Raw genomic sequence first — 57671 nt, forward strand, 5'->3', positions numbered from 1 at the left:
TCGCTTTTAGCTTTCAACTTTGCTTGCGCACCTGCAAATTCTGGCATCTGAGTAAATATTTCTTGCGCGTTGATATATGCGATTTTTTCTTGAGCAAATATCGATAATGGAGCAATAACAAGTAGTAGTAAGAGTACTTTTTTCAACATAATAAGTTAGTCTTTAATTATTGGTTTCAAATTTTATTCGACAAATATATATAATTATTTTGAATATCCTAGTTTTGCAAGAACCTCATTACTTATGTCTATCCTGGGGGATGCAAATATCACACTCTCGGCTGAAGCTCTGTCAAGTATCAGTTGATAGCCTTTTGCTTCAGAGATTTCTTTTACTGCGTTATATATATCGTCTTGAATAGGTTTTATAAGAGCCTCTCTCTTTTTGAATAGTTCTCCTTCTGGTCCAAAGTAAGTTCGGTTCAATTGTTGAACATCTCTTTCTTTTTCTACGATCTCATTTTCTCTTTTTGTCTTTTGCTCTGCCGACAGAAAAACGAGATCAGACTGATACGACTTATATAAGCCTTTAATTTCCTGCTGTCCTTTTTCAACTTCAGCCTGCCATTTTTGGGATATCACCTCTATCTGTTCTTGAGCAGTTTCGTAGGTACTGATGTTGTTTAATATATATTCCATATCAATTAGTGCAAATTTTTGCGCATAACTTCCACATGAAATACCTAAGAGTAGTGTGAATAGTAATAATATTTTCTTCATAACTATATTTTTTAGTATACTATATAAGACATCTAGTAACGACTTTTGTTTACTCAACCTTACATAAATAATGTTAATTAGCTATATCGGTTAGAATTCCTGCCCGATAATAAAGTGAAATTGAGCTCCGCTTCTGTCTCTCGATCCGTTGATAGGGTCAAATCCGTATGCCCAGTCGATACCCATAAGTCCGATCATCGGTAAATGGATTCTGGCTCCGAAACCTGCAGAACGTTTCAAATCAAAAGGACTGAACTTCGTAAGATCATACCATGCATTACCGGCTTCTACGAATGATAGTAGGTAGATAGTCGATGTCGGTTCAAGAATTAGTGGGTATCTGAATTCTAGGGCTAAGCGGGTGTATGCACTCGCTTGATTACCTAATGCACCATTTTCATATCCACGAAGACCGATGGTTTCTGTTGCGTATGTACTGGAATATCCTGACATACCATCACCCCCAACATAGAATGTTCCGAAAGGAGACTTTTTATGTCTATTGTAATAACCTACGAAACCATATTCGGCACGAGTCATCAATACCGGGGTTTTCTTAGTTTCAGCAAGAGGAATGAATATTTTCGATCTGAATTTCCATTTATGGAACTCTATCCATTTAAATTTCTCTCCAGGTTCAAAACCATTTTCATCGGGCACCATGCTTGCATAATCTACACCATTCCAAGCAGAATAAGGAGGGGTTAATTCCAAGCTTACAGAGAAGTCTGAACCTCTACGGGTATATATCGGATTATCGATAGTACGTCTGTTTAATGATAGATTTAAACTTAAACTATTAGCATTTCCATCTCTAACAATAAAGTAAGCCCAGTCTCTCATTTTGTACAACTGATATGAAAGTTCTGCCTGTATATAGAAATAATCATCAGGCCAGCTCAATCGTTTACCATAACCTACCGATGCACCAAGCATCTGTATCGACTTGTTAGGGTCAGCGGCATATCCGATATCTGAGTAGCTATTGCCAAGACTATTTCCGTACATACCACTGTTTCCAAAGTTAAAGTTGTTATTTGCAAATCGGCTATATACATCGGTTTGCTTCGAGTAGAATGCACTAACTGTTAGTGAATTCGGTCGTTTTCCTCCAAACCATGGGTCGAAGAATGAAGCAGAGTACGATTGATAGAATCGACCATTTGTTTGTCCGCTAAGAGTCAGAGTCTGTCCTTCCCCTTGTGGCAGGATACCTTTATATGATTTAGGATTCAGTAAGTTTCTTATTGAGAAATTCGAGAATTTCAAACTCAATTTACCGATTATACCTGTTTGTCCCCATCCGGCAGAGAATTCCACTTGGTCATTCGCTTTAGGTGTTAGAGGAAGGCCTATATCTACTACTCCTTCTGCATCATCCGGCACGATAGATGGTTGAAGGCTTTCTGGGTCGAAATGCCCCATTTGCATGATCTCACGAAGTGAACGCATGATATCTTCGCGGCTATATAATGCTCCCGGCTTGATACGCAGTTCGCGACGCACTACATCTTCATATAGTCTGTCGTTACCCGAAATGGATACTTTACGGATTGTAGCTTGCGGGCCTTCGGTGATACGTATTTCCAGATCGATAGAGTCATTCGTAATATTGATTTCTACAGGATCGGCATGAGAAAAGATATACCCGTTATTTTGGTAGAAGTAATTCATTACAGCATCTTCGTCGGCCATTAGACGTTCGGTCAGTTTTTTCTGATTGTAAACATCGCCTGGCTTCATGTTTAGAAGCGCTTGGAGTTGAGAGGTTGGATATTCGGTGTTACCGACCCATTTAATATCGCTTAAGAAATACTGTTTACCTTCATCTATTTTTATTTCAATATCTACTTTGTCGGTTTTTTTGCTATCAGTGAATACTGTATCCCATACAATGGTAGCATCACGATATCCAAGTTCATTATACTTGGCGATAATATTTTCTTTGTCTTCTTCGTAGCTTTCAGGTACATATTTAGTAGAGCGTAGGAAATTGGTAATCCATGATTGAAAAGTGCTTTTATGCCTTGTCTTTTTCATGGCCTTTTCTAAGGTTTTATCTTTAACCTCTTCGTTTCCTTCGAAAACGATGTAATTAACTTTAGTTTTATTTTTCTTTTGAACATCAATATTCAAAAAGACATGATTCTCTTTCGAGAGATCAGGTGTTTGAGTTATGTTTATTTCTGCTTTATTGAATCCTTTCTCATCGAAATATTTTCTGATTACATCTTTGGCTTTGTTAAGCTGATTAGGTGTTATTTGCAAACTCTTCACCATACCTATTTTTGCTTCAATGTCTTGACGCTCTCCTTTTTTCATTCCGGTATAGATGATGTCGGAAATACGTGGACGTTCTTTCAACTTGATATCGAGCCAGATTTTATTATCTTCGATTTTTGATGCAGATATTCTTACATCGGAGAATAATCCTTGTTTCCAGAAACGTCTTACGGCATTCGTTATCTCATTTCCCGGGATTTCAATTTTGTCGCCAACAACTAATCCAGAGAATCCGATAAGAACGTAATCTTCATACATCGGATTTACAAGACCGGATATTTTGATGTCAGCAATTTCGTATTTTTTGCTGGTATTGTACGAGATCACAGGTAAATTCTCAACATTTTCTTCTAGAGCTTTGTTGACATTGCGAATCTCAGTACTATCTACAACTTGTGCATATAGATTTGTTATAGATAACAAGATGATAGATAGGATAAATAAGCCTTTTTTTAACATATCAGAATTAGTCGTTACTTACTAAAATGTATTGTTTTATAATTAAATTTTTTATTGTTCATTCAGAACTTGCTCGCTGGTTTTACCAAATCGCCTTTCACGGTTCTGATAATCGACAATAGACTGATACAGGGAGTCTTCGTTGAAGTCTGGCCAAAGCTGGTCTGTGAAATATAGTTCCGAATAAGCTATTTGCCATAATAGGAAATTACTTATCCGTTTTTCGCCTCCAGTTCGAATCAGTATATCCGGGTCAGGTATGTCTTTCGTAGTCAGGTATTCGTCAATTAACTCCTCTTTTATATCCTCTTCTTTTATCTTGCCGGCTTTTATATCTGATACAATGTTTTTCATAGCTCTTGTTATTTCCCACTTCGAGGAATAGCTTAATGCTAATACGGCAGTCAGTTTTGTACAATGAGAGGTGTCTTCCATACATTGCTCTAAAGCTTTTCTTGTATCTTCAGGCAAACGATCGAGGTCACCAATAGTCTTTATTCTGACATCATTCTTTATTAGATCGGGAGTCTCTCTTACGACAGCTTGTATCATAAGCGACATCAGTGCCTTTACTTCTTCCTCTGGTCGATGCCAGTTTTCAGTCGAAAAAGTATAAAGGGTCAGATAGGGCACACCTACCTTGGTAGCTGCCTCTATGATCCGTCTAACAGCCGATACGCCTTCTTTATGACCCATTACTCGGTCTAGACCTTGCTGTTTAGCCCAGCGTCCATTGCCATCCATTATAATGGCGATGTGTTGTGGAAGTTTATTTTTATTTATTAGATCTAAAACGGACATTCGCCTTAATTTTAGGTTTTATTAATCAATATTGAGACATGGACATACTCTTGCTCCAAAATTCCAAGTTACACTTATCATAGTAAGAGAGTACCAGTCTTTATTTTTAAATACATTACTTTTAATTCCATATGGATCATCAAGATTGAACTTGTCGCTATCTTTATCTGTTACATCAAAAGAGTCACTGAATAGTTTTCGGAATGAAAACTCAAATCCAATATTCAACCGTTCTTTCCATTTATATTTTACGCCAACACCCACTGGTATATTTGCATCAAAAAAAGTTTTTTCCCCCGATCCGTATGTAAATCCTATTCCGGTAAATACGTAGGGACTTATTCGTTTTGTTCCCAGATATTCGAACTTATCACTATAATTAAAGAAATTAAATTCGATCTGGCTTCCCAGCTCATAAAACATTCGGCTAAAACTAGCTTGCTGCCCAAAAGGAAATGCATTTCCAGAATCTCTTGTGTCACCTGAAACGCGTCCTATAACAAAATTATTCTTGATAGACCAGCGTAAGTCTTTATTGTATCTGAATACAATGCCGGCTGCCAATCCCGGATTCTGAAACAGTCTTGTCTTGTTGGCGTCACCCATATAAAATGAGGTACCAGCCATTCCCCCAATCTCATATTTATAATCATCTTGCGCCTTTAGAGCTGTGAATGAGAATAGAGAATAGATGACAAATAAAAGTATGCTTATTTTTATTTCTTTTTTCATCTATGATCTATTGTACAATATCTTCTTTAACGCAGAAAATGAGACTAAAAGTATATAGTAAGTAAACTTTAATTACACTTTCGGATTAAGTCTGTTCAATCTTCCTTTGTATACCTTTATAGGACCATTTGCTACTCCACCGAATATCCAAATGTTATTTTCACTGTCAATAATAACTGACTGTCCGGATGTCTTAGGCATGCCAGGGTCTAAAGCTTGTTTAGCCGGGGCTTTAACCCATTTAAAACCTGCACTGGATGATATGTAAAACTGATTCCCGGTCAGTGCATAAAGCTTATTATCATAAATGAAACTCGCAATCCCGGAAGTTGCTTCAAATATATTATTTTGTTGGGCTTGTCCGACTTCTAATCCATCATCTCCCTGTTTAATTTGCCACGATAAATTTGTCTTGTTATTGCTGAAGTTATTTCCTCCGGTAATAATTAGCATTTTGTCATTTCCATAATTTGTTGCTGAACTGAATCCATTTGATGGAAAACTTGCGTTGACTTTATTCGAAGAAGCACCGACTATGTTCGTTACAGTTTCAAATGACTTCATATCTGTAGTTGTCGCATAGTAATAATCAGCTCCGCTTTTTACAACTACTAAGAGTGTATTTGTAGCATCAGGGAGTATTCCTAGTACACTGTGTACATTAGTGCCACTGAGCGCATTCCATTTAGAGCCATTTGTTGATGAGAAAGTCTGTCCGGCATTATTTATTGCATAAAACTGATCGTTAAATAAAGTCAGGCTTTCAAGATTGATTCCCGAAGGAGGTGTTGCAAGCGTTTTTGACGACCATGTTTCTGTCGTTTTATCAAATGTGTTCAGTGATAAATTTGAACCTGAAACCGAGTAGCAATAAAAGATGTTCCCTTTCAGAAGTGTCTTTTGATTATTCGTATTGATAGCCAAAGAAGGTAAAGTAGTCTTCCATGGAATAGTGTCAGGATCAATTTGATGTATTCTCAGTTCAATCTTGTAATCTCTAGGTGTTCCGTTTTCAGCAAAAATCCTGTATCCGGCGAGTATCGAATAGTCAATGGAATCAGTAGAATTCCAAGTGGCAGTCGAGTCCCCTTTAAAAAGTAAAGTGGTTCCGGCAGGTGTTGAAAAAGGAGAGAGCTTAAGGGTTGTAGCGAATTTCTTAAGCGTTGTTTGGAATGGAAGAGAATCCGGATTATATATTCTCTGTCCTGCTTGGTCTATAACAAATTTAGTTTCTGCTAATACGGCATAATTAATAGTATCGGCAGATGAACGCGCAATACAACTAAGTGATAGTCCGTATATTTGTCCATCCGAAGATGCCGTTCCATATGACGTAGAATTTCCATCTTCTCCACAAGAGTAGAAATATATGGAAAGAACCAGAGCAAGAAGTAAATGTAAACTTTTCTTTAAATTCATTTGTTTAAACAGGTTTGTTTAATATCAATTTGCAAAAATAGAAAGAATTTCGGCTTATGCCTCAACAAATCTAATATTTATGCAATTTTATAACTAAGTAAGACTCAAATGTAATTGCTTGGATGATCCCCAATTCCATTCCTCAATCACTTTACCTTGGATGCTTGGAGCTTTTGTTCCTTTTCCAAAATTAATAGGCGATGTTTCGATGTATGCTTCATCCCACAATTGCTGGTCGATAAGGCTTTGCAGTAGTTGGTTGCCGCCTTCTACTAACACCGAATTTATATGGTGATCTCTAAGTATTTTAAATATTTGGGCAAACAGTGTTTCATCGAAAGTAATTTCTTTATAGAGTATGTTGTTTGCCGACTTGATCGTAGGTATTTTCTCTACAAATACAATTGTTTCCACCTTTCCGTCAAAAATCTGGTAATCAAGAGGAATACGAGTCTGTCTGTCTAGTATTATCCGAACCGGATTTTTTCCATACCAATAGCGGGTTGTCAGCGATGGATTATCATTCACTGCTGTATTTGTTCCAATCATTATGGCCGAAACTTCTGCTCTTTTTTTGTGCACAAGCATTCGTGTGAAATCATTGGAAATTGGAGTTGGTTCAGGTTTTTCGCCTTTTATACGCTCTTTATCAATAAATCCATCTTGGGTTTGTGCCCATTTCAGATAGATGTAAGGGCGTCTTTTAGTTTGAGCGGTAAAGAACTCTTTATTAAGCAAAAGTGCTTCTTTTTCCAATATCCCTGTGATAACATTAATGCCGGCGTCTTGCAACATTTTAATCCCCTTTCCTGCAACGGCATGGTAAGGGTCAAGGCACGCAACAACTGCATTAGGTATCTTGCTATCAATAATTAGTTGAGAGCAGGGAGGGGTCTTTCCATGATGCGAACATGGTTCGAGAGAGACATATATTGTCGACTCTTTGAGTAAAGACTTATCTCTGACACTATTAATAGCATTCACCTCAGCATGTGCTTTGCCATACTGACGATGGTATCCTTCTCCGATAATTTTATTGCCATGAACTATAACTGCACCAACCATTGGATTGGGGCTTACAAGACCCTTTCCGTTAGTTGCTAATTGTAAGCAGCGGTGCATATATTTTTCGTCGACAATCATATTTCTTTGAGTTACTAATTGGAGAAACGCAAATTTCAGATGGATATTTTATTCAAACTCTTTTTTATGAAAAATTAGCGTGCCGCTATTACTTCTATTTCTACGAGTGCACCTTTTGGTAGATCTTTTACCGCAAATGCCGAACGGGCAGGGAATGTGCCCTCAAACTGGCTTGCATACACATCATTCATCTCTCCGAAGTCCATAATGCTAGCTAGTAAAACAGTTGTTTTTACAACATTATCCATGGTTAATCCGGCTTCGGCAAGAATTGCTTTTATATTTTTAAAAGATTGAGCTGTTTGTTCTTTGATTCCTCCCGAAACGAATTCACCTGTTGCAGGATCAATAGGTATTTGTCCCGAAACGAAAAGCATTCCGTTTACTTCTATTGCTTGGCTATAAGGACCTATCGCCGCAGGGGCATTGGTTGTCGCTATTATTTTTTTCATATATGTGTTTATTGATTGTTTTTCTTTTGATATTTACTATTGTCTTAAAATCCTTTTCGTTGGCGAATAGCCTCATATATCAATACCCCTGCGGCTACCGATACATTTAATGAACTAATTGTTCCAAATTGAGGTATTTTTACCAGATTGTCTACTATTCGAAGGTTTTCGTTCGACACACCGGTATCTTCAGCTCCCATCACAATAGCAATAGGGCCTTTATAGTCAGCATTCGTGTAATTGTCAGCGGCACGCTCAGTAGCAGCAATTACTTTCACTCCGCTATTTTTAAGAAACTGTATAACTTCTGTCAAACTGTTTTCTTTACATACAGGAATCTTAAGCAGTGCTCCGGCAGATGTTTTGATTGCATCTGCATTTACTGTTACACTTCCACGCGAAGGGATAACGATTGCATCTACTCCTGCCACCTCGCATGTACGGGCAATAGCACCGAAGTTACGAACATCAGTAATGCCATCGAGTAGCATAATAAAAGGATCTTTCCCGTTTTCGTACAAAAACGGTATAATATCTTCTATCCTTTCGTAAGTAATAGCTGAAAGAAAAGCAATTACACCTTGGTGATTTTTGCGGGTAAATCGGTCTAAGCGTTCAGCGGGAACACGTTGTATAGATATATCTTTATCTTTCAGTGCAGCTAAAAGTTCTCTCGAAAGATCACCTTGCAGCTCACGGCGCATAATGATTTTGTCTATTTCTTTCCCTGCCTCTATGGCTTCTATTACGGCACGAATGCCAAAAATCATTTCTTTCTCTTTCATTCTATTATAGATTCTTTTTTTATTTCTTTTTCGAAACGCTTCTGCAAAGCTAACTTACTTTTTTTATATCCGTAGCAAAAATAGATAGTTAAACCTATTGCCAGCCATAATATAAACATTAGCCAGTTAGACCATCCCAACTCGGTCATCAAATATAAATTGGTGAGAATACCCAATATGGGTAATAATGAGAATTTATATTTAAAAGCGGCAACCGATAAACCTAGCCACACCAGCCAAAAGACAGATAGGAGGGGTTTGTTTATCATAATTGCACGATAGTCAGTCAAACTAAGGAACAAATATACGGCAACTGCGAATGATATGAAAATGATATACTTCCCATTTACATAAGGAACTTTAAATTTAGCATTTTTACTTAATCCTTTGTGGTCGAGAAACAGTACTCCCGAACAAACAAGGATAAATGCAAAAAACGTACCCACACTTGTCAGGTCGACAACGAACTGCATATCGAGGAACAGAGATGGAATACAAACGAGTATTCCTGCAATAAATGTAGCGAATGTAGGGGTTTTAAATTTTGGATGTATTTTGCTAAATCTAGGCCAAAGCAGTCCATCTCGGCTCATAGTCATCCATATACGCGGTTGCCCTATCTGAAAAACAAGTATTGCACTTGTTATGGCTATTATAGCAGTGGCAGAGATAACACCGGCTATAAAATTCATATCTACCTTTTGGAAGACATAAGCCAATGGATCATCTACCCCCAGTTCTTTAAAGTTGACCATCCCCGTAAGTACAAGTGCTATGGCAACATAAAGTATGGTACAAATACCTAAGCAATATAGCATGGCACGAGGCATATCTCGGCGTGGATTTTTACACTCTTCGGCTGTGGTCGAAATGGAATCGAAACCGATAAATGCAAAGAAAACTGCGGCGACGCCACCTAGCACACCCTGTATGCCATTGGGCGCAAATGGACTCCAATTTTCGGGCTTTACAAAAAATGCTCCTGCAATAATGACTAAGAGTATGATCCCTATTTTAAGAAAAACCAGAAGATTAGCGACTGTTTTCGATTCTTTAATTCCAATGTAAACCAGAGCAGTAAGTATTATAACAATTAATCCGGCTGGCAGATTGACTAATAGCTTTATTCCGAATAATTCCGGTGCATTCTGATAAACTTGTGCAGCTTTAATTACGTTAGATGGGAGGTCTGTTGCGCCCTCCATCACTGTCTTGTATGCATTGTATGCGGTGGTGTGCCCTATGGCAAGCCAGTCGGGCCAGTGAATGCCAAATCCTTCGAGCATAGTAGTGAAATATTCCGACCACGAAATAGCAATAACCATATTCGATACGGCATATTCTAAAATAAGTGCCCAGCCAATCACCCAAGCGAATACTTCACCGAGCGATACGTAAGTATATGTATATGCACTTCCGCTGACAGAGATCATAGAGGCAAATTGTGCGTAACACAATGCCGTGAAAATACATGCGATAGCAACAAATACGAATAGTAATGAAACGGCTGGCCCTCCATGAAATGAAGCTCTCCCGATTGTGCTGAAAATTCCGGCTCCTATTATGGCTGCAATACCGAATAGTGTGAGGTCTTTGACTCCTAAAATGCGTTTCATTCCTGAGCCTGATGAATCGCTTTCGGCAGTAATATCGTTAATGTTCTTTTTTCTAAGTAGTGAGTTTAACCCCATTTATAGTTACAATTCAATTGAATAAATGTCATATACGGTACCCCTTGCTCCGAAACCTTCTTTTTGGTAAATCAGGTTTTCGTTAAGATAAGCACCATTATTTTCGGTGGATATGCCGTAATCAAAATATGTTTTGTGCGGATATGCTACATTTATAATGTAGTCGATAAGTAAATCTATTGCCCCGCAGTCTTTTCCTTCTTCTGTACCTGCTGTATATTGTACATGGATGAGGTTTTTCATCTCGAAAATTACGCACCCCGCTATTATCTCATTTTTTGTATTCAATGCAGAGAAAAGATGTATTTCTTGAGGGAAGTTTGATTGTAAATAGCTTATTTCTTCTAAGGTATGCACGGGTTTTGTACAGTATTTTCCTTTTAAGTTATCACCCAATATCTTCCAAAAACTTCTCAAGTCGTTAGATAATCCAATTCTCAAGTTGTTTTTCTCGGCCTTCTTGAGACCTCGTTTACGAGAGTCGGAGTACTCGATCTTGTTAGATAAGAGGATTGTAGAAGATATATTTCGTTCAATCAAAACAGCATTGTTTCTGAATAGGGCATATAAATCTTCTTCGGCAGGAGACAGATGGTAGATATGAGGGATCGTTTTATATATAATCTTCTTTATCCCTTGCTGTCTAAGGGTTATAGTGATATGTTCAAAGATGGAAAGAGTATCCACTGTTGTTATCTTATCGCCCATTATCAGACCACCATAAGTAAGCCCTTGATGTGTGTAGAATATTTGTTCTTTCAGATGTCCTGCCATGACTGCAATCAGATTATTGTCAATATAGAACATGAATGAATGATCGTTGAACCGATCGGAATGATATTCCATGAAATCGCGGCAAAAGAGAAATGTCCCGTTTTTGGAGTTACGAATAAAATTATCCCACTCTGTTTTATATTCCGGCTTGTATAATTTAATCTCCATCTGTGCGGTATTTCTTAAATTCAGAATATGTATGGATATAATCTTTTTTATCGTATTTCTCAGATGCCAGAGCTATGCATATTGCTCCCGAAGAATATTCTTTTTCGGTAGCCCACACCCCCGGTGGGATATGTAGTCCATACATAGGGTGATTGAGCGTTACCACCTTTTTGTTTGTTCCATCGTCCAGTTCCACATTGAAACTACCGCTCGCTGCTATCAGTATCTCATGGCAATGCTTGTGTGCGTGCATTCCCCTTTTTTCGCCACTGGGTATATCGTAAATATAAAATACCCGTTCTATATCAAAAGGTATGTTATCGGAACTATGAACAGGGGTTATATTGCCTGCTCTATTCTTTATAACGGGAAATTCTATGAGAGAGCAGTCGAAAACAGTATTATATTGCGATCTTATATCTATGTCAGCCTTAATTTTGTCGATAGTGGCGCAATCGGTTTTATCCGAAATTGCCATCTTTTTGAATTCCCGATAATTCCTTATATAATCATCTTCATCATAAGGATCGGACGCTATAACTAAGCAAAGCGAATTTGTTGAAAAATTTTCGAGACTTCTCCACATCATATTCGGGACATAGAGTCCCATATAAGATCGGTTGAGTGTGTGAGCGCGTTTCTTCTTGCCGTCATCCAGCACAACATCGAAACTGCCGGCCAGAGCAATAATAAGCTCTTGTTGCTTCTTGAATGCATGACTACCACGGCGTTGTCCGCCGGGAACATCATATATCCAGTATGCTCGTGCTATATTGAACGGAACATGTTCTCGGGCTTCCACGAAGGAGAGATTCCCTCGGCGATCGATAATCTTAGGTAATTCGATGATCTGTTCACGTTTCATATCTCCCTGTTTTATCTTCTCAACCAAGGTTCAGGGTTCAGTTTAGTCGTACCCTGCCAAAGTTGGAAGTGAAGTTGAGATGTACCTGTGTCCGGATCGGTATATACCAGACCCAGAGATTGACCTGTTTTTACTTTATCACCTTGTTTTACAGACACATTCTGAATATTTCCGTAGAATGTATAGTAGTTTCCATGACGAATAATAATACAATTGTTGTATCCCGGGAAAGCAACCACACGAGAAACTTCGCCATCGAACACCGCTCTGGCTTGAGCTCCCGATTGAGATTGTACGTCTATACCGTTGCTCGAAGTCGTTACCTGCCATTGGCTGTGCTGATGCGTTCCGAATCGGTTGACGATAGAGTAATTTCCTGTTATAGGGAATGGTAATTTACCTTTATTGCCCGAGAACGTATTGGATAAAGTTACGTTTTCGGCGCTGACAGCCGGTGCAGTCGAAGTTGTAGACTTCGGTTTGCTTGTCGGGGTTTTGGTACTTCCCGCATTTTTTGCTCTTTCGCGTTCTTCGGCTTTTGCCTTTTCTTCAGCTATGCGTCTGGCTTGACGTTCCTGACGTGCAACCTCTTCGGCTATGAGTTTAGCTATCTGTTTGTCTAATGCCGCAGCTTGTTGCTTCTTTTGGGTTAATATTTTCTGCAATTCACCCTGCTTTTTCTTTGCCTCTCCAACTTCTTCCTGATAATTGGTTTCCTCTTTCTTTAGATTAGCTTGTTCAGTTTCTCGCTGACCAAGAAGCGCTAATTTTTCCGATTTGGTTTTTGCCAGAGCCTCTTTTCTCTCTTTCAATTGATCGCTCTTTTCTTTAATATCGTCAGCTTGTTTACTTCTCCATTCGGAGTAGTCTTTCAAATAACGGAAACGACGATAAGATTCGGTCAGAGATTTGCCCGAAAGTACAAAAAGCATTTTGTTTTCGTTTTGGCGATTGAGCAGCATGCCATCAATGGCTTTGGCATAGCTTTTTTGCTTATCCTTCAGTTCCGATTCCAGTATGGTTATTTCACGCTCTATTTGCTTTTGTTCATCGCTGATGCCGCCTATTTCTTGATTTAGCAGCCCAACAACTTGTTGTCGGGAAATAATTTGATTCGAAATCAGTTTAATACGGCTTAGTAAGGTCGTCGTGTTCTTCTTTGTGTCGCGCAGCAGTTTATCGGTATTCGATATGTCGCGCAAAGCTTGTTTCCTTTGCTCTTCCAATTCTTTAATTTTGGAATTTTGAGCGAAAGATGATATGCTGATTAGCAGGGCGAATAAAAGAAGAAATTTGCGCATTACTATTTTATGTATGAAGACATGAAGTCTATAAAACTAACTTTAGTATATTTTGACGGAATAGAATTGTCTATATTTAATTCTTTGTCTATGTCCAGTTTTGTATAGTTGATTCCTACATCGACTCTGTTTTTCGCAACATCTACCTTTGCTACCATCGAAGTCGGGTATATATTCTTTCCATCTGTTACGAAGTCGCTGTAAGACCATTGTAATGTGAATTTTTTAGCTTCATTGTAAACCAAGGTCGAAGCAATTCTATTCGATGCGTCTATTGCGAAATTGTAGAGTAAGTCGTTTTTGTCTTTTGTTTGCAACAGATGAACATCCGATGTTGTCGATAGATTAAATTTTTTGTAGTCACCTTTCGAGACTTCTTTTTTCCCGGGCACAAAGAGTTGATTGGTAAACAGCGCCTGTAAGTTCGAATAATTGAAATCGAGATTCTTAATCATTTCAGAATTAGCGAAACTTTCGGCAACATATTGTTTTTTCAGACGATCAATGATCAAGATGCTGTCGGGTGTAAAGCTTACGCGTATGGCTTCCATCCCAAACATAGGGCGCACGGATGCTTGAATAATACTGTCCTTAACTATCTTAAAAACGGTAGTCATTTTCTTTCCCGAATTCCCTTTTTTCAATTCGAGACTACCTTTCGTTGTTATCGTTTTATATTTCAGCTCCGACACCAAAACGTCGTTAATTACTTCGTTGTGAGATTTAGTTTCTAACTTTCCACCCGTGTTTACAGATGTTTGCTTCGATTTACAACCTGTAACAAAAATTAGTGCAGTTACAGTGATAACCAATGCTGCCGTTTGTTTTAACTTAGTTAATTTCATTATTCTGAAATAAAAGTTTTTGTTTCTATTTTCTTATCCAAAGTTTTGGATTTGCTATCACCTTTTTCTTTGGCTTTTATCCAATATTCCAGTGCTTTTTCGGGTTCATCCGTTTTGTAAAGCACATCGGCATAATGCTCCAGTACCTCTGCGCTTATTGGTTCTTTGCCATCTTCGCTATATTGTAATGCTTTTTCGATATATATTTTAGCCAGAGCGTAGGCTCCCTGCTCGAATAATATCCAGCCATACGTGTCGAGATAAGTAGGGTTTGTAGGCTCGGCTTTGATGGTGAGGCTACTCATTTTCTCAGCTTTATCCAGATCTTTTTTCGTTAATGAAAGATAGTAGCTGTAATTGTTTAATATACCAACATTAGACGGATTATATTGCAGTGCTTTTTCGTATGTTGCAAAAGCACTATCCTGTTTTCCTAAATTGTAGAAAAGATCGCCCATTTGCCCGTAAAAGTCAGACAAGAGGCCGACATTTTCAGGATCAACATATACAACTCCTTTTTGTAAAGCTGACAGCGCACCTTCGTATTCTTCTTTCATATATTTGGAGACTCCCAGATAGAAATAAAACTGAGGCTGATCAGGTATATATGATATCGCTTGTTCGCATACTTTTATAGCCAGATCGATACTGTCGGGGAAGGTTGTACTTAACATTTGCTCCCATCCCGTAGGATTTGTCGGCTCAGATTCAGCAAATACCTGATATTGAAAACGGGCATCATTTTTTCTGTCCTGTATCATTAGCAAGTTGCCGTACATCAGATTCAGTTTGGGCTCTTGTGGATGTTGAGTCATTAGAGTATCGAAAAGAGCATTGGCAACGTTTGTATCTTTTTTGTTCTGTTGAAGTGTCCCTACATATTGGGCTAATATTCCCAATTTTGTATCTATATCCATTTTGGGGCTTACAAGGGCTGTCTGTAATTCGCTTTCGGCAGCAGCTTTGTTGTCCGTTTGCTCGTAATATGTTGCCATCGACGAAATCAGATATGGATCTTCGGGATCTATCGCTTTAGCTTTGCTATATATCATAAAAGCTTCATGCGGTTTTCCTGATTGTAGATATAAGTCGCCTAGTAGTATTTGGTATCTGATTTCGGTGGGATATTTGTCTATATATTTCTGGATTTCAGAAAATGCTTTTTTCTCTTGCTTAAGCATCGAATATAACTGAAATTTCTGAATACTTATTTTTTCATTTAATCCGATAACCTGTTCAAGCTTGTCCAATGCTTCTATTGCTTTGGGTAGATCACCATCCAGGCGATAGGCTTCCGACAGATATATGTATAGCTCGTTGTTGTCAGAGTTTTTCAATATCAGTGCTTCGTATTTTTCGATAGCATCACTGTATTGCTTAAATTCGAAACAGAGATTTGCATAAGCCATATTATAGTAAAAATTATCACTGTCGTAAGTGATAGCTTTACGATAAAAATCCATGGCCTTGTTTTTTTTGTCCAGCGAATTGTAATAATCGCCCAGTTCGTACAATACGTTAGCATTTGTAGAATCTATTTCGATACAATATTTCAGGTAGTCGAATGTAGCAGCATATTTATTTAATGCTTTGGCATTCATAGCCTCATAGAAATAGTAGTCGAATTTACGCTGGTCGTCCAGCGATAGCTTTGTTTGCAGAGTTGTGTTTGCTTTGCTTTCTTGTGCAAAGATGTTCGAACATCCAATAATGAATGCAAAAAAGCAAAGAATGTATGTTTTTATATGCATATTTTGTATACGCTTTGTTATTGTTTACCTGTATGTCCAAAACCACCGGCTCCACGCTCGGTTTCGTTTATCGATTCTACTTTTTCCCATTCTACTTGCGAATGAGCAGCTATAACCATCTGGCAAATTCGTTCGCCGTCGTTTATAACAAAGTCATCGTTAGATAAGTTGACTAGTATAACACGAATTTCTCCTCTGTAGTCGGCATCGATCGTACCCGGACTATTCAGAACGGTCAATCCATGTTTGAAAGCCAATCCGCTTCGGGGTCGTATCTGAGCTTCATAGCCTTGGGGCAGTTCTAAATATAAACCGGTAGGGACAAGAGTTCTCTCCAGCGGCTTTAGTACTATTGGATTTTCTATGTTTGCTCTCAGATCTACTCCTGCAGAGTATGGGGTCGCATATTCGGGAAGTGGATGATGCGATTTATTTATAATTTTTACTTTCATCGTTTATTATATTTTCTAGTTTGCGAAAATAGCTAAATCTTTGCAATTTACGCCGAAAATTGATAAAAATTAAGATTTAAAAATCGATCTAAAAATGAACCTCTCGAAAATGTTTTTGTATTTTTTTTCTTCAATTATTTTGCAGATTGAAAAAAAGATATACCTTTGCACTGCGTTTGAGAGAAAATGCAACCCTTTAAAAGGGCGATTAGCTCAGTTGGTTCAGAGCATCTGGTTTACACCCAGAGGGTCGGCGGTTCGAACCCGTCATCGCCCACTTATAAGTACAACTTATACTAAAACAATAAAAAGTCTTCTTGATCTTGTGATCTGGGAGACTTTTTTCTTTTACACAAAGAATGCTAGCCGAAAGCCTTCTTTCGTGTTCGTCGAATATGATCAACTTCCGCCTTTAACTTTTCTCTGAAAGAAAAATTTATAATAACTTAGCCCAATAGATAAATTACAAGTTATGAATTTAGATAGAATATCGGATGAGCGTCTTTTTCAAAATAATACAAAAGAAGATGTAAAGCGTTGGTGCCAAAGGCTTCAATATTTTCATTATATGCGGGCTCGCAGCGGGCATAATTGCGAGGGCGATTCTTTTGCCGTGTATATCAAATATGACGGACGAGAGGATTTGATAGGTAAACTATCTAAGCTGGGAGTAGTCTTATCTAAGCTTGAAGAGGGTTTTATTGCTTTTGACCCATTGGAGTCATATTCATTTGATGATTTGGATAAGTTGAAAATCACAATTTCACAATTCAATGATTTGGAACAACCTCAATATGTAGATATTTTCGGGTATAAAGTTCATATATGGGTATTAGCGAATCTTTTTGAAATAACTGTATCCGGTACAAAAGATGGTCAGACATATAAAGTTTCGGATGAAGATTTTAAAGTATGCCTTGCTCTGGAAGACCAGTTTGACAAGTTAGGTTGGAAATCATTAGTCGATGAAGATATAAAGAGCCACGCTCACTGCATTTCTAAAGAGAAATATCCCGAATTATTTTAGATGTTTTGCTTTTGTTCACACCTTTTCATGATAACTTAAAAATATAGTAGGGAACCTGAACTCAATCTGAAAGAATTCAGGTTCTAATTGTCTATATTCTCACAAGGGATACACTACCTCAGTATAACCGTAACTCCTTTTGCTCCATGCGCCCCTACCACAAGAGATTGTTCTATATCCGCGGTTTTTGACGGTCCCGAAATGAATACACCGAAGCCATAATCGTTGAAGGTGATTTTGTCATAGGCCTCATGCATATTATTCACTATATTGTTCTTGTCGACTACTATAACAAGGTACTCGGCTATAAAATAAACGACTTTCTCCTTTACATTTTGCGGTATCCATACACAGCCATTTTCTGCGACACCCACTTCGCCTTGAATGATTGCCAGATCCGTTCCATTCAATTGGTGAGGGTCTGGAACATTATCGGGATTGACTGTCGCAATGGAAATGTCGTTAAGATTAGAAGCTATAACTTTTGCCTCGGGATATAGATTGCCGATAATCTTGTTTATATCTTCACCTTCGTTCAGTAAAATAGCATCGCCACCCACAGCCTTACTGATGTCTATGAACTGTGCTATCTTATCTGCGTACCGGATTCCCTGAATATCGATGTCGGGCATATCGTATCTGTCGGTGATATGTCGTTTTACGTTTCCTAATATATCGTTTTTGCTGCTCATTGTCTTATTTCTTTTTGTTCTGTACTTTTCCTTTCTTCCACATTTGAGTAAAAGATTCACTTGCAAAATGTGGTAATTCACGTCCTTTTCCCCAATCATTCAATCCATTATAAAGCATGAAGCGAGGCAGGTGATTTATAATGGGAGCAAATTTAAGTCCGTTATTGTATAGGCTCGGGTGACCGAAAAGGAACTTCATACCTGAAGACATTACCTTTTTCATTTTGTCGGCTTTACCGAATGAATCGAGGTTCTGCCGCCATCTGTAAATTTGATCTGCCAGATCGATTTGTACAGGACAAACATTGTTGCACGAATAGCAAAGCGAGCAAGCCGAAACATTATCAAAGTATTCTTCAGGTGCTTTTAGCATACCCAGATTAATGCCGATAGGTCCCGGAATGAAGTATGTGTAAGAATATCCTCCACTGCGACGATACACAGGGCAGGTATTCATACATGCACCACAACGGATACACTTCAGTGTCTGGATATGTTCTTTATTGCTTAATATTTCGCTACGTCCGTTGTCTACTAATATAATATGCATTTTACATCCTTTGCGTGGCTTTCTGAAGTGTGAGGTGTAAGTGGTTACAGGCTGCCCGGTAGCCGAACGTGCCAATAAGCGGGTATATACACTCAATGCTTTATGGTTAGGTATTACCTTTTCTAATCCCATAGATACGATATGTACTTTAGGCAGCGATGTTCCCATATCTGCATTTCCCTCATTGGTACATACAACTATATCTCCTGTTTCGGCAACACCGAAGTTTGCACCTGTCATACCTACATCTGCTGTGAGAAACTCATTTCGTAAATGTTGACGGGCAGCACGGGTAAGATACGTAGGGTCGCTGTTATCCTTTTCGGTGTGTAATTTTTCTTCGAAAAGTTTACCGACTTCTTGTCTTTTGAGATGGATTGCAGGCATTACGATGTGGCTCGGCGGTTCGTCCATCAATTGTAGAATCCGTTCTCCGAGATCACTCTCTACAACATCGATACCTTTTTCTATCAGGTAAGGATTTAGGTGGCATTCCTCGGTCAACATCGATTTGCTCTTTACCAGCTTTTTCGCTTTATGATCCGATAGTATTTTATAGACAATCTCATTATGTTCATTTGCATCCTTAGCCCAATGTATAATAACGCCGTTTGCTTCTGCGTTTTCAGTGAACTTTTCCAAGTATTGATCGAGATGGGTAATTGTATGCATCTTTATTTTACTGGCCAATTCTCTTAGCTTTTCCCATTCGGGGATAGCCATAGCCATACGATCTCTTTTTTCGCGAACCATCCAGAGGGTTTCGTTATGCCATGTCTCCTGTTCTTTGTTTGCAATGAAGCGATTAGCAGCTTCTGTATGTTTTGTACTCATAATCCGGCAGCTAAAATTTGAATAACATGAATAAATTTAACAGGGAGTTTTTCCCTGCTTACAACACCTTGCATGTGCATCAGACACGAGCTGTCAGCTCCTGTTATATATTCCGCACCGGTAGCAATATGGTTCTTTACTTTGTCCTGTCCCATACATACCGAAACAGAAGGTTCTTCGATCGAAAACATACCGCCAAAGCCACAACACTCGTCTGCCTTCTGCGGCTCAAGTATTTCAATTCCCTCCACAAGAGAAAGTAAATCTTTTATTTTAGAGTAGCGGGGGATATTTAATTCGCTGGCAGAAGATAAGTGCAATTCGCGCACACCATGACAGCTGTTGTGGACACTTACTTTATGAGGAAATTTACTTGGTAATTTATCTATTTTCAATATGTCGTGAACAAATTCGCACAAGTCGTATATTTTCCCGCTGGTTTGACAAAGATGTTGTTCTTTTTCTAGCAGCCGGGGGTAATTTTCTTTTACAAAAGCGGTGCAACTAGCCGACGGTGCTACAATGTATTCGTATTTGTCAAAAAGCTTCTCGAATTCTTTAGCCAGAGGAATTGCCTTGTCCTCAAATCCTGCGTTTGCCATCGGTTGCCCACAGCAGGTCTGATCAAGAGGGTAGTCTACATCTACACCGAGATAATCAAGCAGCTTGTAGGATGCAACTCCCACCTCCGGGTATATAGCATTCACATAGCAAGGAATAAATAATCCTACTTTCATGTCAATATTTTTTAGTTGATAGTTCTTTTACAAAATCAGAAAATGAGCGATCCCAAAATTCTGGGTGTAAAATAGACCATAAGCCCTGTAATAATTATATATCCGAGAGCATATGGCAATGCTTTTTTCATAATTTCGCCTTCTTTTCCTTGTTCTCCGATAGCCGAAGTTGCTACGGCAATACTTTGAGGAGATATGATCTTACCACCTGTTGCTCCGGCAGTATTGGCTGCCGCTAACCAACTGTTATCTACTCCGATATTATGAGCCACATTAGCTTGCAATTTCCCGAACAATATATTAGATGATGTATCACTTCCTGTAAGGAATGTGCCTAAACATCCTATTGTAGGAGCAAATAATGGATAGAATGAGCCTGTTAGTAAGGCTAAGGTAATACCTAAGACATAGATCATTCCGCAAAAATCCATTATTGATGATAAAGCAATAAGAGAACAAACTGTGATGAACGTTTTTCTTTGCTGTTTAACAACCTTCCATAATAATTTGAAAAGCTCTTTTATCTTAGCTCCCTGAATTAGTCCTCCAAGCATCGAACCTAAGAATAGTAATACTCCGGTATCGATCAGCCATGATATTTTCACAGATCTTGTAACGTTAAGCTGACTTACAGAATCGAAAATGCTGAAATTGAACGAAGATGTCAGGAGGGGAGCCAGGATGTCCCTTATTGATAATAACGGACTACTTAGTATTACTAGAATAAGTATAATACCGTATACACTCCATGCCTTTAAAATTTCAGCAGTAGTTCTTTTCTGCGATTTATCAGCCAGTACCTTATCTTCTTTTTTTGCTGTTATTTTAGCAAATATTATTATGGTTATGATAGACGCTATACTGCCAATGATAGCAGGTGTTTCGGCACCCATGTAAATAGCTGCTATATATTGTGTAATCAAAGATACCCCACCAACAAGTATGCTGATTAGTATATTTTTAGGTAGGGCCTTTATTCTTGGATCTGTCATAAATACCAATACGAAAGGTATTATTAACATCAAAGGCGACAATTGCAATACCAAATTGGAACTTAATGTCTGAATATCGGTAATTCCGGCTTGTTCGGCTAAAACTTTTACCGGCATTCCTACAGCCCCGAACCCTGTAGCAACACTGTTTGCTATAAGGCTCGCTACGGCTGAGAATACAGGCTTAAAGCCTAGGCCTATCAATATCGCAGCAGGAATAGCCACTGCGGTACCAAAGCCTGCCATGCCTTCTAGTAATCCTCCGAATCCCCACGTGAGCAGCAGGACTTGAATACATTTATCTGAAGAAATGGAGGTGAATTGTTCTTTTATAATCTCCATTTTTCCTGTCAGTACAAGTACATTATAGCTAAAAATAGCCATAATAATGATTATCAGGATAGGGAAAAAGGCTTTAAGTATCCCATAAACTATGGATAGTGATGTATCGGCTATTGGAAACTTAAAGACCAGTATTGCTATGGCCAGTGTGGCAACCAATGTCAATAAAGCACTTTTGTGCCCTGCCATTTTCAAGAATCCCAAAAATACAATTAATAAAATAACCGGTATAAGAGCACAGAGTGCTAATACCCAGAATGTATCCGAATCGGGAGATAGGGATACAGATAAGAGAATATTCAATATACCGTTATTCATAATTATCAGCCTTTTGTTTCTAAATAAACGACATGTGTTTGAAGATATTCTTCAAGACCATGTTTGCCATCAGCACCACCGATACCCGATTTGCGCCACCCTGCATGGAATCCTTGCATGGCTTCAAAATTTTCCCGGTTAATATAAGTTTCGCCGAATTTAAGTGATCTTACCAATTTGAATGCAGTGTCCAGATTTTGAGTATAAACCGATGATGTCAAACCATATTCACAGTCGTTAGCCCAGTCAATAGCATCGTTTATATCGGAGAACTCAACAACCGGTAGTACCGGTCCGAAAGTTTCTTCCTGAATTATATCCATCTTTTGAGTCACCTCGGTTAATACAGTTGCTTCGAAGAAATAACCTTTAGTGCCGATGCGTTTTCCGCCGCAGGCTAGTTTTGCTCCTTGTTTAAGTGCTTTCTCTACTTTCTCAGTTACCAATTTCAAAGCATTGGCTTCTACAAGTGGTCCCATATCTAAATCTGCTATTTGCGCAGGATCACCAACTTTTACGGCTTTCATGCCGGCAATCAGTTTCTCGAGGAATGCATCTTTCACTTTTTTGTGTACATATACACGTTCTGCGCAGTTGCATACCTGTCCTGTGTTGATTACACGTGATGCTATAATCGATTTTACAGCCAAATCAAGATCAGCATCGTCCATAACGATAGCAGGTGCTTTTCCTCCAAGTTCTAACGATACTTTAGTAATATTAGGTGCTGCGGCAGCCATTGTTTGCTGTCCGGCACTTACACTTCCTGTAAGACTGACCATTCCTACTTTCGGGTTGGCCGCCATTTCGTGACCTATTACTGAACCGCGTCCCATAACCATATTGAATACGCCTGCAGGCAAACCAACTTCTTCTACTATTTGAGCAAATACATATGCATTTTCAGGTGTGATCTGGCTTGGCTTTACTACGATTGTGTTTCCTGTAACTAATGCGGGGGCAGCCTTGCGTGCTATTAAGAAAAATGGAAAATTCCAAGGGAGAATACCTGTAGTTACTCCGATTGGTTTCTTAAACAGGAATATGTTTTCATTCGGACGATCGCTCTGTATAATTTCGCCTTCGTAGCGGCGTGCCCATCCAGCCATATATTCGAGATAGTCGGCTGTGAAAAGTACTTCGACATTTGCCAGACCTTGTGTTTTGCCACCTTCTTTTACAATAATATCAGTTAATTCTTTTTCTCTTTTGCGGATGCCTGCGGCGATCTTTATCAGATAGCCGGCTCTTTCTACAGCGGGAGTTTTTTCCCATTTATTCTGTGCTTTTTCTGCTGCATCTATAGCCTTTTTCACGTCTTCTACACTGCCTTCGGGCAAACGGCAGTTTACTTCTTCTGTCGATGGATTCAAAACATCGATCCATTTACCGGACGTGTTTTCGATGAATTTTCCGTCCACAAACATTTTTAGTTCTTTCATGGTAATCTTATTTTTAGGTTTTAGAAATAAATTAGTACGAATGCAATGGATTCTAAAATTAAAGAAAATATTGAAAGTTTCACTTATATTTTTGACATAAAAGCATTAATCTTTGATAGCAATAATAATTAATGACAGGGAAATAAATACAAGTGTGAATAAAAATATTGTAGCTTTGGGATGAATAAAAATGTAAGCGTAGTTTTATATAACCTCAATTAATTCTAATATAATGAAAAGGATAAATCTATCAATTATTCTACTACTCCTGTTGTCGCAATACGGCTTCGCTCAAAAAACGGTTTCTTTATTATCACCTGACGGCAGACTCACTTTTTCCTTGAAATTGAGTGATGAATACCCTTCGTATAAGATAATGTTTAAGAAGCAAATTCTGATAAAAGATTCACCACTCGGTTTCGATTTCGATAATGGCACATTCGGTACCGGTCTTAAAATTAATAAACCCATATATAGGACAGGCAGCGAAACTTACGAGTTGGTAGTAGGGAAGACAAAAACTGTGCATAGTCAATACAAAGAGGTTATAATTCCTTTCGAGGAAAAAAATGCACAGGGTAGAAAAATAAATATGGTTGTAAGAGCTTTCGATGATGGTATTGCTTTCAGGTACGAGTTCCCAAAGCAACCGAATTGGGATTCGTATGTTATGTATGATGAGAATACTACATTCAATTTAGTGGGTAACCCTAAGGCTTTGACTCTTTTCTTACCTTCATATACATCGTCACATGAGGGACCTTATACTCATTTGAATTATAATGATATAGAAGAGAATAAACTAATGGATATGCCTATAATGCTAGAATATCCGAACAACATTTTCATGTCTATAACCGAAGCGGCGGTTGTTGATTATGCAGGAATGTATCTGATGAAAGAAAACGGTATGTTTGTCGGTAAGCTATCTCCATTACCCGGACAGACAAAAATAAAAGTGAAAGCAGATATTCCTCATCGCACTCCCTGGCGTGTAATATCTATTAGTGATAGAGTTGGGGCTATTATTGAGTCGAATATTCTTACAAATCTGAACGAACCTTGTAAAATAGAAGATACATCGTGGCTAAGACCGGGGAAGACAACCTTTACATGGTGGAATGGCAATGTAGTACCGGATACAACATTTGCTCCCGGAAATAACTTCGATACGAACAAATATTATATAGATTTTGCTGCCCGTAGCGGTTTGGATTATCATTCTATATATGGTTATGCCGAGCAGCCTTGGTATGTTGACGATGGATTTGATTTTGGAACACCCGGACCAAATTCCGATATAACAAAGCCGATTAAACCTCTTGATATGAAAGCGATTTGCAAATATGCTTATAGTCAAGGTGTGGGTATTCACCTTTGGATAAACTGGAAGCCATTGTATGCCAAAATAGATGAGGCATTCGCTCTTTTTCAGGAATGGGGAATTTCAGGTATGATGGTCGATTTTATGGATAGAGATGATCAGGAAATGATTCGAATACAGGAAGAAATATTGGCAAAAGCAGCAAAACATCATTTATTTATCCAGTTTCATGGTTCAAGTAAACCATCGGGTCTTCATCGTACTTATCCGAATGAATTTACACGTGAGGGAACAATGAATTATGAGGGGTATAAATGGGGTGCGGAAATAAATGCCGATCATGATATTTCAATGCCTTTCACTCGTCTGATTGCAGGTGCTACCGATTATCATTTGGGAGGTTTTAGGGCTGTACCAGAAAATAAATTTAAAGTTCAATTTACGAATCCATTGGTGACAAGCACAAGATGTCACATGCTGGCGATGTATGTCGTTCTCGAAAGTTATCTGGGTATGGTTTGCGATACACCACCATCGTATGAGGGGCAGCCGGGTTTTGATTTTATACAAAAACTACCTACTGTGTGGGATGAAATAAAAGTTCTCAATGCATCGGTAAATGAATATATAACCATTGCCCGCCGGAATGGTGATAGTTGGTACATCGGATCATTGAATAATAGTGAAGCCAGAGCATTATCTGTTACTCTTGATTTCCTCGATAATAAGGAATATACGGCTGATATCTATACTGATAGTAAAAATGTTGATGTAAATCCGAATCATCTGGTAAAACTAACTAAGAAGGTAAAAAAAGGAGATGTTATAGAATTACCTTTAGCAGCAAGCGGAGGTTCGGTGATACGCATTTATTGAAATAATTCTTTAAAATATAAGTAAACGTCTTAGGTATATAATCTAAGGCGTTTTTTTCTTGAATTTAAACAAGTGTAGCAATTAATGCTAAACCTATAATTGAAACCCGTATAATGAGTTTTCTTCTCTTTTTTCTTTTCTCGCTAACAGAAATTTCTCTATCCATTTTGTGTTCTTTTTTCTGATTTTATATTCGCAAAGTATATGCCATGGATTAATGTGTTATTGCATAGGTGTTTATGTGTTTGTTGAGTGTCCGTAATCGGACAGTATTGTCCATGTTTATGATCAGAAGCATAGAGAATTTATCTCAATTCTACTTGTATTAAAGAACAGAATAAAATACTTACAATTTTCTTTAGGGTTTTTGTTCGTTGAACGATCATATTAGTACAGCCGGTTTTATTAATCATCTTAAAAAAATATGACATGAAAACAAAATATTCAAAAGTAGCACGGTTTATCATTATTCTTTTTATTGCTGGTATGGTGCTTCCGCTTTGTGCGCAGGACTATCCCGATTACATTACAATAAATGGTGTAGTAAAAGACAAGAAATCGAAAGATAAACTGGAATATGTAAGTATTTCTATACCCGGAACAAGTATAGGTACTGTAACAAATGAAGATGGTGGCTTTTCTATCAAGGTAAAAGATTCGCTTCAAGCTAAGGTATTAGAACTTTCGCGATTGGGATATGCTAATCAGAGATATTCAATAAAAGGCAATGAAGATGATATAACCATATTCATGACTGCTAATGATAATAAATTGAAAGAGGTTGTTATCGAATCTGTTGATCCGCTGGAATTAGTGAAAGCTGCAATCGGTAAGATTGCGGATAATAATAGCTGTAATGCGAATTTGTTGACGGGATTCTATCGTGAGACCGTCAAGAAGAGACGTAATTACATTAATATCTCCGAGGCCGTTGTAGATGTTTATAAAACACCTTACGACGAAGACGATTCCCGTGACAATATTCAAGTTTGTAAGGGGCGTAAACTTCTTAGCCCGAAACCATCGGATACACTTATTGTTAAGTTTTTAGGTGGGCCTAATCTGTCTACTTATCTTGATGTTGTGAAGAATAAAGATCTTATGCTCAATCCGGAAACACTTTCTTACTATGAGTTTTCGATCGAGGACCCTGTTATTCTGAACGAACGTTTGCATTATGTAGTTAGCTTTAAGCCGCAGGTAATTTTGCCATACGCCTTATTGTATGGAAAACTCTACATCGATAAACAAAGTCTGGCCTTCTCTCGTGCGGAATTTAGTTTAAGTATGGACGACCAAAATAAAGCGACAGAAGCAATATTGAGAAAGAAGCCGTATAGACTCCGCTTTAAACCTGAAGAAGTTTCGTATGTAGTGACCTATAAAGAGCAAAATGGACGGAGTTATTTGAACTATATACGTAATGAAATTCGTTTTAAATGCGACTGGAAACGACGCCTGTTCTCTACGAACTACACAATCTTGCTGGAAATGGTGATGACAGAAAGAAAAGAAGACCATGTAGAACGCATTCCATCTAAGTTGTTGTTCAATGAAAAGCATTCTCTATCAGATAAAGTAGGTAGCTTTTACGATCAGGACTTCTGGGAAGACTATAATATTATAGAGCCTACCGAATCGTTAGAATCTGCCGTAACTAAATTGAAGAAACAAAATAAATGATTGGATGAAAAGTTTTTCTATATTTGATTGAATTTACTTTATTTTCTGGTCTGCTATGCTGAATGACTTATTTATATTCAAAAAGATAAAAGATGGTGATATAAAGACATTTGAATATGTCTTTAGGCAATACTATTCTCCTCTCTATATCTACTCATTCAGCATAGTAGGCAAGAAAGAAGCAGCAGAAGAAATTGTACAGGAATTATTTTATACGCTATGGAAAGAGCGCGAGAATATTCAGATATTACGTTCTTTGAAAAGCTACCTTTATGGAGCAGTGCGCAATCAGTCGTTGCAATACTATGAACATCAGAATGTACAATCCCGCTACCGGGAGACTGTTCTGAGCCGTAAAGACGACATAGAAGAATCGAGTCCTTTGGATGAGTTGGAATATAAAGAGTTGCAGGATCTGATAAATAAAACGTTGAAAAAGCTTCCTGCCAGACGTCTCCGTATTTTTCAGATGCATCGGATGGAAGGACGTAAATATAAAGAAATAGCAGAAATTCTTTCTGTATCGGTAAAAACAGTTGAAGCAGAAATGACAAAAACATATCAGGTACTACGCCACGAAGTGGAAAAATATACGCATGCATTATGACACTAAAAGAAAACAATAAAATTACAGATCAGGCGTGGAATCGCCTATACAATCGTTTGGATGAAGATGGGCTATTAGAGGTCGGAGCTTCAGATAAGCGACCAGTATTGCGCTCAGCCACATTCAAATGGGTAGCAAGTATAGCCGTTATATGTATATGTATAGCATCTGTATCGGTTATACAAAATCGGAAGTCAGCGCAAATTTATAATCAGACTTTAAGCAATGGAGGCGATGCGCCGACTTTGGTCTCTACTCTCGAAGATGGTTCTGTGGTTTATTTGGCAAACCATACATCTTTGCAGTATCCTGACCATTTTCCTAAAGATAGGCGACAAGTCTTTTTGCAGGGAGATGCTTTTTTTGATATAAGTAAGAATAAGGAAAAGCCTTTTATCATAGATACAGAGCAAACGATGATAGAGGTTCTTGGGACAGCTTTTAATGTGAAAAGTAAAGATGAATCTTTCTCTTTATCGGTTCAACGTGGAGAAGTTAAGATTACCTCGAAAAAAGATGGTAAATTTGTTTATGTCAAAGCCGGTGAAACGGCCTTGTTTCAATCTGATAAATTGCAGACAATGCAGACAATAGATGCAGGACAATTCGGTGCCTATTTGAAAAAAGTGCAATTTAAAGATGAGCGATTAGCAGATATTGTTCATGTAATTAATATAAACTCGGGTTCTTCGGTATTACAAGTTGCACCGGGGCTTGAAGATAGATTGCTTACTGTGACTTTCTCTGATGATACGCCTTATAGTGTGGCCAAATTGATTTGCATGGCACTGGATCTTAAATTAACGCAAAAAGAGGATACAATTATTATTTCCGAGTAAGAAAATATACCAGAATGAGACGAATGACGGGCGACATATTTCATCGTTTTATTGCCTGCTTTTTACTGTTTTTTACAGTAATGGCATTGCAGGCAGAAGATGGGAGTGTGTTGGATCGCAAAGTCCGGTTACCAAAAAGTAAAGACACAATTTATCGTTTGTTGAAGCAGGTATCTGATCAGTCAGGCTACCTGTTTGTTTATGATAGCCAGATTATAGATAACGATAAAGTAATGAAAATTCCGAAAGGAGAATATACCGTGCGCGATGCCATATATGCTATAACCGGAAACGAACGATTAAAGATATTGGTCGTAGGCAACCATATTTTACTACAATTGCCCGAAGAAAAGGAAACAAAAATACAGATTGCAGAAGATAAAATAATTGAACAAAGTAACTATTTTACTTTGGGGGGTATAATCTATGATCGTATATCGGAAGAACCATTGGCTTATACCTCTGTCGGAGTCAATAATACAACGATTGGAACTATCACCAATCAGGATGGAGAATTTAGATTAATATTACCTGATTCATTATTAAATCACTCAATAAAACTGACCAATGTAGGATATGAAAGTCAGGAGATCGAAATCTCTTTGTTGATTGATCAGCATGTGCGATTTTCTCTTGCGCCGAAAGTTATTCCTTTGCAGGAAGTAATTGTAAGAGCTGTAAATCCGGTAGACTTATTGAAGGAAATGTTGGCGAAGCGCGAACAGAATTATCCTTCGGAGCCTGTGTATATAACAGCTTTCTATAGAGAGGGTATAGACCTCAAGAAAAAAAATATTGATCTTACCGAAGCCGTCCTGAAAATTTACAAGACTGGTTATCCTCAAAGTGTCAAGTACGATCAGGTGAAAATGGTAAAGATGCGTAGAATTAAAAGTAAGCTGGATAGCGATACTATTTTCACCAGAATAAAATCGGGGATTAATTCTTGTTTGATGCTCGATATAGTGAAGGAGCTTCCCGATTTTCTTGATCCCGAAGGCAGGGGACAGTCTTTTGTTTATACTCATACGGATATTACAACAATAGATGGGCGCAGAGTGAATGTTATTTCTTTCGAGCAAAAAGATTACATTAAAGAATCCTTATATAAAGGGCAATTGTTTATTGACACCTACAATCAGGCTTTAATTGAAGCCCGATTCGAATTGCATCCCCGTTATATAGAAAAAGCCACAGAGCAGTTTATAGAACGAATAAACAAAGATCTCAAAATGACGCTTGAGCGTGCCAGTTATACCGTTTCATACAAACGCTCGGAGGATGGATTTGACTACATAAATCACATTCGCGGAGATTTAGAGTTCAAAGTCAGAAAGAAAAGAAGACTCTTTAGTGCACCTCTGCATCTTTGGTTTGAGATGGTAAATTGCAAGATGGAAAAGGAAAATGTAGTTGGATTTCCCCGTAATGAGCGTATTTCTCCTCTCAAAATATTCTCGGAAACCAAATACGAATACGATAAAAACTTTTGGGGGAATTTTAATGTCATAGTTCCCGAAGATAAGTTAAAAGAATTGATAATAAATAATCTGAATGAAGTGGCAGAATAATAAAAGACTAGACTTTTTTTGTTAACATAACGTGAGTTTGATATAAGTATCGTATAATTATGAGCTAAGCTGGCATCTATCTTTTTCTCATTGTCATCCCGATACGCAGTGAGGGATCTGTACTACTCCTCATTTCAGAATAATAGATCCCTCACTGCGTATCGGGATGACAAGGTTCTGCTAAAGATTTTACTAGTTATTACTCCTATCCTTATATCGAACTTACGTTAACACAATACCTTCTCATTATCTTCTCTGTAAATATTTGATTGTATTTACTTATTCTTTATCTTGCCGAAAGAAACGCTTTAATACCAAATGAAAAAGAAATTACTGACCTTACTCTTACTTTTTTCAACATTATCTTCTTTTGGCACAAATGTTCAGTTGGATTCTTTATTGAATGTGCTGGACATTACAATAAAGGAACGTCCTGAATACAGCAAAATAAAAGAACTACGGATCGATAGTTTAAAAACACAATTGACTAAAATTACAGATTTAGAGCAGCGTTATATCATTTATCAAAACCTGTTTAGCGAATACCGGAACTATAATATGGACTCGGCATTATGGGTTGCAAACGAAAGGCTCGCAATCTCACAGAAGCTAAATAGCCAGAAATATATATATTCGTCGCAAATGAATATTGCTGAAATAATGGGTATTATGGGTATGTACAAAGAAGCTCTCGATATTATGAATGCGATAGATAGAGATCAATTAGACAGTAAGCAAGAGTCATACTATTTGCATATCTACCACTCGATATATACAGTAATGTATCAAAATTCTTTTTCGAAAAAGGAGAAAGATGCATATAAGCAATTGATATATCAATATAAGGATTCATCTCTTCTCATAAAAGATCCCGGATCGCTATCTTATCACCTTATCAGAAATGGGATACTTATCGAGCAAGGACGGTACGATGAGGCTCTGGATGTAATGTTGAGGTGTTATAAAGAGCATGCCGACAACGAAGCATCGGTGGGAATAATAGCTTATGGCCTTTCCGAGATATATAATAAAAAGGGCGATAAAGAAAAGGAAAAACAATACTTAATAATCTCGGCAATTTCAGATCTCAGAAGAGGCGTGAAAGAATATATAGCACTGCACAAACTGGCTATATTGCTGTATCAGGAAGGTTCGGTCGACAGAGCATATACATACATTAAATGCTCGATAGAAGATGCTACTTTTTGCAAAGCCCGGTTCCGGACACTAGAGATGTCTGAGACCTTGCCTATCATAGCTGTGGCATACGATAAGAAAGTGCAGCACGAGAAAGATAATCTGATCAAATACTTGGTTCTTATATCGATCCTTTCGGTGGTATTGGCAGTTAGTATTATATATATTTATAAGCAATTGAAGAAACTTTCGACAGCCAGAAAGTCTATCGACAAGATGTATAACGATGTGAAAGCGTTGAATGAAGAATTGAACGAATTAAATAAAAAACTCTCGGAGTCGAATCTGGTTAAAGAAGAATATATTGGATCTATATTCAATCTGTGTTCGACCTATATCGACAAGATGGAAGCTTACAGAATCAATATAAATAGAAAAATAAAATCGGGGCAAGTAGATGAGGCATCTAAGATGACCAGTTCTACTTCGTTGGTTTCGGACGAACTGAAGGAATTTTTCCGCAATTTCGATGCAATATTTTTAAATATATACCCCAACTTTGTAGATCAATTTAATTCACTTCTGGTAGATGGGGAGCAAATCTTACCAAAAGCCGGAGATATCCTTACTCCCGAACTTCGTGTTTTTGCACTCGTAAGACTAGGTATCAGCGATAGCAGTAAAATTGCAAGCTTTCTTCATTATTCGCCGCAGACAGTCTATAACTATAAACTAAAAGTCAGAAATAAACTAAACATCTCTAAAGAAGAATTTGCAATTGCAATACAGCAAATAGGGAAATAAGCCCTAGTGAAATTCTCCTAATCAGATTAATTTAATCTACTTTTTTCACTTTTTGTAATTTGGCATAACAGTCTAATAATATGATTATTATGATGTTTTCGTGTCTCTTTTAAATCTACTTGTACATTCTACCGGACTATACAAATTTAAGTAATGACTTATAGATTTGTATATGTCAACTCATAATACCGTGGAGAATGTGAAATGCTTCCAACCTTAACGTTAACACCTTAAACATTCCCATGTGAAATGAGAATTATCTAACTTTAAATTTAATAATCTATGGAATTAAAATCTTTTATTTCCCCAAAGAGCAAGCAGAAAATACTCTTACTACTATTAGTGGGAGTGTTTGCACTATTCGATTTATCTGCTCAGAATTCCGGTACACTTAAAATAACCGGTCAGGTAATAGATACATCAACAAATGAAACTGTTATCGGAGCTACTGTGAAAATAAAAAATACGACTACAGGAACGATCACTGACGATGAAGGACGATTCGAGCTTAATGCTCCGGCTAATGCGACTTTAGTCGTTTCGTTTATAGGATACAAATCGACCGAAGTTCCCGTTGGTAGTAAAACCCATCTTTCTATCCTTTTGGATGAAGATGTCGAACTATTAAACGAAGTTGTTGTCATCGGTTACGGGCAGGTTAAAAAAGGGGATACAACAGGATCATTAACCACAATAACTCCTGACCAACTAAACAAAGGAAATCAACTGACCGCCGAAGATGCCTTGATAGGTAAGATGGCAGGTGTAAACGTGATTCCGGGTACAGGAGCCCCCGGCGACGAAGGTACTATCCGTATTCGTATGGGAGCCTCTTTGTCTGCTGATAATGATCCGCTTATGGTGATTGATGGAATACCTGTACACAATACATCTATCAGTGCAATCAATCCCAATGATATTGCTACATTCACTGTGCTGAAAGATGCGTCTGCAACAGCAATCTACGGGTCGCGGGCATCGAATGGTGTAATTATTATCACTACAAAGAAAGGCAATGCGAACGGAGGAAAACCAAAAGTAAATTACAGTGCTAATTTCTCGGTAAGCGAGGTTATGGAATATTTGGATGTGTTGTCGACCGATGAGTTTCGCGATACGTTCAATAAATTCTCGGGAGCGCCCGATTCTTTCAAGTTAGGGGATGCTTCTACCGATTGGCAAAAAGAAATATATCGTAATGCATTAGGTACAGATCACAATCTGTCGGTAACGGGAGCAACTTTAAATGTGCCTTACCGTGTATCAGTAGGATATGCCAACCAGAATGGTATTATTCGTGAAAACAATTATGAGCGTTACAACTTAGGACTAGGTATATCCCCTCAATTTTTCGATAAACACCTAACCTTTGATATAAATCTAAAAAGTAGTCTTGAAAATAATAAATCGGTTTCGACTTTTGAAAATAATAAATTGATTTCGACTGGTGTTATTGCTGCCGCTGCAGGTTTTGACCCGACACGCCCTGTATATCAAAAAAATCCGAATGATATTGGATTGGGTTATTTTACATGGATGACAAGTGGAACATCTACGCCTATTTCCCTTGCGCCAAGCAATCCTGTTGCCGACCTGAAACTGAGCGACAGGCTGAATAAAATAAAACGTCATATAGGAAATATAGCTGCAAACTACAAAATACATGGATTTGAGGATTTAGTATTGAATGTAAATGCCGGATTTGATATAAAAAGTAATGATTATACCGAAATAGTTCCTCAAAATGCTCCTTCTATGTGGACATCAAACTTGCAGGACGGAACCGGATTAGATTACTTTACTACTGCTGAAAACAGGAATTATCTTCTTGATTTTTATGCGAATTATAATAAGGATTTTGGTACCAAACATCATTTCGATGCAATGGCCGGTTATGGCTGGCAACGTTTTTGGTACAAGAATACTGGTCGTACACACGATACAGAAGGGAATGAAATTAAACTACCTACGGGTGATGAGGCTGAGTTGTTTCTACTTTCATTCTTTGGTCGTTTAAATTATTCTTATGCTCAAAAATTATTACTCACAGCAACTTTACGTTCGGATGCCTCATCCCGATTTGCAAAAGAGAAGCGTTGGGGATATTTTCCTTCCGTAGCATTAGCATATAGAATGAGTGAAGAAGGATTTATGAAAGATATTAAAGCTCTGTCGGATCTGAAACTAAGATTAAGTTATGGTCAGACCGGTCAGCAGGATATCGGTACATATTATCAACATCTAGGTACTTATTCTACATCATACGATAATTCGCGCTATCAGTTCGGAAACGAATGGATTACTCTTTATCGTCCGAATGGCTATGATCCTCTCATCAAATGGGAAACAACCAGTACATATAATGTCGGAGTCGATTATGGTTTTCTCAATAATCGTATTTATGGTAGTATCGATGCCTATAAACGTTATACAAAGGATTTGTTGAATAATATATTCGTTCCTGCGGGGAGTAATTTTACGAATATCATAGATACAAATATTGGTGATATGGAGAGTCAGGGAGTTGAGTTTGCGATATCTGCGATCCCTTTCAAAACTAAAGATTGGGAATGGAGTGTAAGCGGTAACTTCACATGGAATACATCTGAAATCACAAAGCTGAATACAATCGATACCGATAATAATTATATGAAGACAGGTAGCGCCGGCGGTACCGGTAAATATCTTCAAATAAATAAAGTAGATGAAACACCAAATACATTCTTCCTTTTGCAACAAGCATATGGTGACGATGGAAAACCGCTGGATGGCAAATATGTTGCTAAAGATGGTTCGATAACCAGCAGCGAAGAAGACGCAAATAAATATGTAACGGGTAAAAGTTCGAGAGTGCCTTATTTCTATGGGTTATCTACTAAACTACTCTATAAACAATGGGATTTCGGTATGAACGGACATGGAAGCTTTGGTAATTATGTATACAATTATCAGGCAGCTAGTGAATCGTTTGCCTCGCTTTACAGTGCGAATGGAGTTTCTTCGAACATAATGAGATCGACACTTGAATCCGGTTTTACGCAAGAACGCCTTTATACAGACTATTTCTTAGAAAAAGGGAACTTCTTCAAGCTGGATAATATCACACTGGGATATTCATTAAATAAACTATGGAATACATCCTCTACTATGCGGATGGCATTCAGTGTTCAGAATGTATGTATAATTACTAATTATTCAGGTATCGACCCTGAAGTATATTCGGGTATTGACAGGAACGTATATCAACGTCCTAGAATGTATACACTTAGCTTGAATCTAAATTTTTAATTGAAGGAGAACTTAATATATGAAAACTAATATTTTAAAATATATATCAGCCGCAGTATTATCGGTGTTCCTATTTTCATCTTGTCTTGACGATCTGAATAGCGTTCCTTTAGATAAGAATGTCTTGGTAGGAGAAGAAGTTTATAGTACAGCCAGCGGTTATCGTGGAGTAATAGCCAAATGCTATGCCTCGCTGATACAAACAGGGCAACAAGGTGGTGACGGAGGAAATGGAGATGTAAATGGCATAGACGAAGGTTATAGCGGTTACACCAGAGCTCTGTTCTATCTCCAGGAAGCATCTACAGATGAGATAGCATTACATGCAGGTAGCGGGCACGGAACATTTGCTATGCTGTTTATGAATTGGGATTCGTCGACCAAAGTGGTTAGTTATCCATACTACCGTTTGTATATGTCGATCAGCTATTGCAACGAGTTCTTGCGCGAATGTACCGAGGATAAATTAAGAAGCAGAGGTGTCTATGATGAATTGAAAGATGAATTTGAATCTTATCGTGCCGAAGCCCGTTTTATACGTGCTTACTGTTATAGTATGATCTGCGACCTTTACGGTTCCGGTCCTTTCATCGATGAGACAATGGTATTATCTACTATTCCTCATCAAAAATCGAGAGAAGAGATTTATAATTTTGTAGTATCCGAAGCTGAAACAGTGGCTCTCGAGCTTAAAGCTCCCGGTGCTAACCAGTATGGTCGTGTAGATAGAGTTGCAGCATGGTTTTTATTAGCCCGTGTATATCTGAATTCAGAGGTTTGGGTAGGAAAGAAAGAGTATGAAAAGGCTTACCAATATTCGAAGAAGGTTGTATTAGAAGGATTTTATCCATTGGCATCTGACTATCGTAACATATTCTTAGCCGACAATAATACATGTACCGAGATAATATGGCCTTTGGTTCAGGATGCGACCAATGCACAAAGCAGCGCCGGTACAAACTTCTTAATTAAGGCCTTGGTGAATGGACCGATGAATGATTATTATAAAACAGGTATAGGTAGTAGAGGATGGGGGAATGCCCGTGTGAAAACTCAGTTGGTAGACATGTTTGACTTATCCGATCAGACTTTTGATCCGTTGGATACTTGGGGCGATAAAAAGAAAGACAAACGTGCACAATTCTTTACGATTGAGCACACCAAAGAAACATGGGTTGCAGGTAAAGAATTCCAGAAAGATTTTGCTAATGGCTATGCTTGTATCAAGTGGAGAAATGTAACAAAAGATCGTAAAGAGTTAGCCGAAAACGGTACCGTTTATTCATCGATCGACTATCCTATGTTCCGCACGGCAGATGCATATCTGATGGCAGCCGAGAGTATATTGCGAGGAGCAAGCGGTACAAAAGAAGAAGCATTGAATTATGTAAATGAGGTTCGCGACAGAGCATACTTGTCAGGAAATTATGGTAGTGCAGCATCAGGAAGAATAAAAACGGCTGAACTTACATTAGACTTTATCCTCGATGAACGTGCACGTGAATTACATACCGAGTTGACACGCCGCACAGACCTTATTCGTTTCAATAAATATACGAAGAATTATAATTGGGACTGGAAAGGTAGTGATGGAGCAGCAAATAACTATATAGGTAAAGATGTAGACGATAAGTATAATCTGTTTCCGATTCCTCAGGATGAATTTACGGTAAATCCTTATTTGACTCAAAACCCTAATTACACCAAATAAAGAGATATAAAGAATACACACTGTGAGATTTAATAAGCGCGCGTGATGCGTCCTTTTTATGTGGAGAAGGCTGCCTTCGATTACAAATTGTAAGGCAGCTTTTATTATTTGTTAAGTGAATATATTAATGAAAAGACTAAATATGAAGAATTTCTGTTTCCTTTTTTTCTTCTTGTTTTTGAGCTTTTGTCCTGTATTTGGGCAAACATCAAAACAAGAAATGTTCGATACTCCCGAAAAAACAGGAGGTGTTTATTACGCCTATCCTGAAAATTATCGCATAGTTCAGACACCTGTTCCAAAGGGCTATGAACCTTTCTATATAAGCCATTTTGGCCGTCATGGCTCGCGTTATTTGATAAACGATGAGGATTATAAGTGGGTACTCGATCTTTTAGCCGATGCTAAAAAAAATCAGGCACTAACTCCATTGGGCGAAGATGCGTACAATCGACTGGCAGAGGTATGGATAGAAGCCGAAGGGCATGGCGGTGACCTGTCTCCTCTGGGCGTGCGTCAACATCGCGATATTGCCGAACGTATGTATAAAGCATATCCGCAAGTGTTTAGCAATAATGTCGAGATTTCGGCTCGTTCGACTGTGGTTATTCGCTGTGTACTTAGTATGGATGCCTTTTGCGAACGTTTGAAAGAGATCAACCCAACGCTGAATATTACCCGTGAGGCTAGTAATAAATATATGAATTATCTCAATTACCATACAGAGGAGGCGATGGCATTCACTTCCAGAAAAGGACCATGGTATGAGGAATATCGTAAATTTGAAGAAAGCCATACACGTCCCGATCGATTAATATCCTCTTTGTTTTCAGATACTACATATATAAAAAAGAAGGTAAATCCTGCACCTTTGATGTGGGCTTTTTACTGGATTGCAAGCGATATGCAGAATATGGAGACGGACTTATCGTTTTATGATTTGTTTGAGAAAGAAGAACTGTTCGACCTATGGGAAGTTGTAAACTACCGTCTATATGTATGTGATGCAACCTCTGCTTTAAATGGCGGAATTATGATGGAAAATTCGAAGCCCGTACTTAAAAATATACTGGATAGTGCTAACGAAATCATATCGATAAAAGGCAAAGGTGCAACTCTGCGTTTTGCTCACGATGGCAACATAATTCCGTTAGCGGCAATATTACATTTGCAGGATTGTTATGCCAGTATATCCGAACCGTCGGATTTTTATAAAGTATGGAGCAATTTCAAAATGGCTCCTATGGCTGGAAACATCCAAATTGTATTTTTCCAAAAGAAAGGATCTGATGATGTCCTTGTAAAATTCTTATTGAATGAGAAAGAAATACTTATACCTCCTGTAAACAGTGATGTATTACCTTATTACCATTGGAAAGATGTAGAAGCTTTCTACAAGTCGCTATTGGCTGAATAGTAGCTGCAATGTGAAGTATTGATATCAAAATAAGACTTAAGGCATCGTATTCTCATCGGAGGGTACGATGCCTTTGTATTTATTTCTATATGTGTAACAAGTGGTACAGATTTGGGTTGAACGAAGGGGCTAACTTTGCCTTAAACCTAAAAATAGAATTGTTATGAGTATGTTTTGTTATCAATGTCAGGAAACAGCAAAAGGGACAGGTTGTACCTTAATGGGCGTTTGTGGGAAGACTCCGGAAGTGTCGGATATTCAAGATTTATTATTATTTGTAGCGAGAGGTATTGCCGTTTATAACGATAAATTGAGAGAACAGGGAAAATCATCTAAAGAAGCTGATAAATTCGTTGTAGATGCAATGTTTATGAGCATTACGAATGCAAATTTTGATTTTGAAGCTATCAAAAATAAAGTAAAAGAAGGCTTATTGCTAAAAAGTAGATTGGCAGGAGTATTGGGTAATGTTGATTCTAATTTGCCCGATGAGTGTACTTGGAGTGGCAGCGAATCCGAATTTATGGAAAAAGCCAAAGAAGTAGGGGTGTTACGTACTAAAGATGAGGATATACGTTCATTGAAGGAATTGACTCACTATGGCTTGAAAGGAATGGCTGCTTATGCAGAACATGCTTATAATCTCGATAAAGTAGACAATGAGTTATACTCTTTTATGCAAAGGGCTTTGGTTCAGATCACCAGAGAAGATATAACCGTAGATGAGTTGGTTGCGCTGGCTCTCGAAACAGGCAAATATGGTGTTCAGGCTATGGCATTACTAGATGCTGCCAATACTGGAAGATTCGGTAATCCGGAGATAACGGAAGTGAATATCGGAGTAGGCAGCAAACCGGGAATACTTATCAGCGGACACGACTTAAGAGATATCGAAGAACTCTTACAACAAACTGAAGGAACAGGCGTAGATGTCTATACACACAGTGAAATGCTTCCGGCACATTATTATCCGGAATTGAAAAAATATAAACACCTTGTAGGTAACTATGGTGGTGCATGGTGGCAACAAAAAGAAGATTTTGATGCATTCAACGGGCCGATATTGTTTACTACAAACTGTATCGTTCCTCCATCCAAGAATGCAAGCTATAAAGGACGTATTTTTACTACAGGAGCAGCCGGACTTGATGGTGCAATACACATCGCGGAGCGTCAGGATGGTAAACCAAAAGATTTTTCTGAAATTATTGCTATGGCAAAAGAAAGCCAAACCCCACGTGAGATTGAGACAGGAACGATTGTAGGAGGATTTGCTCACGCACAAGTACTTGCCTTAGCAGACAAAGTGGTAGATGCTGTGAAATCGGGTGCTATCCGTAAATTTTTCGTAATGGCGGGTTGCGATGGGCGCATGAAGAGTCGTGATTACTATGCCGATTTTGCAAAAGCATTGCCTGACGATACTATTATTCTTACTGCCGGTTGTGCGAAGTATCGTTACAATAAACTGCCATTGGGAGATATAGGTGGTATTCCGCGTGTATTGGATGCCGGTCAGTGTAATGATAGTTATTCGCTTGCTGTAATTGCACTTAAGCTGAAAGAGGTATTCGGACTCGATGATATTAATGATCTGCCTATTGCTTTCAATATTGCATGGTATGAACAAAAGGCTGTGATTGTTTTATTGGCATTGTTACATTTGGGAGTGAAAAATATTCATTTAGGACCGACTCTACCCGGATTTTTATCACCTAATGTAGCTAAGGTTCTGGTTGATAACTTTGGAATTGGCGGAATATCTACAGTAGAAGAAGATATCGAAATGTTTTTAGCAAACTAAGAATATTATTTCATTTTTCAAATAGTCTCAATCCTGTAAGGGGTTGAGACTATTTGCTTTAAACTAAATGTGATAGTATTTTGTTATACTTAAAAACCATTAGATAATGAAAATACAACTGAAAAGAGTCTACGATGATTTTGATGAAAATGATGGTTACAGAGTTCTCGTCGACCGGCTCTGGCCACGAGGTATAAGCAAGGCTCGCTTACATTACGATCTTTGGGCAAAAGATATTACCCCATCATCGAAACTTCGCATCTGGGTTCATGAAGATATGGAAGGTAGATGGGACGATTTTGCCATGGCTTATCGAAAAGAATTAAGTCAATCTTCGGCAGTACACAAATTTACAGAACAGATAAAGCAATACGATAAGGTAACATTGCTATATGCTTCGAGAGAGACAAAGCATAATCACGCAATTATACTAAAAGGGTATTTAGAAAAACTATTGTCTGAATAATTTTAAGAATATACATGTATACTTCCCTGTGCAGCAGGTAGGTAATTGACACCAATCCACGTAATCATAAGCAGAACAAATGCAATCGGCAGCATCCATACGGTGAACTTCTGATGATTGTTTTGCAGGCGCATATGTATATAGATGAGGTAGGCGGCAGAAGTGATAAATGCCCACGTTTCTTTCGGATCCCACGACCAGTAATGCCCCCATGCTTCTTTTGCCCAAACTGCACCCATCAGCATACCCAGAATAAGAAATCCGAAGCCGACATAAACAATGTTATCCATAAATTTATACAACTCTTCGTCGGGGCTACCTTTCTTTATTTTTGTCAGTTGGATAAACGCTGCTATCGTTGCTGCTCCCAACATTGCATATGATAAAATATATACAGTAACATGGGGCACAAACCAGTAGCTTTGCAGTGCAGGCATCAGGTTTGTAGAATGGATTTCCGGTTTAAAAATGTTGACACAAACGAATACACAGGCTATTACACCACTAAAGGACAAGAGCCATTTATATTTCCAGTGTTTGTATGTCAAAAAACCAATTGTAGACAAGAAAAACGAATACCACAAGCGAGTCTCTCCCATTGTACGAAGTGGCGGACGTTCTTGTCCGATCCATAGCCCGACAATGAAGGCAGCAAATATAGCTATGCCCGCAATCATCAAGATATCGATAATGATCTGTTTCTTTACTTTATATATTAATGCGGCGGCAGCTAACCAGCAAATCATAGCAGGTATAGCAAACCATAGGTATTCACTCCAAGTCATTTTCTTTCTTTGTTTTTTTGTTGCCCGACCACAACAGGCATATCGAGCCTATTGCTAATAATATAATGCCTAAGTAAACAGGGTATATCCACGGATCGTATACTAATTCCATACTACTGTAATTCGACATTTTTCCTGCTTGATTATCATACCCATATTGATAAATAACCCAATTGTCAATTTTTAGCGGCTTGTTTACTTCGAGTATCGCTTTTTCTTCTTTTCCGTCTTCGGTGAATACATCGATATCCGATACAAATCGTTTCGGTTCTGGTTGAGTCATCACCACACAGAAAGTCGAATCGAGATTGAGGGTCATATATAATTGAGCTGTATTGCCACAACACACCCATCCTGTGGACATTTCACCTGTTGTTTTATTGGTCGCTTTTACCAGTGCAGCGGGAGATGCTCCCGGCATGTGAACTTCCTGATATGTGCTATCGCTATTGCGTACGGCATCATGTATATATTTCTCGAGAGTTATGTCCCATTGGTCTATATTGCCATGCGGTCTCTTTTCGTCAATCTGGACATACTCAGGTTTAGCTTCCGGCTGAGGTGTTCCCGACTCTCTGTTTATAACAGCTAGTTTCGGTGGATATTCTTCCATATAGAAATCGTTGAGCTGGATAGCTATCGGCAGTTCCAGCACATCCTCATTGTCGCTGAATACACGCCATTCTACTTCTCCTTCGTACACGTGCATTACGTAGCGTTTCATATCGGCAGAACCGAGTCCGGCAGCAAAGAGAAGAATCCACAATCCGATGTGGTTCATGTAAAAAGCATAATCTTTTTTCTTAAAAGCAACTAGTCGTCGTGCAATCAATGATCCTAAAGAAAGCAACGTTAGGAAATAGACTAGAACAAAAGACCATGACGAGGTTACTTGCCGAAAACCGAGTTGTGTGAATATATCATTATCGTGCGGATTCGTTTTTATTAATTGAGGAGTAAGCCCCAGGATCAATGCCAGCAGAAGCATAGCTGTAATCAGTGTTACGGAAAAGGGAACTCCCGAAAACCATTGATAGAAAACATTTTTTCGTTTGAACGAAAAGGCAATTAAGAATAAAATGATCGCCGCTCCCACTATTAAGTTGACAGGTGAGCTAAGCAGGAAAAAATTAAATTTCCCTACTGTTAATTGTAATATGAAACCAATGACAATTATTCCTCCGACAAGGGCGATGCTCTCTTTGTATCGCCACGGGAATTGCCACATCTTTCGTTTGTTATCTTCCATCTATTTATGTAATAAAAAAGTGTCTGAAGAATTTAAGCATCAGACACTTCTTCGTGTTATATTTCTATGATTTATAGATTTGCTGTTAAACGTCCTTCTTTCTTCGCTTTTTCCAGCCATTGAGGAGCAACGGTTTTCAGCCATTTTTCTTTCTTTTCCTTCTTGTCTTTCATGTCAAGACCGATAAATTGTTGAGCTTTGTCTTTGCTTGATATGTCGGGCATTTTTACATCCATAATACCATGAGCGAACAATACACGTTGTAGTTCAAGTTGTGCTTGTAAGCTTTTGTCCAGACTATGTGCAAGAATACGTTGAGTTTCAACAGGAGCATGGAAAGAAGCTCCGTGCGAAGCAACGGCAAAATCCCAACGCCATTGTGCCTGACGGATCAGTTTGAGCGATGCATCCATTTCTTTTTGGTTAGCACCGTTATCCCATGCCGTTTTAGCCATGATGTGTGCCTTCGATAATTCTTGTTCTATACGATCACGTATTTCGAGAGCCTTGTCTTGGTATTCGTATACATAGTTTCTCAATTTATCTTCGCTATCATGATGACATGTTTGGCATGTGTTTGCTATATTTTTGAGTGGACTCATAATCTGATGATTCGAATATTTTATACCACCTTCGGCCATATATGGCATATGGCAGTCGGCACATGAAAGTCCGCGTTGTGCATGAGGTCCTAATAAGAATAACTCATAATCGGGATGCTGTGCTTTTAGCATTGGCGCTTTACTCAGTGCATGCGTCCAGTCCGAGAATCCGATATTATCATAATATTCTTCCATTGCTTCTACGGTCATACCTCCATCCCAAGGAAAAGTAAGATATTTACCTTCGCCCTGAAACGAATATTCTACATGGCATTGCGCACAAACTAACGCTCTCATTTCTTGTGGAGATGCTTGTGTTATATCTTTTCCCTGACGTTCGAATGCTTCGACAAGAGCAGGGCGTGTGATTGTTAGATTCATTGTTACGGGATCGTGGCAATCGGCACAACCTATCGGGTTCACTATTTCGCTACCCCATTCGCTCCACTTTGCTTTGTAGAAATTCTCAATACCTACCTCGTGCATCATGCGTGGTACATCGGGACTTTTACATGTCCAGCAAGTTCCCGGTTGCATTTCGCCTTCTCCATTTTCGGGAGATCCTGTACGCAATGTATTGGTCATATCTTCAATAGCATGCATGTGCCCTCTGGGTGCTGTATATTCTTGCGAGAAAGCATATCCCGCCCATAGTACTACCATTTGCGGACGGCTTTCCAATACGTCTTGTGGAGCATTACCTAAATGCTTGCTTCGGAAATCCATTTCCTGTGTCTTTTTCCATGTATTGTATTCCCGTGGATAATTGACTCCCCATTGTTCGCTGTGAGGATTGATACCCGATATATCAATCTTCTTGTTGTTGAACAGAGTTGCTATCTCTGCCCTGCGTTCGGTTATAGATGCAGCTAACAAGCCCAATAAAAAAACACCTGCCATAACGACGGCAAATATACCCCAACCGATCATTGGTTTTCTTTTTATTGTTTCAGTCAATTTTTTTAGCATACCGGTATGTATTTTAATTGTTATTTTTTTTCATTTTATTTTTTAGCCACTCTGGTACAGGCGAAGCAGGAAGTGGGACAATGGCATTTGGCGATGACGACAGGCTACTCACTTTTGTATGTGGTACTTGTGTGTGACAATCCCAACATGCTTTTCCCTTGCCTTCCTGAACTTGTACGTAATCTATCATCCCTGTTTTTACAAATTCTGTATTGAGTTGAGTATGACAGCGAATACAGTTATTCATAATTACTTCGTAGCTTTCGTCACGTGGTCTTATTACCTGAGGTTCGCCTTTCATCGTGAAAACAGCGGCGTGATATAAACCGTCTTTCGCTTTGAAGGCATATTTCGATATCACATTGTCATGCGGTACGTGACAATCGTTGCAGGTTGCCCATTGTGCATGCGAACTGTGATTCCACGATTGATAATAAGGAGTCATTATATGGCAGTTGATACAGGCTGCCGGATCGTCGGACAGATATGAGTAGGCTCTCGACATATATACGCTATATACTCCAAGTCCGGCAATTACACCACCTGCAATAAGAAAAGGTAGTATAAACTGATTAGGGATATGCTTGAAAATATTTATCATCGATGTATTCCTATTGATATTTAGTTGGTTAACTCAGTAGATGCGCTTTACTCTCAAAGGTTAACTGAAAAGCGTATTCTACAAATATAGAATACTTTTTATATCTAAACACAAATTAACTAAAATTAAACGTGTAAAAGTGTAACATATGTTACACTTTTGAGTAATTCAAGAAAAATGAATCAATTGAATGAGGGCATTCTTATTTTTAATCTGTATACTTTTCTTCTCAACTACAATCAATCCGTCTTCTTGCATATTATGAAGCTCACGGGCAAGCGATGGACGCGATACCCCAAAATATTCAGCAAGGGAACTTTGGCTTTTGTCCATAATAATGGTATCGCTATTATTGTTTTTATGTAAAGATAAAATGTGCATCGCCAACTTTTGTCGGATTGTGCGGAACGACATGAGATGAAGCTTCTCCGTTATAAGGGTAGCATAGTTGGCAGAAATGTCTAAATAGTTTTTCAGGAATTGTTCATTAAGGCTTAATGCCTTCAATATGGATTGCTTTGATATAACAAATGCAGTCACATCTTCGCGGGCAGTGACCTGAACGGGAAATCTGTTTTTGTCACCAAAAATGAAAAGAATAGCAAGGGGATTAGGGGCATGAATGTCTTCGACTTTAACGACCTTACCGGATGGATCTGTCATTTCAGCTTTCACACTACCCTTTGATAGAATAATTAATCGGTTGCATGGCTCATCCTGCAATGCAAGAATATTACCTTTGCTGAAAATCATTTCTTTAGCATTGGCTTTGAGTAATACCTCTTCGATTTCTGTTTCCTGCATCGAATTGAAAAGCCTGCATTTAGATATATTTTTCGTGTCCATTTTATTATTCTTTTTTATAAAAGTAAAGATATTTATTGTTCCTGCAATCTATTTCAATGGAAAAAGGTTGTGAGACTATCACAACCTTTTCGATATAAGTAAGTATTTAATTATTATAATTTTCTTGCACCATCTTTGATGACTACATCATAAACTTTAGGTTTGATTCTGAATTTTTGTTCGTAGCTTTCTGTTGCACGGGCAATAAATGCGTCGTGTAATTCGTCTTTCACCAGATTGATAGTACAGCCGCCAAAGCCACCACCCATAACACGAGATCCTGTAACACCACATTGACGTGCAATATCGTTTAAGAAATCAAGTTCTTCACAACTTACTTCGTATTTACGGCTAAGCCCTATATGTGTTTCATACATTTTCTTACCCACTGTTTCATAATCGCCTTTCTTCAATGCCTCGCAAGCATCCAATAAGCGTTGTATTTCTTCTATTACGAATTCAGCTCTGATATAATCCTCTGCACTCACCTCGTTGGCTACCTCTTTCAACATATCCAAAGTTGCATCACGTAGAAATTCTACTTCAGGGTGATATTTACGGATATAAGAAGCCGCATTTTCGCACGATTCACGGCGTTTGTTGTAAGCAGAAGAAGCCAGTTCGTGAGCTACGCATGTATTCAATAATACCAAACGGTAGCCTTTAGGATTGAACGGTACATATTCATATTCCAACGAGCGGCAATCTAAACGGATAAGCGAACCTTCTTTACCAAAGCATGAAGCAAACTGATCCATGATTCCACATTTTACACCTACATAATTGTGTTCTGTTGCCTGTCCTATTTTTGCTAACTCGAAGCGGTCGAAGCCTAGATTGTAGATGTCATTCAAAGCGAAGCCAAAGCAACTTTCCAAAGCCGCAGACGACGACATTCCCGCGCCTAATGGCACATCTCCTGCAAATACAGTATCGAAGCCACCTATTTTCGCACCTCTTTTCATCATTTCGTGGCAGACACCGAAGATATATTTACCCCATTGTTTGATTGGAATATCATCCAGACCGAATTCGTCCATTTCGGATAAGTCCATCGCATAGGCTCTAATTCTATCAGGAGTTCCATTTGGTTTGATGATACAATACATTGCTTTATCAATCGCCCCCGGCAGTACAAATCCTCCGTTATAGTCAGTGTGCTCACCGATCAGATTGATACGACCCGGAGATGTGTATATTTCTCCTTCTGTTTTGTAGAGTTCCTTGAATTTTTCTTTAAGTGCGTTTAATTCCATGATTTTCAGGTTTTTTATTTTTATATAAGGTAATGTAATATCTTATTTTACTTTAAATTTATAAATACATGTCTGGGTATATATCTCTCCCGGATTAAGTCGGCTGGATGGAAAGTTCGGTTGATTCGGTGTGTCGGGAAACTTTTGTACTTCGAGAGCTATCGATTCTCTTCTGTTATGTGTTTTTCCATATTTACCTTTAGTTTTTCCGTCGAACCAATTGCTTGAATAGAATTGTATACCGGGTTGATCTGTCCACACTTCCATCACGCGTCCGCTGTTAGGTTCGTAAACTGTGGCTGCCCACTCGGTATCTTTTTCTGTTTTCTTATTTATGACCCAGCTATGATCATATCCAGCCCCATTTTTAAGTTGAAGATCATCGTTGTCTATTCTTTCACCAATAACAGTAGGTATTCTGAAATCGAAAGGTGTTCCTTCTACCGAAGGCATTTCACCGGTCGGAATACACACTTCATCGATTGGTATTGTCCTGTCGGCATTAATGGTAAGAATGCTATCCATCGCCGTTCCATTACCTTCTCCTTTCAGATTGAAATATGAATGGTGCGAGAAATTTACATGAGTCGGCTTATCGGTCGTAGCCTCGTATGTAATTTTAAATTCGTTATCAGGGGTAAGTGTGTAAATCATCTTTATGTTAAGCGTGCCTGGGAATCCTTCATCACCATCAGGCGATATATAGGATAACTCTATTTCGTTTTTACTCACATTATCCACATCCCATACCACACTGTCAACTCCTTTGAGTCCTCCATGTAAACAATTGGGTCCATTATTCTGAGGAAGTGTATATGTAACTCCGTCTATATCGAATTTTCCGTTAGCAATGCGGTTGGCATAACGCCCGACTACTGTTCCGAGAAAACGCTCACCCGTATTGTTTAGATATCGGTCGATACTTTCATAGCCAAGAACCACATCTTCGTATTCTCCATTTTTATCGGGAGCCCACAGCGAAACAACTCTACCACCAAAGTTTGTTACTTGCATGATAAGACCATTTCCGGAATCTAGTGTGTAAATCGAGACAGGCTTATTGTCGACAGTTGCGTCAAAGTCTTTAACATCGAATAAATGTATTTTTTCTTGCAGACTCATAGATTTAGATTTTAAAGTTTGCATAAAAATACAATTTAATCGAATTGAAAGATGGTAAAAAAGTAAAAAAAAAGCTATGAATGTCTAATTGTTATTTTATAATTGATTTTTCTTTATAATAGACAGTTGTCTTCTGCATATACTTTTCTGTTTGACCAGATTATATATTCATAAGAAAATGAATATAATTCTGTGCACTATTCTCAAGGGCATCCGAGTGGGGTGCGTTATGAGTGTCGTGCAACACAAAATGACCTCTGTAATCTGATTTAGTATAGCGTGTCGTTGTTTTAAAAGGTAGAATAAGCTCTTCGATTGTAACTTTCCATTCCTTATCTTTTTGTAAATCTTCCTCTCTGATTCCAGCAGAAATAGCCAATGCTATTTTCTTGCCTTTCATCTTATTTCCTTTAGAGCCGTAAGCCCAGCCGTATGTGAAAGTATCATCCAGCCATTTTTTTAAAAGAGGTGGGCAGTTGAACCAATATAAAGGATATTGAAGAATTAGCGTATCATGTTCTTCAATTAGCTTTTGTTCTTTTTCGATGTCAATTTTTCCATCTGGATACATACTGTATATATTATGTACAGTAAATTGTTCAGGATATTTTTTCAGCTCTTCTACCCATCGTTTATTTATTACTGACTTTTCGATATCGGGATGACTTACAATTACAAGTTTTTTCATAAACTATCTTCTTTTGTTTCTAATTTAAATGTTTCTAATATCTTCTAAGTACAAAGTTAATACTGCTGAATATCGTTTGCAATAAGGGGCTTTTTTATCCCTAGGTGATAATTTTGTCACTATCTTCGTACATTATTATAATGCATTTTTCAGAAAATTCGTCGAGTGATTATGTATGAACGAAAAATACCTTTAGATTTTGATTGTGGAATTAGTATAGCTATGGAAGTTATCTTCTCTAAGTGGAAATTTTGTATACTTATAGAAATAAATAGAGGTATCACAAGGCCTAAAGACTTAGTAGGATCTGTTGAGGGCATAACCAAGAGGGTGTTGCATCAGCAACTAAAGCAATTGGAATTCTATAAAATAGTAGAGAGGACTACTTATGCTGAAGTACCTCTGAGAGTAGAGTATTCGCTGACAGAAGAAGGGAAAAGAGTATTGCCTATTCTTGATGATATTAATAAATGGGGGTTGGATTTTGCTCCCAAATTTAAAGAAATAACAAATTCTTGCAATGGATAAATGGAGGTGGAGCGATTTCGATTAAAGGTAAAAGAAAGCGAGAGAATTGTCGAATATTCTTATGGATTGTAAACTACAGTTGAACCAGTTATTGTTTTAACGCTTCAACCAAGGAAAAAACTCGTTCAATTAGTACCCATTTTTCTTCAGAGCGTTGTCCCTCTGTCGCTTTTTGGAATTTACCAATAAAAGCTTCCCATTCAGCTTGTCGTTCATAAGTGGCTAAACGCCCGAAGGCTTCATCCCAATCGAAGTCTAATGGAGTCTCAACAATCATAAAGGATATATTGTCAATCAGGTAGATTTCCATATCGAGGATTCCTGCTTTTTGGATACCTAATGGGATTTCTTTCCATATGTTTTTGCTGTTGTGCCAATACTTATATTCTTCTATTGTTTCGGGTACAATACGCAGCATTTGACAGTAGCGTTTTGTTGTAACGGGCAGGTTTCTTTTATAACCTTCTTTTAGGTTGTTCTCCATAGGGATGAGTTGTTTGAAAAAGCACATTGTTGTGTGTCAATGTGCTTTTATAATTAATCTCGTCTTATTCTGATTTGTATAGCATTTTTGATTGGCTTCTCACTTACAAAAATAAGATAACCACCACCTCCTGCACCGCTCATTTTCCATCCTAGAGCCTGACTTTTATATTGATCCAATATTTCCAGAATGTCGGATGAGACCATATTTGGGTACATGGCTATTTGGGCTTCGAAACTTTCTGTCATAGCTTTCCCAAAAGCGGATAAGTCCTGATCCTTTATTGCTTTCCAGCTACTGTCGGCAGCTTCGCTGAGCTTCTTTGCACTCTCAATGGTTATATGCGTGTTTGATAGCACATCATAATCATCATGGCGAGGGTATAGAGGTATTAACCATAGATGTTTCTCTATCCAATCCAAAATATTATTGTCTAAAATACTTTCTATTTTAGAAGGCCAAAAGTCTCCGTCGTAAAACAATCTGTTCAATCCTGGCATTGTGATTCCAATCGAATCCTGCGATCCACTGATATATTTAGTACCGGGAGGATTCTCGTAGCAGAAAAGAGTTTTAGCTAGCTTTTCTTTGTCACCTGCAGGTATATCTACATGCCATAACTCAATCGCCTTTTTTCTCGAACTGGTAGACATACCACTTCGGTCATTAAAATCATAATCGGGTTCTATACATATTGTCAAAACCGGTCCGCTGTATAAAGAGCTGACATTCGGCTGGTCGAGCCATCCTCCGGCTAGATCCAATCGGTAAGGAATTTTACATTCTTCGCGCAAAGCAGTTGTAGAACGGATAGGTAAACCTTCGTGTGGAATTCGTTGGCTAACGATATACTCTATTCCCAGTTCTTTGCATAAATTCTCCTTAACAGAACTATGTCCATCTGAATTTACGAAGAATATATCGGGCTTCAAAGCTTTTAATTCGTCTAAAAAGTCCATGATACCGCTACCTCTATTGATCCAAGCATCCTTAACCATTCTAAGTGCTTTGATCATATAAAGTCTCTCATCTTCGTTGTTGATGGTTTTGCGGGATTTGAGTTCATTGATTGTCTTATCAGAACCTATTCCTACATATAAATCTCCATGTGTTGCCGCTTCTTCGAAGAAAGCAACATGACCACTGTGGAGCATATCGTAACAACCACTAACAAATATCTTTTTCTTCATACCTATGGTTTTGAGGTCGATTTCTTTTTGTCAGATATATAATTAATACGCTCTTGCGAAAGCAACTCGTTGAGCAGAAGGTTTTCCTGTGACCATGCACACTCCCGGAGTGTTATCTCCTTCTAAAGGGATACAACGGATAGTTGCTTTGGTTTCTGTTTTTATTTGTTCTTCGGTCTCGGGAGTCCCATCCCAATGAGCCATAATAAAACCACCATCTTCTATTTTTATTTTAAACTCATCGTAAGTTTCTACAGTAGTAGTATTTGAAGCGCGATAATCGAATGCTTTTTTATAAATATTTGATTGAATATCATCCAAAAGGTTCTTGATATATGTATCGATATTATCGCACGACACTGTTTCTTTTGTCAATGTGTCACGGCGAGCTACTTCTACGGTATTGCTTTCTAAATCGCGACCACCCATAGCCAGACGTACAGGAACACCTTTCAATTCGTATTCCGCAAATTTCCATCCTGGTTTTCTATTGTCAGCATTGTCGTATTTGACACTGATTCCAAGAGCTTTGAGCGATTTTACAATGCCATCTACTTTTTCATTTATTAATGCCAGTTGTTCGTCTCCCTTATATATAGGAACGATTACAACCTGAAATGGAGCCAGTTTTGGAGGAAGTACCAAGCCATTATCATCGGAATGAGCCATAATGAGTGCGCCTATCAAGCGAGTCGAAACTCCCCATGATGTAGCCCATACATATTCCATTTTTCCATCTTTATCTGCAAATTTCACGTCAAATGCTTTAGCAAAGTTTTGACCTAAGAAATGCGAAGTACCCGATTGTAGTGCTTTTCCATCCTGCATCAATGCTTCGATAGTGTATGTTTCTACAGCTCCGGCAAAACGTTCCGATGCCGATTTTACACCTTTAACAACAGGCATTGCCATATATTCTTCAGCAAACTGAGCATATACTTCGAGCATCTTGCGAGCTTCTATTTCCGCTTCGTCTTTGGTTGCATGAGCCGTGTGCCCTTCTTGCCAAAGGAACTCGGCAGTACGAAGAAACAGACGTGTACGCATTTCCCAACGAACAACATTGGCCCATTGGTTACACAAAATAGGAAGGTCTCTGTAAGATTGAATCCAGTTGCGATATGTATTCCAAATAATAGTTTCGGATGTCGGGCGAACAATCAGTTCTTCTTCCAGTTTTGCTTCAGGATCTACAATTACACCCGATCCATCAGGGTTATTCTTCAGACGGTAGTGGGTTACTACTGCGCACTCTTTAGCGAAACCTTCTACGTGATCAGCCTCTTTACTCAAAAAAGATTTGGGTATAAAAAGCGGAAAATAAGCATTCACATGACCTGTTTCTTTAAACATGTCATCCAGCTGACGTTGCATTTTTTCCCATATAGCATAGCCATACGGTTTGATAACCATACATCCACGTACAGCAGAGTTTTCTGCCATATCTGCTTTTATCACTAAATCTTGATACCACTGACTATAGTCTTGACTTCTTGAAGTCAGTTGTTTGAGTTCTTTTGCCATATTATTTTGTAAGCGAATTTATTTTTCGAGAAAATTATCACAAAGTTAGTAAAAATCACTTAATCAAAGAGCATATCAGAAAATCAATTAACTAAGGAGTATTTTATATCTTTGTTCTTCTTTTTTCAATATTATATACAAAATGAAATATACGACTATTTTTTTCGATTTAGACGATACACTTTGGGATACGGTAAATAATAACACTGAAAGTCTTGAGGATATTTATAATGATTATAAGATAAACAAATATTATCCGACTTTTTCCGATTTTTATAACGTTTATTCTCCTAATACAAATAAACTTTGGGCAATGTATAGTAAAGGCGAAATAGATAAGCCGACATTGCTTCGCGAGCGCTTTTTGTATCCTTTTCGATCTTTTAGCGATGTGACAGAGGAAATGTCTTCTGAAATGAATGCTGACTTTTTAAATAGGGTGCAGTTTAAGAAAGGTACAGTTGCCGGAGCAATAGAATTGCTTGATTATTTGAAGTCCAAATATAGGCTGCATATTATTTCTAATGGTTTTACTGAAATACAATATACTAAAATGAAAAGTGCAGGCTTGAACCCTTATTTTGATAAGGTTATTTTATCTGATGGAGTAGGGGTAAATAAACCTCATCCCGATATTTTCAATTTTGCATTGAAAGAAGCAGGTGTAAATCCTCAAGATGTGATAATGATAGGTGATAATCTACAGACGGATATAATAGGTGCCATGAATAGTAAAATAGATCAGGTGTGGTTTAACCCCAATGATGAAATAAGTGGATCCGTTGAGCCTACCTATGTCGTGAAAAACTTATTAGAGATAAAATCTATCTTATAAACAGCAGAGGCAGATAATCGAAATTATCTGCCTCTGTTATTAATTGTCAGACTAAAAATATTAGCCGATTTGTTTTTTTAGGTTTTCTACCCAAGCTGCAAGGCGAGAGTCTGTTTGGTCGTATTCGTTGTCCTCGTCTAGTGCAAGTCCGATAAATTTACCATCGATTACAGCATCCGACTCGTCGAAAGTGTAACCATCTGTTGGCACAGAACCAATAATTTCTACTTTTCCTTTCAATGCTTTATAAAGATAATACATTGCTCCGGCAAAGCTGGTAGAGAAAGACGCACTGTCTCCTAAACTGAACATGGCTACTTTCTTTCCGGCGAAGTTCATTTTCTCAAACTTAGGTAAGAAAATATCCCAGTCGTCTTGAAGGTCACCAACACCTGTAGTGGATGCGCCTAACACAAGGAAGTCAAAATCTTGGATATCTTCTACTGAAATATCAGCGACATTAAAAAGAGTAGCGTTGTCGAATAAAGCTTGTATTTTTTCTGCTACCGCCTCAGTGGCTCCGGTAGATGAACCGTAAACTATTGCAATTTTGCTCATAATTACTTAATTAATTAATTATCAATTATCTGGACTCATTCAAAATAGTAGGTGCCATAAAATACTGGATTATCCCACGTAGAGCCAGATAGACTATAAACGCAAACCATAGTATATTGTTCAAAAAAAATGTGTTAAAAGAAAAGTATATCACGAAGAAAGAGGCGGATGCAATGAGCATCGAATTTCTCATCTGTCGCGAAGCTGTTGCACCGATGAAAATACCATCCCAAAGGAATGCGGAGAATCCTGCGACTGGAATTAACAGTGCCCAGAATTGATATTCTTTGCTTAATTCTACAATATTTTGTTTGTCGGTAAGAAATGAAAATATCTGATCGATAAATACTCCATATATAAGAGTAAATATCACAACAATCAGGCCACCCCATATAAATAGACGCTTAACCAATACTTTCAGTTCAGACTTTTTGCCTGCACCAATTAGTTTTCCTGTAAGAGCTTCGGCGGCATAAGCGAACCCATCCATTATAAAAGAGAACAGAATAAACAACTGCATCATAAGCGCATTCACCGAAAGAATGTCGTTCCCAAGTTTTGCTGATGCAGACATAAAGAAGGTGGTAACGGCCACAAGTGCCATTGTACGGATAAATATGTTGCTATTTACTTTGAAAAAAGGAATAAACGATTGCAGGTTAGCCAGTATCTTAAGATTTATATATTGCTTAAGATTCTTATATTGAATATTGCATATAACCAATGATGCCAGAAAACCGCTGTATTGTGCCAGAACAGAAGCTAAAGCAACACCTTCTATCTGCATACCTAGGCCGTAAACGAAAATGAAACTTAAACCGATATTTACTACGTTGATACCAATAGAAATGAACATGGGGGTTTTAGCGTTCTGCATCCCAATAAACCATCCATTGAAAGCATACATACCTAATATTGCAGGTGCTGCCCAAATGTATATATGAAAATACGTGAGTGCAAAAGTCTTCAACTCAGGCTCTCTGTCTACAAGTGTAAAGCCTATATAAGCAATTGCTTGTTGCAGGATAATAATTAATATGCCGGCGGCCATTGCAACCATTAGCGCCCGAAGTAAAATATTCGTTCCCTCCTGCCAGTCTTTAGCCCCATAGGCTTGTGCAGTGAATCCACTTGTGCCCATTCTCAGGAATGAAAAACTCCAATAAATCGCATTGAAAATCATTGCAGCAAGGGCGATAGCTCCGATGTAGTATTCGGAGTCGAGATGTCCTACAATAAACATATCTACCATGCCTAGTAGTGGAACAGTAATATTAGAAATTATATTGGGAATCGCGAGGCGGAGAATGTCTTTATTCATAACGATTACAAATGTAAGGTTGTAAAATAACATCCACAAATCAAATGATATTATTGTGAGGATAAGAATTTTATATATCTTTGCACTGTTTAACTTTTCAGGAGGTTAAAAGCAAGGTCAAATTTTATAGAACGCATATACATGAATGGTTTTTATTATATAGACGAAGTGTCTAAGCAGCAATGTGGACCCTTTTCTATCAACGAATTACAGGCGAAAAATATTCGCCCTAATACGATGATATGGAGTTCGGGAATGACGGATTGGGCTGAGGCAAGAACTGTGGCAGAATTAGAATTTTTGTTCAATCCTAATGTGTCTATGCCGGTAGCGCCTCCAACTCAAGGAGATGCTTCTTCACCTCAATATAACAATCAGAGAAATGGTAATGCATCTACCCCTAATCAAGGGATGTACGCTTCTAATGTTTATGGTCGTAATACCATCAATAGAGGAGTAGATGTACGTCCGATGCCTAAAAACTGGTTGATCGAATCTATTCTGGTAACAGTGGCTTGTTGCTTACCTTTTGGTATAGCTGGAATAGTAAGTGCTACGAAGGTTGAGTCTCTTTATTATTCAGGTGACTATGATGGAGCGGAGCAAGCATCGAAGGATGCTAAAAAGTGGACTGTAATCGGTTTCTGTTGCACAGGGATAGTCATGGTTTTATATATATTATCTCTTGTTATAATCGGTGTCGCTTCTGCTTTCTCCCTCTAATGTGATAAAGTCAGATCAAAATATACACACATAATTATTCTTTTATATTTTATAAAATTTATCAAAAAATGGAAAATAACTTAAATGAAAACGGAGGTACTTTCAATAGTGCACCTCAAACTCCCCCTAAAAATTATTTAGTAGAGTCTATCCTTGTTACTGTATTGTGCTGTCTACCTTTTGGTATAATGGGTATCATTAATGCAACAAAAGTAGAAAGTCTTTATGCTGCCGGTGATTATGAATCATCTCAACGTGCTGCTGACGACGCTAAAAAATTCTGCAAATACGGTCTTATAGGATGGGGTGTTGTAGTAGTTATCTATGTGATTCTTATGCTTGCGGGTGTTGCTGCAGGGATTAGCTAATATTGATGGTTAGAACAACAACTATACGTATAATGATAGCAATAGCTTTGACAGCTATTGCTATTGTTATTTATTTTCTATTTAGTCCCGAGGAGTCTAATATATTCCCTCAGTGTCCTTTTCACTATCTGACAGGGCTTGATTGTCCGGGATGTGGATCGCAAAGGGCTATTCACAATATACTGCATTTTAGAATAAAAGAGGCTTTTTTCTTTAATCCTCTTCTTGTTATATCCATTCCGTATCTTATCTATGGTATCTATATGGAATACTTCGGGGGCAAACAAAAATACCCCACAGCTCGTCAGATCTTTTTCGGTAAAACTGCTACTATTATTATTTTCTTTATTGTTATTGTATATTGGGTTGGGCGTAATGTCCTAAAATTCATATAAAACTACATTTAACAAGTACAAACTAAAAAAGACAATGCTTATTTGCTTTTCTAGTGAATAAACATGTACTTTTGTCGAGTTTCAAAAAAATGATGCGATGAAAGAGAAGCATAAAGTCCCGTTTGGTCCTATCGGGGTTATAATGGCCATTGGTATTGTTTTCGGAGATATAGGTACTTCTCCTTTATATGTAATGAGAGCTATAATAAACTCTCTTCCTGCCGGAGAATTGGCGCGTCCCGATTATATATTGGGAGCTGTCTCTTGTGTCATCTGGACCTTAACTATACAGACCACACTGAAATATGTTATTATCACACTACGTGCCGATAATAAGGGTGAAGGTGGTATTTTATCCTTATATGCTCTTATCCGCCAAAGATATCGCTGGGCATATATTATTGCAGCGCTTGGTGCAGCCACTCTTCTTGCCGATGGTGTAATAACTCCCGCGATGACAGTCATGTCTGCCGTAGAAGGTTTGAATGTTATAGCACCCCATATTCCTGTAATTCCTGTAACTATT

52 protein-coding genes and 1 tRNA gene (2 of these 53 cut by a window edge) are annotated in these 57671 nt (G+C 38.1%); 19 read left to right on the forward strand and 34 right to left on the reverse strand.

The window, feature by feature from the left end; genetic code table 11:
• The 16 genes from G7Y57_RS00325 to dut form a co-directional block, all read right to left on the reverse strand.
• Positions 1 to 149: the start of an OmpH family outer membrane protein gene (locus G7Y57_RS00325; RefSeq protein WP_165020184.1), read on the reverse strand. The gene continues 352 nt to the left of window position 1, outside the view; only the first 149 of its 501 coding nucleotides appear in the window; it begins with the start codon at positions 147 to 149; its stop codon lies off the left edge, out of view.
• 54 nt (positions 150 to 203) lie between these two features.
• Positions 204 to 719 (reverse strand): OmpH family outer membrane protein, encoded by a 516-nt coding sequence (locus G7Y57_RS00330; protein WP_165020185.1) that lies wholly within the window; start codon positions 717 to 719, stop codon positions 204 to 206.
• Positions 720 to 809: 90 nt separating this feature from the next.
• On the reverse strand, positions 810 to 3461 hold the full coding sequence (locus G7Y57_RS00335; protein WP_165020186.1) for an outer membrane protein assembly factor: 2652 nt from the start codon (positions 3459 to 3461) through the stop codon (positions 810 to 812).
• Positions 3462 to 3512: 51 nt separating this feature from the next.
• On the reverse strand, positions 3513 to 4262 hold the full coding sequence (locus G7Y57_RS00340) for an isoprenyl transferase (RefSeq protein ID WP_165020187.1): 750 nt from the start codon (positions 4260 to 4262) through the stop codon (positions 3513 to 3515).
• A 21-nt stretch (positions 4263 to 4283) separates the two neighbouring features.
• Positions 4284 to 4994 carry a DUF6089 family protein gene (locus tag G7Y57_RS00345; RefSeq protein ID WP_165020188.1) on the reverse strand — a complete coding sequence of 237 codons (711 nt, stop codon included), beginning with the start codon at positions 4992 to 4994 and terminating at the stop codon, positions 4284 to 4286.
• Positions 4995 to 5066: 72 nt separating this feature from the next.
• Complete coding sequence (locus G7Y57_RS00350) at positions 5067 to 6413, reverse strand: DUF6242 domain-containing protein (RefSeq protein WP_165020189.1); 1347 nt, start codon at positions 6411 to 6413, stop codon at positions 5067 to 5069.
• 93 nt (positions 6414 to 6506) lie between these two features.
• The gene (gene ribD / locus G7Y57_RS00355; RefSeq protein ID WP_165020190.1) at positions 6507 to 7556 is read right to left on the reverse strand and encodes a bifunctional diaminohydroxyphosphoribosylaminopyrimidine deaminase/5-amino-6-(5-phosphoribosylamino)uracil reductase RibD; all 1050 of its coding nucleotides are present in this window, start codon (positions 7554 to 7556) and stop codon (positions 6507 to 6509) included.
• Between the two features lie 74 nt (positions 7557 to 7630).
• Positions 7631 to 8008 carry a RidA family protein gene (locus tag G7Y57_RS00360; protein WP_165020191.1) on the reverse strand — a complete coding sequence of 126 codons (378 nt, stop codon included), beginning with the start codon at positions 8006 to 8008 and terminating at the stop codon, positions 7631 to 7633.
• Between the two features lie 44 nt (positions 8009 to 8052).
• Positions 8053 to 8793 (reverse strand): 23S rRNA (guanosine(2251)-2'-O)-methyltransferase RlmB, encoded by a 741-nt coding sequence (rlmB, locus tag G7Y57_RS00365; RefSeq protein WP_165020192.1) that lies wholly within the window; start codon positions 8791 to 8793, stop codon positions 8053 to 8055.
• Entirely contained in the window at positions 8790 to 10484 is a 1695-nt protein-coding gene (locus G7Y57_RS00370) for an amino acid permease (protein WP_165020193.1), read from the reverse strand. The genes rlmB and G7Y57_RS00370 overlap by 4 nt, the downstream gene beginning before the upstream one ends.
• 6 nt (positions 10485 to 10490) lie before the next feature.
• Positions 10491 to 11426, reverse strand: coding sequence for a GNAT family N-acetyltransferase (locus G7Y57_RS00375; protein WP_165020194.1), 936 nt, complete (start codon positions 11424 to 11426; stop codon positions 10491 to 10493).
• A complete protein-coding gene (locus tag G7Y57_RS00380) occupies positions 11416 to 12291 on the reverse strand; it encodes a sugar 3,4-ketoisomerase (protein ID WP_165020195.1) in 876 nt (291 codons plus the stop codon). The genes G7Y57_RS00375 and G7Y57_RS00380 overlap by 11 nt, the downstream gene beginning before the upstream one ends.
• Before the next feature lie 11 nt (positions 12292 to 12302).
• Positions 12303 to 13592, reverse strand: coding sequence for a murein hydrolase activator EnvC family protein (locus G7Y57_RS00385; protein WP_165020196.1), 1290 nt, complete (start codon positions 13590 to 13592; stop codon positions 12303 to 12305).
• A gap of 2 nt (positions 13593 to 13594) precedes the next feature.
• Entirely contained in the window at positions 13595 to 14437 is an 843-nt protein-coding gene (locus tag G7Y57_RS00390) for a DUF4292 domain-containing protein (protein ID WP_165020197.1), read from the reverse strand.
• On the reverse strand, positions 14437 to 16188 hold the full coding sequence (locus tag G7Y57_RS00395) for a tetratricopeptide repeat protein (RefSeq protein WP_165020198.1): 1752 nt from the start codon (positions 16186 to 16188) through the stop codon (positions 14437 to 14439). The genes G7Y57_RS00390 and G7Y57_RS00395 overlap by 1 nt, the downstream gene beginning before the upstream one ends.
• Positions 16189 to 16205: 17 nt before the next feature.
• Positions 16206 to 16640 carry a dUTP diphosphatase gene (gene dut, locus G7Y57_RS00400; protein ID WP_165020199.1) on the reverse strand — a complete coding sequence of 145 codons (435 nt, stop codon included), beginning with the start codon at positions 16638 to 16640 and terminating at the stop codon, positions 16206 to 16208.
• Between the two features lie 202 nt (positions 16641 to 16842).
• Here dut and G7Y57_RS00405 point away from each other — a divergent pair.
• Both G7Y57_RS00405 and G7Y57_RS00410 read left to right on the forward strand, forming a co-directional pair.
• A tRNA-Val gene (locus G7Y57_RS00405) sits at positions 16843 to 16917 on the forward strand.
• 195 nt (positions 16918 to 17112) lie between these two features.
• Positions 17113 to 17667: a hypothetical protein gene (locus G7Y57_RS00410; RefSeq protein WP_165020200.1), complete on the forward strand. Its 555-nt coding sequence runs from the start codon at positions 17113 to 17115 to the stop codon at positions 17665 to 17667.
• 113 nt (positions 17668 to 17780) lie between these two features.
• Here G7Y57_RS00410 and G7Y57_RS00415 read toward each other — a convergent pair whose 3' ends face one another.
• From G7Y57_RS00415 to aldA, 5 genes are read right to left on the reverse strand one after another with little or no spacing between them, the layout of a single operon-like run.
• Positions 17781 to 18359 (reverse strand): lactate utilization protein C, encoded by a 579-nt coding sequence (locus G7Y57_RS00415; protein WP_165020201.1) that lies wholly within the window; start codon positions 18357 to 18359, stop codon positions 17781 to 17783.
• A gap of 4 nt (positions 18360 to 18363) precedes the next feature.
• Positions 18364 to 19743, reverse strand: coding sequence for a lactate utilization protein B (locus G7Y57_RS00420; protein ID WP_165020202.1), 1380 nt, complete (start codon positions 19741 to 19743; stop codon positions 18364 to 18366).
• The gene (locus G7Y57_RS00425) at positions 19740 to 20480 is read right to left on the reverse strand and encodes a (Fe-S)-binding protein (RefSeq protein ID WP_165020203.1); all 741 of its coding nucleotides are present in this window, start codon (positions 20478 to 20480) and stop codon (positions 19740 to 19742) included. The genes G7Y57_RS00420 and G7Y57_RS00425 overlap by 4 nt, the downstream gene beginning before the upstream one ends.
• Before the next feature lie 35 nt (positions 20481 to 20515).
• Entirely contained in the window at positions 20516 to 22132 is a 1617-nt protein-coding gene (locus G7Y57_RS00430) for an L-lactate permease (protein ID WP_165020204.1), read from the reverse strand.
• Positions 22133 to 22137: 5 nt separating this feature from the next.
• Positions 22138 to 23574, reverse strand: coding sequence for an aldehyde dehydrogenase (aldA, locus tag G7Y57_RS00435; RefSeq protein ID WP_165020205.1), 1437 nt, complete (start codon positions 23572 to 23574; stop codon positions 22138 to 22140).
• A 232-nt stretch (positions 23575 to 23806) separates the two neighbouring features.
• On the opposite strand from aldA, the gene G7Y57_RS00440 reads away from it, so the two are divergent.
• From G7Y57_RS00440 to G7Y57_RS00490, 11 genes are all read left to right on the forward strand, one after another.
• Positions 23807 to 25774, forward strand: a complete 1968-nt coding sequence (locus tag G7Y57_RS00440; RefSeq protein WP_165020206.1) for a glycoside hydrolase family 97 protein — start codon at positions 23807 to 23809, stop codon at positions 25772 to 25774.
• 429 nt (positions 25775 to 26203) lie between these two features.
• Positions 26204 to 27457, forward strand: a complete 1254-nt coding sequence (locus G7Y57_RS00445; protein ID WP_165020207.1) for a carboxypeptidase-like regulatory domain-containing protein — start codon at positions 26204 to 26206, stop codon at positions 27455 to 27457.
• A gap of 55 nt (positions 27458 to 27512) precedes the next feature.
• The gene (locus G7Y57_RS00450) at positions 27513 to 28064 is read left to right on the forward strand and encodes an RNA polymerase sigma-70 factor (RefSeq protein WP_165020208.1); all 552 of its coding nucleotides are present in this window, start codon (positions 27513 to 27515) and stop codon (positions 28062 to 28064) included.
• On the forward strand, positions 28061 to 28903 hold the full coding sequence (locus G7Y57_RS00455) for a FecR family protein (protein ID WP_165020209.1): 843 nt from the start codon (positions 28061 to 28063) through the stop codon (positions 28901 to 28903). Before G7Y57_RS00450 ends, G7Y57_RS00455 begins: the two co-directional genes overlap by 4 nt.
• Before the next feature lie 14 nt (positions 28904 to 28917).
• A complete protein-coding gene (locus G7Y57_RS00460) occupies positions 28918 to 30474 on the forward strand; it encodes a carboxypeptidase-like regulatory domain-containing protein (protein ID WP_255491295.1) in 1557 nt (518 codons plus the stop codon).
• Between the two features lie 318 nt (positions 30475 to 30792).
• The gene (locus G7Y57_RS00465; RefSeq protein ID WP_165020210.1) at positions 30793 to 32415 is read left to right on the forward strand and encodes a DUF6377 domain-containing protein; all 1623 of its coding nucleotides are present in this window, start codon (positions 30793 to 30795) and stop codon (positions 32413 to 32415) included.
• A gap of 282 nt (positions 32416 to 32697) precedes the next feature.
• Positions 32698 to 35703, forward strand: a complete 3006-nt coding sequence (locus tag G7Y57_RS00470; protein WP_165020211.1) for a SusC/RagA family TonB-linked outer membrane protein — start codon at positions 32698 to 32700, stop codon at positions 35701 to 35703.
• A 19-nt stretch (positions 35704 to 35722) separates the two neighbouring features.
• Entirely contained in the window at positions 35723 to 37414 is a 1692-nt protein-coding gene (locus G7Y57_RS00475) for a RagB/SusD family nutrient uptake outer membrane protein (protein ID WP_165020212.1), read from the forward strand.
• A 127-nt stretch (positions 37415 to 37541) separates the two neighbouring features.
• On the forward strand, positions 37542 to 38831 hold the full coding sequence (locus G7Y57_RS00480; protein ID WP_410492627.1) for a histidine-type phosphatase: 1290 nt from the start codon (positions 37542 to 37544) through the stop codon (positions 38829 to 38831).
• 169 nt (positions 38832 to 39000) lie between these two features.
• On the forward strand, positions 39001 to 40635 hold the full coding sequence (hcp, locus tag G7Y57_RS00485) for a hydroxylamine reductase (RefSeq protein WP_221412104.1): 1635 nt from the start codon (positions 39001 to 39003) through the stop codon (positions 40633 to 40635).
• A 103-nt stretch (positions 40636 to 40738) separates the two neighbouring features.
• Entirely contained in the window at positions 40739 to 41101 is a 363-nt protein-coding gene (locus G7Y57_RS00490; protein ID WP_165020856.1) for a DUF488 domain-containing protein, read from the forward strand.
• A 2-nt stretch (positions 41102 to 41103) separates the two neighbouring features.
• On the opposite strand, the gene ccsA is transcribed toward G7Y57_RS00490, so the two are convergent.
• From ccsA to G7Y57_RS00530, 8 genes are all read right to left on the reverse strand, one after another.
• Positions 41104 to 41886, reverse strand: a complete 783-nt coding sequence (gene ccsA / locus G7Y57_RS00495; protein WP_165020215.1) for a cytochrome c biogenesis protein CcsA — start codon at positions 41884 to 41886, stop codon at positions 41104 to 41106.
• A complete protein-coding gene (locus tag G7Y57_RS00500; protein WP_255491296.1) occupies positions 41873 to 43135 on the reverse strand; it encodes a cytochrome c biogenesis protein ResB in 1263 nt (420 codons plus the stop codon). Before G7Y57_RS00500 ends, ccsA begins: the two co-directional genes overlap by 14 nt.
• Before the next feature lie 71 nt (positions 43136 to 43206).
• Positions 43207 to 44706, reverse strand: coding sequence for an ammonia-forming cytochrome c nitrite reductase (gene nrfA / locus G7Y57_RS00505; protein WP_165020216.1), 1500 nt, complete (start codon positions 44704 to 44706; stop codon positions 43207 to 43209).
• A 13-nt stretch (positions 44707 to 44719) separates the two neighbouring features.
• A complete protein-coding gene (gene nrfH, locus G7Y57_RS00510; RefSeq protein WP_165020217.1) occupies positions 44720 to 45307 on the reverse strand; it encodes a cytochrome c nitrite reductase small subunit in 588 nt (195 codons plus the stop codon).
• Positions 45308 to 45475: 168 nt separating this feature from the next.
• Positions 45476 to 46153, reverse strand: a complete 678-nt coding sequence (locus G7Y57_RS00515) for a Crp/Fnr family transcriptional regulator (protein ID WP_165020218.1) — start codon at positions 46151 to 46153, stop codon at positions 45476 to 45478.
• 113 nt (positions 46154 to 46266) lie between these two features.
• The gene (gene galK, locus G7Y57_RS00520) at positions 46267 to 47409 is read right to left on the reverse strand and encodes a galactokinase (protein WP_165020219.1); all 1143 of its coding nucleotides are present in this window, start codon (positions 47407 to 47409) and stop codon (positions 46267 to 46269) included.
• A gap of 42 nt (positions 47410 to 47451) precedes the next feature.
• Entirely contained in the window at positions 47452 to 48555 is a 1104-nt protein-coding gene (locus G7Y57_RS00525) for an aldose epimerase family protein (RefSeq protein WP_165020220.1), read from the reverse strand.
• A 136-nt stretch (positions 48556 to 48691) separates the two neighbouring features.
• Complete coding sequence (locus G7Y57_RS00530; RefSeq protein ID WP_165020221.1) at positions 48692 to 49219, reverse strand: NAD(P)H-dependent oxidoreductase; 528 nt, start codon at positions 49217 to 49219, stop codon at positions 48692 to 48694.
• Positions 49220 to 49390: 171 nt separating this feature from the next.
• On the opposite strand from G7Y57_RS00530, the gene G7Y57_RS00535 reads away from it, so the two are divergent.
• Positions 49391 to 49747 carry a winged helix-turn-helix transcriptional regulator gene (locus tag G7Y57_RS00535; RefSeq protein WP_165020222.1) on the forward strand — a complete coding sequence of 119 codons (357 nt, stop codon included), beginning with the start codon at positions 49391 to 49393 and terminating at the stop codon, positions 49745 to 49747.
• An 88-nt stretch (positions 49748 to 49835) separates the two neighbouring features.
• On the opposite strand, the gene G7Y57_RS00540 is transcribed toward G7Y57_RS00535, so the two are convergent.
• The 3 genes from G7Y57_RS00540 to proS are packed head-to-tail and all read right to left on the reverse strand — an operon-like array spanning position 49836 to position 52945.
• Positions 49836 to 50231 (reverse strand): L-rhamnose mutarotase, encoded by a 396-nt coding sequence (locus tag G7Y57_RS00540; protein WP_165020223.1) that lies wholly within the window; start codon positions 50229 to 50231, stop codon positions 49836 to 49838.
• Positions 50232 to 50284: 53 nt separating this feature from the next.
• Entirely contained in the window at positions 50285 to 51421 is a 1137-nt protein-coding gene (locus G7Y57_RS00545) for an adenylyltransferase/cytidyltransferase family protein (protein ID WP_165020224.1), read from the reverse strand.
• 42 nt (positions 51422 to 51463) lie between these two features.
• Entirely contained in the window at positions 51464 to 52945 is a 1482-nt protein-coding gene (proS, locus tag G7Y57_RS00550) for a proline--tRNA ligase (protein WP_165020225.1), read from the reverse strand.
• Between the two features lie 142 nt (positions 52946 to 53087).
• Here proS and G7Y57_RS00555 point away from each other — a divergent pair, with 142 nt between their 5' ends.
• On the forward strand, positions 53088 to 53780 hold the full coding sequence (locus G7Y57_RS00555) for a YjjG family noncanonical pyrimidine nucleotidase (protein WP_165020226.1): 693 nt from the start codon (positions 53088 to 53090) through the stop codon (positions 53778 to 53780).
• A gap of 60 nt (positions 53781 to 53840) precedes the next feature.
• Here G7Y57_RS00555 and G7Y57_RS00560 read toward each other — a convergent pair whose 3' ends face one another.
• Together G7Y57_RS00560 and G7Y57_RS00565 are read right to left on the reverse strand one after the other, a co-directional pair.
• Positions 53841 to 54338 carry a flavodoxin gene (locus tag G7Y57_RS00560; RefSeq protein ID WP_165020227.1) on the reverse strand — a complete coding sequence of 166 codons (498 nt, stop codon included), beginning with the start codon at positions 54336 to 54338 and terminating at the stop codon, positions 53841 to 53843.
• Positions 54339 to 54363: 25 nt separating this feature from the next.
• Positions 54364 to 55659: an MATE family efflux transporter gene (locus G7Y57_RS00565; protein ID WP_165020228.1), complete on the reverse strand. Its 1296-nt coding sequence runs from the start codon at positions 55657 to 55659 to the stop codon at positions 54364 to 54366.
• A gap of 141 nt (positions 55660 to 55800) precedes the next feature.
• Between G7Y57_RS00565 and G7Y57_RS00570 the strand changes: the two genes are divergently transcribed.
• The 4 genes from G7Y57_RS00570 to G7Y57_RS00585 form a co-directional block, all read left to right on the forward strand.
• Positions 55801 to 56382, forward strand: a complete 582-nt coding sequence (locus G7Y57_RS00570; RefSeq protein ID WP_165020229.1) for a CD225/dispanin family protein — start codon at positions 55801 to 55803, stop codon at positions 56380 to 56382.
• Positions 56383 to 56450: 68 nt separating this feature from the next.
• Entirely contained in the window at positions 56451 to 56750 is a 300-nt protein-coding gene (locus tag G7Y57_RS00575; RefSeq protein ID WP_165020230.1) for a CD225/dispanin family protein, read from the forward strand.
• Between the two features lie 5 nt (positions 56751 to 56755).
• Positions 56756 to 57145 carry a DUF2752 domain-containing protein gene (locus G7Y57_RS00580; RefSeq protein WP_165020231.1) on the forward strand — a complete coding sequence of 130 codons (390 nt, stop codon included), beginning with the start codon at positions 56756 to 56758 and terminating at the stop codon, positions 57143 to 57145.
• Between the two features lie 97 nt (positions 57146 to 57242).
• Positions 57243 to 57671, forward strand: the beginning of a protein-coding gene (locus G7Y57_RS00585) for a KUP/HAK/KT family potassium transporter (RefSeq protein WP_165020232.1). 1548 nt of this gene lie beyond the right edge of the window; only the first 429 of its 1977 coding nucleotides appear in the window; the start codon lies at positions 57243 to 57245; the stop codon falls past the right edge of the window.

It is taken from the genome of Dysgonomonas sp. ZJ279, from assembly GCF_011039205.1.
GTDB lineage: Bacteria > Bacteroidota > Bacteroidia > Bacteroidales > Dysgonomonadaceae > Dysgonomonas.

Excerpts from the sequence above, each read along its gene's own strand:
- G7Y57_RS00330 (WP_165020185.1), bottom strand. The coding sequence starts at position 719 with ATGAAGAAAATATTATTACTATTCACACTACTCTTAGGTATTTCATGT.
- G7Y57_RS00335 (WP_165020186.1), bottom strand. The coding sequence starts at position 3,461 with ATGTTAAAAAAAGGCTTATTTATCCTATCTATCATCTTGTTATCTATA.
- G7Y57_RS00340 (WP_165020187.1), bottom strand. The coding sequence starts at position 4,262 with ATGTCCGTTTTAGATCTAATAAATAAAAATAAACTTCCACAACACATC.
- G7Y57_RS00345 (WP_165020188.1), bottom strand. The coding sequence starts at position 4,994 with ATGAAAAAAGAAATAAAAATAAGCATACTTTTATTTGTCATCTATTCT.
- G7Y57_RS00350 (WP_165020189.1), bottom strand. The coding sequence starts at position 6,413 with ATGAATTTAAAGAAAAGTTTACATTTACTTCTTGCTCTGGTTCTTTCC.
- ribD (WP_165020190.1), bottom strand. The coding sequence starts at position 7,556 with ATGATTGTCGACGAAAAATATATGCACCGCTGCTTACAATTAGCAACT.
- G7Y57_RS00360 (WP_165020191.1), bottom strand. The coding sequence starts at position 8,008 with ATGAAAAAAATAATAGCGACAACCAATGCCCCTGCGGCGATAGGTCCT.
- rlmB (WP_165020192.1), bottom strand. The coding sequence starts at position 8,793 with ATGAAAGAGAAAGAAATGATTTTTGGCATTCGTGCCGTAATAGAAGCC.
- G7Y57_RS00370 (WP_165020193.1), bottom strand. The coding sequence starts at position 10,484 with ATGGGGTTAAACTCACTACTTAGAAAAAAGAACATTAACGATATTACT.
- G7Y57_RS00375 (WP_165020194.1), bottom strand. The coding sequence starts at position 11,426 with ATGGAGATTAAATTATACAAGCCGGAATATAAAACAGAGTGGGATAAT.
- G7Y57_RS00380 (WP_165020195.1), bottom strand. The coding sequence starts at position 12,291 with ATGAAACGTGAACAGATCATCGAATTACCTAAGATTATCGATCGCCGA.
- G7Y57_RS00385 (WP_165020196.1), bottom strand. The coding sequence starts at position 13,592 with ATGCGCAAATTTCTTCTTTTATTCGCCCTGCTAATCAGCATATCATCT.
- G7Y57_RS00390 (WP_165020197.1), bottom strand. The coding sequence starts at position 14,437 with ATGAAATTAACTAAGTTAAAACAAACGGCAGCATTGGTTATCACTGTA.
- G7Y57_RS00395 (WP_165020198.1), bottom strand. The coding sequence starts at position 16,188 with ATGCATATAAAAACATACATTCTTTGCTTTTTTGCATTCATTATTGGA.
- dut (WP_165020199.1), bottom strand. The coding sequence starts at position 16,640 with ATGAAAGTAAAAATTATAAATAAATCGCATCATCCACTTCCCGAATAT.
- G7Y57_RS00410 (WP_165020200.1), top strand. The coding sequence starts at position 17,113 with ATGAATTTAGATAGAATATCGGATGAGCGTCTTTTTCAAAATAATACA.
- G7Y57_RS00415 (WP_165020201.1), bottom strand. The coding sequence starts at position 18,359 with ATGAGCAGCAAAAACGATATATTAGGAAACGTAAAACGACATATCACC.
- G7Y57_RS00420 (WP_165020202.1), bottom strand. The coding sequence starts at position 19,743 with ATGAGTACAAAACATACAGAAGCTGCTAATCGCTTCATTGCAAACAAA.
- G7Y57_RS00425 (WP_165020203.1), bottom strand. The coding sequence starts at position 20,480 with ATGAAAGTAGGATTATTTATTCCTTGCTATGTGAATGCTATATACCCG.
- G7Y57_RS00430 (WP_165020204.1), bottom strand. The coding sequence starts at position 22,132 with ATGAATAACGGTATATTGAATATTCTCTTATCTGTATCCCTATCTCCC.
- aldA (WP_165020205.1), bottom strand. The coding sequence starts at position 23,574 with ATGAAAGAACTAAAAATGTTTGTGGACGGAAAATTCATCGAAAACACG.
- G7Y57_RS00440 (WP_165020206.1), top strand. The coding sequence starts at position 23,807 with ATGAAAAGGATAAATCTATCAATTATTCTACTACTCCTGTTGTCGCAA.
- G7Y57_RS00445 (WP_165020207.1), top strand. The coding sequence starts at position 26,204 with ATGAAAACAAAATATTCAAAAGTAGCACGGTTTATCATTATTCTTTTT.
- G7Y57_RS00450 (WP_165020208.1), top strand. The coding sequence starts at position 27,513 with ATGCTGAATGACTTATTTATATTCAAAAAGATAAAAGATGGTGATATA.
- G7Y57_RS00455 (WP_165020209.1), top strand. The coding sequence starts at position 28,061 with ATGACACTAAAAGAAAACAATAAAATTACAGATCAGGCGTGGAATCGC.
- G7Y57_RS00460 (WP_255491295.1), top strand. The coding sequence starts at position 28,918 with ATGAGACGAATGACGGGCGACATATTTCATCGTTTTATTGCCTGCTTT.
- G7Y57_RS00465 (WP_165020210.1), top strand. The coding sequence starts at position 30,793 with ATGAAAAAGAAATTACTGACCTTACTCTTACTTTTTTCAACATTATCT.
- G7Y57_RS00470 (WP_165020211.1), top strand. The coding sequence starts at position 32,698 with ATGGAATTAAAATCTTTTATTTCCCCAAAGAGCAAGCAGAAAATACTC.
- G7Y57_RS00475 (WP_165020212.1), top strand. The coding sequence starts at position 35,723 with ATGAAAACTAATATTTTAAAATATATATCAGCCGCAGTATTATCGGTG.
- G7Y57_RS00480 (WP_410492627.1), top strand. The coding sequence starts at position 37,542 with ATGAAAAGACTAAATATGAAGAATTTCTGTTTCCTTTTTTTCTTCTTG.
- hcp (WP_221412104.1), top strand. The coding sequence starts at position 39,001 with ATGTTTTGTTATCAATGTCAGGAAACAGCAAAAGGGACAGGTTGTACC.
- ccsA (WP_165020215.1), bottom strand. The coding sequence starts at position 41,886 with ATGACTTGGAGTGAATACCTATGGTTTGCTATACCTGCTATGATTTGC.
- G7Y57_RS00500 (WP_255491296.1), bottom strand. The coding sequence starts at position 43,135 with ATGGAAGATAACAAACGAAAGATGTGGCAATTCCCGTGGCGATACAAA.
- nrfA (WP_165020216.1), bottom strand. The coding sequence starts at position 44,706 with ATGCTAAAAAAATTGACTGAAACAATAAAAAGAAAACCAATGATCGGT.
- nrfH (WP_165020217.1), bottom strand. The coding sequence starts at position 45,307 with ATGATAAATATTTTCAAGCATATCCCTAATCAGTTTATACTACCTTTT.
- G7Y57_RS00515 (WP_165020218.1), bottom strand. The coding sequence starts at position 46,153 with ATGGACACGAAAAATATATCTAAATGCAGGCTTTTCAATTCGATGCAG.
- galK (WP_165020219.1), bottom strand. The coding sequence starts at position 47,409 with ATGGAATTAAACGCACTTAAAGAAAAATTCAAGGAACTCTACAAAACA.
- G7Y57_RS00525 (WP_165020220.1), bottom strand. The coding sequence starts at position 48,555 with ATGCAAACTTTAAAATCTAAATCTATGAGTCTGCAAGAAAAAATACAT.
- G7Y57_RS00530 (WP_165020221.1), bottom strand. The coding sequence starts at position 49,219 with ATGAAAAAACTTGTAATTGTAAGTCATCCCGATATCGAAAAGTCAGTA.
- G7Y57_RS00535 (WP_165020222.1), top strand. The coding sequence starts at position 49,391 with ATGTATGAACGAAAAATACCTTTAGATTTTGATTGTGGAATTAGTATA.
- G7Y57_RS00540 (WP_165020223.1), bottom strand. The coding sequence starts at position 50,231 with ATGGAGAACAACCTAAAAGAAGGTTATAAAAGAAACCTGCCCGTTACA.
- G7Y57_RS00545 (WP_165020224.1), bottom strand. The coding sequence starts at position 51,421 with ATGAAGAAAAAGATATTTGTTAGTGGTTGTTACGATATGCTCCACAGT.
- proS (WP_165020225.1), bottom strand. The coding sequence starts at position 52,945 with ATGGCAAAAGAACTCAAACAACTGACTTCAAGAAGTCAAGACTATAGT.
- G7Y57_RS00555 (WP_165020226.1), top strand. The coding sequence starts at position 53,088 with ATGAAATATACGACTATTTTTTTCGATTTAGACGATACACTTTGGGAT.
- G7Y57_RS00560 (WP_165020227.1), bottom strand. The coding sequence starts at position 54,338 with ATGAGCAAAATTGCAATAGTTTACGGTTCATCTACCGGAGCCACTGAG.
- G7Y57_RS00565 (WP_165020228.1), bottom strand. The coding sequence starts at position 55,659 with ATGAATAAAGACATTCTCCGCCTCGCGATTCCCAATATAATTTCTAAT.
- G7Y57_RS00570 (WP_165020229.1), top strand. The coding sequence starts at position 55,801 with ATGAATGGTTTTTATTATATAGACGAAGTGTCTAAGCAGCAATGTGGA.
- G7Y57_RS00575 (WP_165020230.1), top strand. The coding sequence starts at position 56,451 with ATGGAAAATAACTTAAATGAAAACGGAGGTACTTTCAATAGTGCACCT.
- G7Y57_RS00580 (WP_165020231.1), top strand. The coding sequence starts at position 56,756 with ATGGTTAGAACAACAACTATACGTATAATGATAGCAATAGCTTTGACA.